The organism is Limnothrix sp. CMB-01 (assembly GCF_055193175.1).
This window is the reverse complement of sequence record NZ_CM143720.1, coordinates 1,856,707-1,914,377: the sequence shown is the minus strand read 5'-3', so window position 1 is coordinate 1,914,377 and position 57,671 is coordinate 1,856,707. Positions and strand designations below refer to the sequence as shown.

Sequence of the window (57,671 nt, the reverse complement as noted above, 5' to 3'; positions counted from 1 at the left end):
CGGGCGACATGGCCTACGGCTTCGCTAAATATCTGCGCGATGCCCTGCCCAATGCCTCGTTTATTGGGTTTACGGGCACACCGATCGAGGCCAGTGATGTCAACACGCCCGCCGTTTTTGGCAACTACATCGACATCTACGACATCAGCCGCGCCGTGGAAGATGGCGCAACCGTGCCAATTTATTACGAAAACCGCCTCGCCCGCATTCAACTCCCCGAAGATCAAAAACCCCAAATTGATGCGGAGATCGAAGAACTTTTGGAAGACGAGGAACAATCAGAGCGGGTAAAACTGAGTCAAAAATGGGCAACGGTGCAAGCGCTAGTCGGCGCAGAATCTCGCCTCAAACTGGTTGCCGCCGATCTAGTTCAACACTTTGAAAATCGGGTTGCAGCTTTGACGGGCAAGGCCATGATTGTCTGTATGAGTCGATCGATTTGCATCAAGCTCTACGACCAAATCATCGCGCTCCGTCCCGACTGGCACAGCCCGGATGACAACACCGGCCGGATCAAAATCGTGATGACGGGTTCTGCCACTGATCCCCTGGAATGGCAACCCCACATTGGCAACAAGGCCCGCCGCGATCTGCTGGCAAAACGCCTAAAAGACCCGGAAGATCCCCTGCAATTGGTGATTGTCCGGGATATGTGGCTGACCGGGTTTGATGCCCCCGACCTGCACACGATGTACGTGGACAAGCCCATGAAAGGCCATGGCTTGATGCAGGCGATCGCCCGTGTGAATCGGGTTTTTCGTGATAAGCCTGCGGGCCTGGTTGTGGACTACATCGGCATTGCCCAACGCCTGAAGGAAGCCCTCCGCGATTATTCCGCCCAAGACCAAGAACGCACGGGCATCGACGAAGCCGAGGCGATCGCCGTCATGCTGGAAAAGTACGATATTGTGTGCGCCCTTTTCCACGGTTTCGATTACCAACGCGGCTTGATAGGTACAGCTCAAGAACGACTGGTGGTGATGGCTGAGGCGATCGAATGGGTTCTGGAAAAACAGCACCAAGCCGCCCAGCAAGAAACCGATGAAAACGCCCAAAAACGCGCCCACCGCCACTATCAAGATGTTGTTTTAGCCTTATCCAAAGCCTTCGCCCTGGCCAGTTCTAGCGATCAAGGCCGCCAAATTCGCGATGAAGTGGGCTTCTTCCAAGCAATCCGCGCTGCGCTGGTGCAATCAACCGCAACTGCTCAACCAACCACGACCGGCCGGGAATTTGCCGTCCAGCAAATGATCGATCGGGCCATTACCTCCACTGAAATGATCGATATCCTCAGGGCGGCTGGGCTGTCTTCCCCGGATCTTTCGATTTTTTCCGATGATTTTTTGCTGGAGATTCAGCAAATGCCCAAGAAGAATCTCGCCCTCGAAGCCCTCAAGCGATTGCTCAATGATGAAATCCACTCTCGCAGTCGCACGAATATTACCGAAGAAAAGAAATTTTCTGAGCGATTGGAAAAGGCGATCGCCCGCTATCACACCAACGCGATCAGCGCCGTTGAAGTGATCCAGGAAATGATTAATTTGGCTCGGGATGTCCAAGCCGCACGGCAGCGGGGTGAGGAGCAAGGTTTATCTGCCGATGAAATCGCTTTTTATGATGCCCTGGCCGAGAATGAAAGCGCGGTTGAAGTGATGGGCAATGACAGCCTGAAAGTGATTGCCCACGAACTCTTGATCAGTTTGAAGTCAAACATCACGATCGATTGGGCCCATCGGGAAAGCGCCCGTGCTCGCCTGCGAACTGCCATTAAGCGCATTCTCAAAAGACACGGCTACCCACCAGATTTAGAAAAAGCTGCGATTCAAACCGTCTTGCAGCAAGCAGAAGCCCTATCCAGTCATTGGATGGGCTGCTAAGTCTCGGAAGCTCCATTTTGTCTAGGAAGCCTTTAGCGGGGCTTCTGGTAAAGCACCTTGCATTCGACCTAGCCAATCGATCAAATTGTCCAGTTGCTGTTCTGGTTTCACCACGCCCAAACCGCGCACCATCACCTTTTTTGGCATATAGACAAAGCGCGATCGCAGGTGATCGGGCAGGTTTTCCGCTAACAGCTTCCAAGCCGGTTCTTCCATCGGCGTTTCTAGAATCACGTGCTGTTTATTCTCGATCCGAATTCGAGAGAAGCCGAGTTGCTTGGCGGTCTGTTTCAGTTCCATTACCCGCAACAGTTGCAAGCAAGCGGGCGGAATCGGGCCGTAGCGATCGCTCCAGTCGGCGGCGATTTCCGTGAGTTCCCGTTTGCTGCTGGCGGCGGCAACCGATCGATAGGCGCTCATCTTCTGTTCCAAGTCTGGAATGTAATCGTTCGGGATAAAGGCTGTTAGGTGCAAATCGATTTGGGTGTCGTCCACCTGCGGGATTTCTTGGCCACGAATTTCATCGATTGCCTCTTGCAACATTTCCATGTAGAGATCAAAGCCGATCGCTTCCATTTGTCCCGATTGTTCTGCGCCCAACAAGTTACCCACACCACGAATTTCCATGTCGCGCATGGCCAGTTGATAGCCCGATCCCAGTTGAGTAAATTCCTGAATGGCGCGCAGTCGTTTGCGGGCGGCTTCTGATAGTAATCCCTGGCGGTTATAGAACAACCAAGCATGGGCTTGTACCCCGGCCCGACCGACACGGCCACGCAATTGGTAGAGCTGAGATAGCCCGAATTTTTCCGCATCTTCGATCAAAATTGTGTTGACGCGGGGAATATCCAAGCCCGATTCCACAATCGTGGTACAGACCAAAATATCCGCTTCACCACTGCCAAAAGACAGCATGGTGGCTTCCAATTCACCCTCGTCCATTTGCCCGTGGGCGATCGCAATTCGCAGGCTGGGAACTAATTCCACCAATTGCGTTGCTACCTTTTCAATGCCTTCTACCCGAGGCACCACGTAGAAAATTTGCCCACCCCGATCGAGTTCTTGCCGAATGGCCGATCGCACCGCTTCCGGGTCGTAGGGAGCCAAGTGAGTTTGAATCGGACGGCGGTTAGGCGGCGGAGTCGTAATCAAGCTCATTTCCCGAATGCCCGAGAGCGCCATATAAAGCGTCCGAGGAATCGGCGTGGCACTGAGGGTCAACACATCCACTTGGGTTTTCAGGGCTTTGATTTTTTCCTTTTGATTCACCCCAAAGCGCTGCTCTTCATCAACCACTAAAAGCCCCAAATCTTTGAACTGAGTGGATTTGCTCAAGAGGGCATGGGTTCCCACCACAATATCCAATTCTCCGGTGGCCAAGCGCCGTTGAATTTCCTTGCGTTCTTGGGGCGATCGAAACCGATTCATCAGCCCAATTTGAATCGGATAGGGCGCAAATCGTTCCTTTAAGGTGTGGTAATGCTGTTGGGTCAAAATCGTGGTGGGAGCCAACAGGGCGCACTGTCTGCCAGCGGTGACAGCCTTAAAAATTGCCCGCACGGCCACTTCCGTTTTGCCAAAGCCCACATCACCACAGACCAAGCGATCCATGGGGCGATCGCTCTCCATGTCTCGTTTTACGTCCTGGGTTGCCTTTAGCTGATCCGGCGTAGGTTGGTAGGGAAATGAATCCTCTAGCTCCTGTTGCCAAGGCATATCCGGCGGCAGGGCCACGCCCCGTTGTTCTGATCGCGCCGCATACAATTGCAGCAAATCCACCGCCAATTTCTTGATCGTTTTGCGAACTTTCGCTTTCGTTTTTTCCCAGGTTTTGCCGGTCATCCGGTGCAATTCCGGCGGGCTATCTTGGGTGCGACGATAGCGCGACAGGCTGCCCACTTGATCCGCCGCCACCCGCAACAATCCATCGGCGTATTGCAGCACCAAATATTCGCGGGTTTGGTTATCAAAAACGATTTTTTCGAGCTTTAAAAATCGCCCAATCCCGTGGTTGCGATGCACCACATAATCGCCGGGAGCCAGCTTGTTGGGATCGACTTGTTTGGAGGTGGCGCGGCGACGTTTTCGCACATAACCGGGCGTGGCCAAGGCGTGCTGACCAAAAAACTCTCGATCGGTCAGCACCGTGATCCGATAGGTGGGCAGCACAAAGCCTTCGAGTTCCGCCAAGCCGGAATATTTGACCGCCACGGGGGTGTGGTTGCCCTGGAGCCGATCGATCGCCTGGAAGTCGCGCGGGCTGGGCACAAACTGCGCCGGACAATCGTGCTCTTGCAGCAGGGCCACGGAGCGGCTGGGCTGGGCCGACAGCAGCCAAATGGCGAATTTGCGATCGACCTCGCCGCGAATGAAGTCCGCCAACTTGCTGAACTGGTGCGGCGTGGGCGGCACGGGCCGGGAAGCCAAATTAATCGGTCGGGGCGGGTTGGCAATCAGGGGCGAGGCCACCTCCGTCGCCAGCTCACTGAGAAAGAAGCGATCGAACCGATCGAGCGCCGCCAACACCTCGCCAAAGGTGCGATGAATCGGTCGCAGGGGTTCCCCGTGGGGCAAGCTGTCCGGGTGTTGATTGACGATCGCCCAATGCTCACCCACCTGCTCCACCCAGCGATCGGCATGGCCCCCGCAATGATCGATCTCATCGATCGCCACGATCGTCCCCTCGGGCAAATAGTCCAGCAAGCAAGCCGGTTGCTCAAAGGCCCGCCCCAACAGCCGCCGCACCCCTTCCGCGTCCGATCGCAACTCCGCTTCCGCCTCCGATTCGTCCACGGGTTCCGGCTCCCAACCCAAGGCCGCCCGGACGATCGGCCCAAAATCCGTCGGAGTCAGCACCACCCGCGCCACCGGATCGAGCGATCGTTGATTAGCCGGGTCAAACTCCCGAATCCGCTCCAAAGCGTCGCCAAACCACTCCAACCGCACCGGCAATTCCGACGACACCGGGAACACATCGATGATGTCGCCCCGCTGGCTCCACTGGCCCTCCGTTTCCACCAAGGAAACCCGCTCATAGCCCAGCCGCGCCAGCTTGCGCCCCAAATCGCCCAAATCCGACTCGGCCCCCGGCTCCAGATTGATGCAGTAGGGATCAAAGGCCGCCACGGGGGGCAAGTGCGGTTGCAGGGCGCGCTCGGTGGTGACGATCGCGATCGGCTTCGGGTCACTGTGGAGCGATCGCCCCCGCAAATCCGCCAACACCTGCAACTGGCCCCAGAGGGTTTCCTGTTCTGGGTCAAAGGGTTCGTAGGGCGAGGCTTCCGAGGTGGGATAAAAATGCAGCGCCCCAAACCCCATCTCCTCCATTTGGGCGGCCCAGCGGCTGGCTTCCTCCAGCGTCGCCGTCACCACCAGCAGCGATCGCCCCCGGGCCTGGGCCAGGGCCGAAATCGTGAAGGCCTTGGGCAACTGGGCCGCGCCGCTAAAAATCAACTGGCGATCGCGATCGAGCCGTCCTAAAAACTCCTCCGTCAAGGGAGACCGCTGCAAGGCACGAACGATCGACGCGAAAGCCATAATCCAGACTCCTTAAAACCTGAGAAGCGCGCCAAAGTCCCCACCACAGGGAATTTGTGGCGCTTTTGCAGCGTTGGCGCGAGTGGTTAACCCTTCTGATTCTAGGAGGTTGTTGGGTACATTTACCGACCGGGCGATCGGGGGCGAAACCGCTCAGGAACCGTAGGGTATTTGGGAGAACGTTTTCGGGGTGACGGCTTGGCTGGTTTGGCTCCCACGCACCGTCGATCGCCTCTCGGGATCACGAGTCGGTTTGGCCGCGGCAATGGCAGCGGTGCGTAGGGCGCAAACCCAATGATGGGTATCCGTGAACCGTTGCCCTACGCACCCTACGGCTACGGCAAACCTGTTAATTCTCAGGGGCGGTAGGGTGGCAGGGGAGAATGCCCCAATGGTTACGAAATGCTTGATTGGCACTCCCATGCACCGAGGATTAAGCGCGGCCCAACCGATCGGGGATTGTCGTTTCTTTGCGATGGGTGGCGGTGCATGGGAGATGAAGGGCAATGATCGTTGATAACCAAGATTGCTCCCATGCACCCTACGGCTCATCATGGACAATTAACGACTTTACAAATCGCAAAAAACCGCTAGGACTGTGGCCTGCTACAGTTCACAAGTCTCGATGCGAGAGAAGAGACACCCACTCCACCCCATCCAACACACTGGAAACAACCCACCACCCCCCCAAAAAGGGAAATTCTCCTTTAGGTGAGAGGCGGGGGTTCATTTTTAGTTCGTCGCGGCTCTTCCAGTCGTCATTCTCTCGCCATCCCACTCGTGTCGCAAAGTCCTCCCAAATCTTAGCACCCGGATACTTGCCCTCATTGGCTCCACAGGCTACGTAAATCTCCTTTTGCACCGAAAAGCCAAACTGACCTTGGCTGTGTTTCACCCACAGGCGATCAATCGCCAACAACTCCTCGCAGGGAAAGTTCAACAGCTCCTCACTCGTGAAGAAATCCCCCTCTTCCTTGCCCACCGTCGTAATCATCAGCCGATAGGTTTCGTCGTCGGCCCCTACCCAGTCGCCTGCGATCATCAGGGCTTCTAGGGTTTCGTAGCGCGAGCTGGCCACGGTTTTTTTCAGGCGTTCCAGCTCCGCCCGTTCTGCATTGCTCAAGTCCAGCCGCTTGGCCGTGGTTTGGTAAATTTTATAAGCCAAGTTTGGGTGCTGCTTCATCGCTTCCCGAATCAAATTCGAGGGATTCACCAACTCTCCATAGAGCAAAATCGTGGCTTCCCAAGCAGGAATCGCAAACTTGTCATACAACATTGATTCTTGGCGCAGCCGCACAACTTCACTCGCTGCCAAAAACTCCTGAAAACTCAGGTGCGAAAACTCATAGATCCCCTTTTCTTGGGTTTCCACCAACAGTTCACTCACCTCCACCATTTGCCGCAAAAAGTCCCGCGCCGAAACCTCCGGGTCGCGCTCTCCAATCGGCTGCACAATCACATCCAACAAATCATGCTCAGTGATTTGCTTGTGGCCCTGGTCATCCCCCGGCCTAGCCCGCAACATCATCGCCAGCGCCAGAATTTGCAGCACCTCTAAGCGCCCCGTCGGTTTCAAACACAGCGAAATCCCTCGTCCTTTGGGACGTTTGGAAATTTGCACCTCGCAAATATCCTCATACAGCTTCACGCGCCGTTGGGGCAGTGGTTGATTCACGCCATGCTCTAGATGAAGGCGACACATCATATTCAGCAGCAGCGGATTCCCAGCCAAGTCGGCTAATTCAGGTCTGGCTTGCAATTGGTCGATCAAAGACTGCGATCGTTCCTCAATTCGCTGCTCAACATCGGGCGTTTTTTGCCCACCAACCGCCTTGATTTCCTGAAAGCCATACCACTGTCGAATAAATTTGGCTTGTTGCTGTTCTGAAAACTGCCGAACCCACAACAAAGCACTGGGTAAAGGCTCATAATGTTCCAAACAAGCCGTGGGACGCGAGGTGACAATCATCACCGATTCTGGAAACTCGCGCATTTGCCGATTAATCCATTGGCTCACGGCCGAACGGTAATCTAGCGGTACTTCATCAAATCCATCAAACATCACCAACGCTTTGCCCTTTTCCAAAAGTTCCAAAATCCAATTGGTTGGAACTTTTAAGGTTTTGCCCTTGGGTAAGCTGGGTAAATGAATCCTGGTCAGAAAATCCGGTAAGTCTGGCGCTTTTTCATCAGAAAGCATCTGCCAATTGGTTTTATTTGCCAAGATCACCAGAAAAGGAATTAACTTAGGGGCGTGATGGCGTTGGTAATTAACCTGGCGTTTTTTTTGACAGTAAACATAGGTCAAATGCTTCAAAAGTGTGGTTTTGCCATAGCCACCCTTGGCCCGAATCAACATTTGACGATAGCTCGGATCGCGCCGAACTTGCTTCAGCAAATCCCAAATTGATTGAATGCAAGCCTCTTGCATCCCTAAATTTTCATTAGGGGACTTTTGTTGCTTTTTGAGCTGCTGCTTTAGCCGTTTCCGCTGCTCGGTATAGCCCCCAACCTGTGGATTGATAGTCAGTTCCAAGGGCACAAAAATTTCTTGTAGCAATGGCCGAATTACACCATCACCCACCTGATCCAGCCCGAGTGGGTCGTCACGCAGACAGGCCCAGCCCTGGCATTCCAAATATTTGGTCTCAAACCCTGATCGCCACCAGTTGATCCTGGCTGTCAATTTTTGATTGGCGATTTTTGCCCAACCCACAAAGGTGTCCACATGGGCTAGCCCCCTCGCCCCCGCCAGTTCTGAGACGCGACTCAGAACACTTTTGCTGTAGCCCTTCCATGCTGTTGTTACGATCAAAAACAGGAGGGTGAGTCCCGCCAACGCCCAGTCTTGTCTCAACAGAAAAAAGACCAATCCACCGCTACCCAGACTCCCGCCCAGACTCTTGGTGTGTTTTGCGAGAGCATCAATGGCCTGCACTACCCAATGTTGGGCGGCGGCTTCAGCATCCTTGTCCTCGGTGGCTAGCTCGGCAGATTGAGCATCCTTGGTGTTGTCTTTATCCTTCGCGTCCGGTGCGGCCGACTTTGAATCGGGGGCTTTTTCGTCCTGCTTGGGTTCCGGCGGAGGCGCAGCAGATTCGTTCGGCATCACGAGTGAGAGAGGCGAGACTTAAGCCCATTATGCCGAATCACGGATTTTGATGAGAGACAGGCGATCGGGAAGACTTGTGAGCGGTGAAGTGGCTGCGGTGTGCGGAAAATTGCCCTACTGGCCGGCTTCGTGGCGTTCGTAGGCGGTGACGATCCGTTGAACCAGCGGATGGCGCACCACATCGGCGCGGGTCAGTTCACAAAAGGCGATCCCCTCAACATTTTTGAGAATCCGTTGGGCGATCGCCATGCCCGAGGTTTGGTGATCCGGCAAGTCGGTTTGGGTAATGTCGCCAGTCACGACCATGCGCGATCGAAACCCCAGCCGCGTCAACACCATCTTCATTTGGGCCGGCGTGGTGTTTTGGGCCTCATCCAAAATCACGAAGGCATTGTTCAGGGTGCGACCGCGCATATAGGCCAACGGAGCCACTTCCACAATGCCCCGCTCCATCAGGTTGGCCACCTTTTCCGGGTCGATCAGTTCGTACAGCGCGTCGTAGAGCGGGCGCAGATACGGATCAATTTTTTGTTGCAGGTCGCCGGGCAGGAACCCCAGCCGCTCGCCCGCTTCCACGGCGGGACGGGTCAGGATCAAACGCTCAAATTCGCCGGCCAGCAACGCTTGCACCGCAATCAGGGCAGCGAGGAAGGTTTTGCCCGTACCCGCCGGGCCGGTGCAAAAGATCAGGTCGTGATTGCGGATGGCTTTGATGTAGCGCTGTTGGCGAAAGGTTTTGGCGCGGATGTTGTCGCCACGTCGGGTGCGAGCGATCGAGTCCTGGTGCAAGTCCGCCAGCTCACCGAGCCGATCGGTTTCGATCGCCCGTTTCGCCGTCAGCACATCCGCTTCATCAATCCGCTGCCCGGCGCTCCAATAGATTTCTAAGGCCTTGACGATTTGTTGGCACAGGGCGATCGCCTTGTCGGGCCCAGTGATCACCAACTCTTGTCCGCGCATCACCAGGGTTGTGCCCGTGTGTTTGGCGAGGGCCTTGAGGGTTTCCTCGCGATGGCCCGCCAGGGTGACGGCGCTGGTGCTGCTGCCCAGGTCGATCGACAGGGGAGCCACCGCTACCGCCCTCGGTTGGGTTGATCGGGTCGCGATCGCCGTCGGTCACCCCCGCGATCGCCCCTGCCCCGGCCGTTGCCGTCTTCTGAGGGGCCCTCGCCCAAGCTGTAGCCGCCATACACGTCCAAAAAGGCCGCGCGACCTTCATGGTGGGCCGCCAAGTCCAAAACCGTGCGGATTGATTGGATGGTTTTGCCGCTGCGCCCAAACACCCGTCCCCGATCGGCCGGGTCAAAGGCCACCCGCAGCCAAACATTGTTGCCCGTGTGCTCGCAGTCAATCCGCAAAGCATCGGGCACTTCCAGCAACGGTTCAATCAGGTATTGCACAAGCCCCTCGTAGTCGATCGAGGGGCTTGGATTCGTCGAAGTTGTCAAGCGGAACTCCGGCTACTCGAAAATGATTAGGGGCAAAGCCACCGGGGCGATGAACGCGATTCAGTGGGGCGATCGCCCGAGCCTTGCCAAACAACAGGAGCAGGCTGCCGGCCAGTCGGGAAGGGAGAGGAATCTCGACAGACCAGAAAACTGCACCTCCAACCCACTAGGCGTTAGCGGCCTTCAGTTGCTCAAAAATGTTGGCCTTTTCAAAGATGCTGCGCACGGTGTCGGTGGGTTGAGCACCAGACTTCAGACGCTCGATGATCCGAGGCACTTCCAAGCGCGTTTCGTTCGTGCGGGGATTATAGAAACCCAGTTCTTCCAGGGCGCGACCATCGCGGCGCGAGGTACTTTGCATCACCACGATGCGATAGCTGACTTCGCGTTTTTTGCCGAGGCGCTTGAGGCGAATCTTAACCATGGGGGCTGTTGCAACCGAATCGAGTGTAACGACTGTCGTTTTTGGGAGCAAACGACAAAAGACAAAACTTGATTCTACGCGCTGAAGCCAGATCGAGGCTAGGGGGTGGCCAGGATTTTTTCGGCGATCGCGGCTGCGGGTCTCTCTATAATCAAATGCGGCAATGAATTCTGCTCATTTGCGGCAATGAATTCGGTGCAGCCGTCGTGCAATGCAACGATCAATGATGGCGATAATGGCGATCCACAGCAGTCGCCATTCGGCCATAGTTGCCTTGCCCATCAGCGCCCATGGGATCGTCACCCGTGCCACTGGTGACGATCCACGCCGACCCACGGCCAGGCCCTGGCGACCATCCTGGCCCTTAGCATCCAACTTTTGAGATCACTCTACCCAAGATTTACGCAATTCCCTATGAGCAGCGCCACCAGCAATAAGGGCAACGACAAAGCCATCGTCAAGGACTATTTCAACACCACTGGGTTCGATCGCTGGCGGCGCATCTATGGCGACGGCGACGTGAACAAGGTGCAACGCGACATCCGCGAAGGGCATCAACGCACGGTGGATACGGTGGTCTATTGGCTGAAGCAAGGGGGCAAACTGGCGGGCCAAACCATCTGTGATGCGGGTTGCGGCGTGGGTTCCCTGAGTGTGCCGTTGGCGGAGTTGGGGGCGATCGTTTCGGGTAGCGACATTTCTGAGGCGATGATCGGTGAGGCCAAGGAGCGTGCGGCCAAGCTGAACTTGGGCGATCGCCTGAGTTTTGAAGTGCAGGATCTTGAGGCGATCGAGGGTTCCTACGACACCGTGATTTGCTTGGATGTGTTGATTCACTATCCCGACCAAGACATTGAAAAAATGATTGGGCATTTGGCCAGCCTTGCCCAGTCGAAGCTAATCCTCAGCTTTGCACCCAAGAGTCCGGTTTATGTGCTGTTGAAAAAAATTGGCGAGCTGTTCCCCGGCCCCAGCAAAACCACACGCGCCTATTTGCACCCGGTGCGGGATGTGGTGCGAATTTTGCGGGCCAATGGGTTTGAGGTCAATCGGCGGGAGTTCATTGGCTCCCAGTTCTATTTCTCGCAAATTCTGGAGGCTGTCCGCCCACAGGAATAGGCGCAAGGCATAGGCGCAAGGCATAGGCGCGAGCAATCCGTGGGGCAACACACATGGATGCGGAGTCTAGCGCGGCTCGATCGGGATGTAATCCACCAGTTACATCCCCCAATGGTGTTCCAGCCGCTCAACCCCACCCACTACAACCCAGCAACTCGATCGCAAATCGAAGTGGGGCAAGGGGCTGAGGGTTTGTTGTCCAATCGCCTGAACCCCTGATTTCACGGTGACAATCTCGTGAGGGACAAGGGGCTTAAGCCCCTTGTTACGACGACTGTGGGTGACGACTGCGGGCATGGAAAATTAACCACTTCTCACTGATTCCAAATTGCAAACTTTTTGCCAAAAACTGATCGTTCATCCACAAAATGCTTCACGGCCCTTTTGGGTGGAAATTCCCTAGAAAAGCTTAAGAAAACCAAAACTTTTAACAGAGATAAACAGAATTGAAGTTTCATCAAAAGTAGGTAAAACAATATTAAGTAGAACACCAATCCCAATCTTGATCAGATCCCAACATTGCATTGACCCAGATCACAGATTTTTAGCTGCACCTTTGCCATGACGACCCGATCGAGTCAGTCATAGTTGCCGTCTGAACAGTTGCAGGCCGCCGCTTCTCTTAAGGGGAGAGTTTGCCGAAATACTGACTGAGTTTTGATTGGGACTCACTTGGTATCAGAGGTAACCAATTAGGGATCGCGTCATTCGGAGGAACCGATGTCTTTAAATTGAAAGGAATTGTTGCTAAATTCCCCCGATCCCCGATCGGCTATTCCATAATGCTAAGAACGAGAATGAATTAACCCCTCGATTCCATGATTGGTTTTGATCACCCTTGTTTCCTGCTCTCAAAACCAGTCGCATCGCCTCTGAAATTGCTTTTTAAGGCATTCTTCCGCTGAGGTTTGTGGTCGGTTGGCCGCCGGCCATTTACTGAATTTGTTGAAGTTATTGACAGTGCTATCTGCAAGGTCGTGAGGAGTCGAAAACGACGGAAATGCTCGAGAACAGCCCTTTCAGTCCCCTACCGCTTGAACTGGACTAATTAAATTGGGCCAATGGAGATCGCGCTCAAATGGATTCCGTCGTTTTTTGAGTTTTCTTGGTCAACGGGATGACTCGGCTCATATCTGTGTTGTTTTTCGTTGTTTTTCGTTGCTGATCGCGTTTTTTTATCACTGGATGTGAAGGATCGATCGCCCAGATCCGGTGCTCCCGCCGCAAATGCTCCTTGCCTTGGGGGGGGCGATCGCACCTTCAGCCCATCCGCCGTTTAGACAAGCCCGTCGATGCCTCGGTTTAGTTCCTCAAATTTTTGCCAGATGGTGACCACAATGCTGACCGTAGAAACGATTTACTGCCCCAACTGTGGTTCGCGTGCAGAGCGTCATCGGATTCGCACGAGCAACGTGATTCGCACCCAGTGCCATGCCTGTGACTATTTGATGGTGACTTGCTCGCTCACGGCTCGGGTGTTGGAAGCTTACGCGCCGGGCATTGCGATCGCCCAACGATCGGCTTAAGTTTTTGCCCAATTCATTCAGCCCAGAACTGGGTGGATTGGGCTAGTGAATCGGGATGATTCATCCAGGGTCTTAATTCAGCGCCTTAATTCAGCTCATTAATCCAGTCGGCGGGTGTTGCCGCTGCGAACCCAGCCCTCGGGGCCGCTTTCGCCCAGGCGCACCCGCTGCCAACGTCGATCGGGACTGTCTCCCAAGACAATGACCCGATCGTTGTAGTCCACACTGCCCAGCCTTGCGCCCGATCGATTGGGAGTCGATCGCAACACCAGCCCGATCGGTTGGGTCACCCGGGCCCGATAAGCACCGGGGGGCAAGGGCGACGGCGGCGGCAAAACTGGGGCTGGGGCAACTGCGCTGCTGGGCGGTGGGGGCGGGGTCACCACTGCGCCGGGTTTGGGATCGTTGGCAAAGCTGGGACGCGGCGGGGCCGTGGCAATTTGGGTGACGATGTAGCGAACGGCAATCACCCCACCGGCAGCCAAAAAGGCGATCGCGATCGCGATGCCACTAATGAGGCTGACCAGCCCGCGCAATAGTTTCCACAGCCAACGCACGATCGTTTGCGACTCCCGATGAGGATCAACCACCAACCCGTCCAAAATATTTCGCTAACCGATCTAGCCCAGAGATTTAGCCCAGATATCTAGCCAGCCTATCTAGTCAGCCTATCTAGCCAGAGATTTAGCCAGATATCCAGTCAGCTATCTAGCCAGGATATCCTGCGATTCAGCCCGTATTTTCCCCTAGAACCCGTTCTGATCAGGGCGGAAATTCGGCCAATTTGGCTAATGCAGCTCGTTCAGCCCATTCAGCCCGATCGATCCAGAATTAGCCCGAGAAAGAAGACAAGCCGCCTAAGGTGGTCGATCGGGATGCTAACCGCGCTTTGCCCGCGGCCGCCCATTGCTGAAGGGCTTCGATCTGCTCGCGGGCCGTGCGAGCCAGGGGCACAATTTGGCTAACGGCGGCCACGATGTCATCGGTGGTGAAGTCGCGGTTTTCGCTGAAGCCAATGTGCATCGCTTCCACGATCGCCTGTTCAATTTCGGCCCCGGAAAAGTCCGGTGTTTCGTAGGCCAGGCGATCGAGGTCGTAGGTTTTGAGATTGTGGGGGCGCAGTCGGCTTAAATGCACCTCAAAAATTTCGCGGCGCTCCGGCTGGCTGGGCAATCCCACAAAAAAGATTTCGTCAAATCGCCCTTTTCGCAACAGTTCTGGCGGCAAGGACTGGATATCGTTCGCCGTGGCCACCACAAAAACCGGCGATTGCTTTTCCGCCATCCAGGTGACAAACGTGCCAAAAACCCGCGAGGCCGTGCCGCCGTCGCCCTTGCTGCCCAATCCGGCGAAGGCCTTGTCGATTTCATCAATCCACAGAATGCAGGGGGCGAGGGCTTCCGCGAGCTGAATGGTTTGGCGAGTGCGGGATTCAGACTCACCGACCAAGCCGCCAAACAAACGCCCCACATCCAACCGCAGCAAAGGCAAGTGCCAATGGTGGGCGATCGCCTTGGCCGTCAAGGATTTGCCAGTGCCTTGAATCCCCACCAACAACAGCCCCCGAGGATGGGGCAGGCCGTATTGGCGGGCCCGCTCTGAAAATGCGCCCCCACGCCGCAGGAGCCAGGCTTTCAGGTTGTCTAGGCCGCCAATGTCGGACATTTGTTCCGTGGCGGGGCAAAAGTCCAAAATTTGGGTTTGGCGGATCGATTGGCGCTTTTCTTCCAGGATCAGATCCATGGTTTCGGGGGGCAGGTTGCCGTTTTGGGCGATCGCCCGGCCCAACACCCGCCGCACCCGATCGAGCGAGAGGCCTTGGCTCGATCGCACCAAGTCTTCTAAGTCTCGTCCTTCCAAGGTTTGGCCCGTGGCGGTCGCTAGCCGTTGCACCTCTTGGCGCAGTTCATCGGCGGCGGGCAGGGGAAATTCCAACACTGTCAGCACTTCGCTGAGGTCTTCGGGAATTTGCACCTGCGGGGAAAGGAGCACGATGTTTTTGGGTTGGGCCTTGAGCGATCGGGCCAAGTTACGCAATTTGCGGGCGATCGCAATATCATCCAAAAATCGATGAAAATCTCGCAAAATAAAGACCCCTGCCGCTGAATCGGGGAATTTCTCTAAAAATTCCAGCGCTTGCAGCGGATTGCGCTTGGCCGCTCCCAAATCATTGGGACTGCCGCTGTAGCCTTCCACAAAATCCCAAACATAGACCCCACGATTGCCCTGGCTTTGGGCACATTGGGCGATCGCCTTTTCCACCCGCTCCTCTTCGGCGGTGGGGATATAAATCAGCGGATAACGGGCCCGCAGTAGCAGCGAAAATTCCTGAAAAAAATTCATATTAATGACCTACTCGCCAGCGGCCGAGTCCGAAATGCTGAAATTGGCTCTAGGGCGCTTGCACGGCTTCTCTGCCCGCAATTCAGCATACCGCCTCTATTGTTGAGGCGTGTGTTGTGGCTTGTGTTGCGGCCTGGGTAGGCGGCCCAATCCTGAGGTTGGTTATCGAATGGCTCAAAATCCCAACGCCACTGTTAGCGGATCGTGGCGGATGAAATCGTTGAACCCGATCAGGGCTGCTATCAGCTAGTCCACAATTAAACCGTCGCGAATTTGAATTTTGCGCTGGGTGCGATCGGCGATCGCTAAGTCGTGGGTAATCAGCACAATGGCAATTTGTTGCTGATGCAATTGATCAAATAAATTCATCACTTCTTGGGTGGTTTGGCTGTCCAGGGCACCGGTTGGCTCGTCCGCTAACAGCAGGGATGGCTGATTGATCAACGCTCGGGCGATCGCCACCCGTTGTTGTTGTCCCCCCGACAGTTGATTGGGCCGGTTATGGAGTCGATCGCCCAACCCCACACTCACCAAGGCGGCTTCGGCGCGGGCCCGGCGATCGGCTTTGGGAATGCCAGCATAGACGGCCGGTAGCATCACATTTTCCAGGGCTGTGGCGCGGGGCAACAGATTAAATTGCTGGAAAACAAAGCCAATGCGTTGATTGCGAATGTAGGCTAATTCTGTCGAATTCAGCGCAGTTAAGTGGCGATTTTCGAAGGTGTAGGTTCCTTCAGTGGGGCGATCGAGGCAACCAATAATATTCATCAGAGTTGATTTGCCTGAACCCGAACTTCCCACGATTGCTAAGTAGTCGTTGGCGGGAATGTCCAAATCAATGCCCTTCAAAATCGGCACGCTGGTTTCGCCCAGTTGATAGCTTTTGGTGATGTTTTGGAGCGTAATCATGTGGAATTACCTCACTCGCTGCGGAGGGCGGTAATTGGGTCGAGTCGGGCCGCATTACGAGCCGGAATTACCCCCGCCGCCAAGCCCACCAAGGTGGATAGCCCAAACCCGATCACCACAGCACCCCCCGAAATCACCAAGGCAAATTGAAAAGCCGTAGCCGCCACCACAGTGACACCAATGCCCAACACAATCCCGATCGTGCCGCCTAGGACAGAAATGGTGACGGACTCCACCAAAAACTGACTGAGAATGGCGTGATCGGTTGCCCCAATCGCTTTGCGAACCCCAATTTCGCGAGTGCGTTCCACCACCGAAACCAACATAATATTGGCGATGCCGATGCCACCCACCACCAAAGAAATCGCCGCAACGGCCACAATGGTGGTGGTGAGTAATCCCAAAATAGTGGTCAAGGTTTTGAGGATATCAGCCTGGTTGGTGACGCGAAAATCATCATCGGCGGGCGACATGATTTTGTGGCGCAATCGCAAAATATTGGTGACTTGAAATTTCAGGGTTTCTAACTGCGATTCATGCTGACTTTTAATAAAAATGCCATTCACAGAAATGCCTGTCAGCGCATTCCTACCGATCGTGCGGGCTGACATGGTGGTTAGGGGAATATAAACCGCATCATCGCGATCCTGTGGCCCCTGGGAACCCTTAGCCTCCATCACGCCGATCACTTTGTACAGTTCACCGCGAATGCGAATTTTTTGGCCAATGGGATCGATATCCGCCGGAAACAAATTCCGCTGCACTGTGGGGCCAATCACCACCACTGAAGCCGTTTCATCGAGTTCTGACTGACGGAAAAAACGTCCCACTTGCGGATAGGTATTGCGTGCATCTGGAAAGCTTAAATCCGCGCCATAGGCTGTGGTGGAGGTGTTGGTTTGGTTGAAAACCACCTGCACGGGCCGTTGTAAATAGGCCGCAACGACGGTGGCTGAGGGTGCTTGCTGGGCGATCGCCTTGGCATCTTCCCAGGTGAGGGTGCTGACTGATCCCATGGCTTGCACCACGCCACCACTTTTCGCCGAGCCAGACATCACCTGCAACACATCGGTGCCGAGGCTGCGAATGCTGTCTTCCGTGGACTTTTGCACGCCCTGCCCGATCGAGGTAATGGAAATCACCGATGAAATCCCAATAATCACCCCCAACATCGTCAAGGCACTGCGGAGCTTGTTATTCCAGAGAGATTCGATCGCCATTTCCATGATGTCGATCGCCGAAATTGTGAAGCGATTAGGCTTTGCTTGGGTCATGGCAACATTCACCAGCCATTGGATAGGATCAGTCCCGATCGGTTAGTTCAGACCGACCGAATTTCAGCAGTCAAAATTGCAGCCAAAAATCCTAGGGAGGCGGTGGGGCTTTGGGCAGAATACTGAAACCTTTTGAGCCAGAATCCAAATTGCTGGGCGGGCTGACTAAGACTTGCTCATTGCCCTGTAACCCGGTCTTCACTTCGGTGGAGCCTTCGACTGTCACGCCGGTTTCAATCTTGCGAAAAACTGGGTTACGATCGGCTCCTAAAATATAGACACCTTCACCCTCCGCTCGGCGTACAACAGCCGCATTAGGCACGAGCAAAGCACTGGCAAGTTGCCCAATTTCAAACTCAGCTTCGACATTCATGCCTGCTTTTAACTGGTTCGATCGGGCATCGTCGATCGCAATGTAAACTTCAAAGCTCGTCACATTTTGCGAGACCGTTGCCTTTGGGGCAATTCGGGCAACGCGACCCCGAAATTGTTGATTGGGAAAGGCATCGACTTGAATGCTCACGGGCTGATTGAGGCGAATATTGCGAATTTGTGCCTCCGCTAAATTCACCACCACTTCTTGGCGATCGCTGGCCAAAATCAAAATCGAAGAAGAAGATGCCGATTCGCTGCCGCCCGCGACTGATGGGCTAACAAATGAACCCACATCGGCATATTTTTTAATCACAATTCCATCAAAGGGAGCGGTGATTTTGGTGTCTTGCAGTTGGGTTTGAATCGATCGCAAATCGCCGCGCGCCGACTGCACTTGGGCCTTGGCTTGGGCAATATCTTCTACACGGCTACCCGCTTTGAGCAGCGCAACGGCTTGTTGTTGTTGACGCACACGGGCGATCGCTTGGGCGATATCTTCTTGGCGAGTACCGGCCCGCTGAAGTGCTAGGGCTTGGGTTGCCTCGCTTGCCTGTCGTTGCGCCACCTCATAGTCCGTGCGTTTTTGGTCGAGGGTCTGAGCTGAAATCGCCCCGTCCTGAAATAGCTCCTGATAGCGCTGGTAGTCGGACTCGCGCTGCTTGAGGGTGGCTTGGGCTTGCTGCGATCGCGCCACCGCCTGGGCAATTTCCTGGGGGCGATTCCCCGATCGCAACATTTGCAACTGGGCCTGACGCTCTGCCAGTTGGGCCTCCGCCTGAGCAATGTCTTGGGGGCGATTGCCTGCCATCAGCCGCGCCAAGTTTGCTTGCTGCTGGGCCAGTTGGCCCTGACGCTGCATGAGCTGGCCTTGTAAATCCGCATCGTCCATGAAGGCGATCGTCTGTCCCTGGCGCACCCGATCGCCTTCCTTCACCAGCAGCGCTTTGACAATGCCCGCCGTTTTGGGGCCGAGGTTAATTGATCGCTCCGCCGCGATCGTCCCATTGGCGGCGATCGTCACGGTCACGGTTTGTCGGCGCACCGGCTGCGTCAACATCACCGTGGTTGAGCGCGCACCCCCCGTCAGTTGAGCCGCCACATTCCCCCCACCAAACAGCAGCAGCGGCACAAGCGGCAGCCCCCACTTGAGCCAGCGCCCGCGATCAGTGGGCTGAGGCGTGGCGGTGGGCTGGTTGCCAAGGAGGTTGGCAGCGCCGGACAGCCGAACAAGTCTAGAACGGAGATTGGATAAAACGTTGGACACAATCGGGTTCTCCAGATAAGTGCTGGGGGACTGTCTGAGGGCCGGCCGAAATCACGGCCTTGAATCGTCAAGGAGTAGATGGAGTGATCGTGGCGGAATCCTTGAGCGATCGCCTTGCGATTAAGCGCGATCGCAAAGCGTTTTGAGCGGTTAGTCGGGAACGGACATTCATCAAAAGTTAGTACTTACTTATTAATTGAGCAAAAAAAATTGCCTTGAAAATGCTCAATTCCTTGCCCAAGATGGGGTGGCGGTCGGAGGCCGAAAACGCGATCGCCCTCCTCTCAGCTCGTTGGTGGGCTCTCTGGTGTGATGCCCGCCCACAGGATGTCAATTAGACTGGCCACAAACTGCGATGGTTCAATCCGGCTGTTTGGCTTCACCTCGAGTGGTTGGGGTTCTGGTCGGATTTTGGGCCCCTGTGCAAGGGGTGGCATCTGTGGCAGCGACTGAGCCATCGGGGGTAGTTCATGGGCAATGACATAGTTGATGATGCTGCCCACGAGCAGGTGAGCCAGCGCCATCGAGTCGATCGTCCGCAACCAGCCCCTCGCCACGGCCCGCTCCAAAAACGCCGCCAGCATGTAGCTATCGCGTGCCGGGGGCGGTAGTGAGTTGGGGGAGTGGGGCGGATGAGGCATTTTTTTTTGCGCCATCATCATGAACACCCGTGGCAAGCCTTCTTGATAGAACGCCAACATTTCGCCACAGATTTCCGTCAACTCGGCTTTGATGTTGGCGGTGGGCTGGCGATCGGACAAGCGCTTTACCCAGTCGGGCGTTTCTGTCACCCCCATGGCGGCAAAAAACAGGGCTTGCTTGGTAGGAAACCGTTTAAACACCGAGGCTTCCGAAATGCCGGCGCGCCTGGCAATTTCCACCGTTGAAGCCTTCACGCCTTGCTCCAAAAACACCTGACGAGCGGCAGTCAAGATAGCTTCGTTGGTGATTTTAGGTGGGCGAGGCATAAAAAGTAAGCACTTACTTATTTAAGAGTTTGCGCGAGTTTTCTAAGCTCGTCAAGACCCATGCCCGATCGCCCCCGGGCTGGCCGCCGCCCGATCGCCCATGGTGGATTGGCTCAAGGGGGCAGGGTTTGCTCGAACCAGTCCTGTAGGGTGGCGGCGATCACCTCAGCCAGTTGGTCTTGAGCGGCCGGATCGGTAATCCACTCAGACTCCGTGGGATGGCTCATAAAGCCCAGTTCCATCAACACGGAGGGGGCGATCGTGGGGCGAGCCAGGGCTAGGTTGCCCCAAAACACGCCATAGGACGGGCGATCGAGTCGGCGGGTCAGTTCGTCATGCAAAAACTGCGCCAAGTCCTGGGCTTGGGCGTGATACCAAAACATGCCGATCCCTTGGGTGGTTTCGGCGTTGCCATCATCGGGCAAGGCGTTGTAGTGCACCGAGAGGGCGATCGTCGGTTCCAGTTCGGCAATTTGGGCCAGGCGATCAGGAATGGGCAAGTCTTGGTCGGTCGATCGAGTCAGCACCACTCGCGCCCCGCGTCGCTCTAGGGCTGCTTGCAGTTTCAGGCTGGTTTGCAGGTTGGGGGTCTTTTCGGGGATGCCGGCCGCATTAATCGCGCCCGGCTCCCGGCCCCCATGGCCCGGATCCAGCAAAATCGTGATCCCCGAGAGGGGCGATCGCCCCGATCGCGCGGGCGGATGCTTAATCCGCCAATGGAGCACATTGCCTTCGTAGCGCAGAGTCCAGCCCCAGGCTTGGGTGGTGGCGAGCCGGGCCCGATATTCCAGACGATTTCCCGGCAACACCTGCCAGGTGAGCTGACGGATCGCCGGGTTGCGTTGCAAAAACAGGGTGTCCGTTTGGGCGATCGCCTGATGCAACGTCAGCACCAAGTCCTGATTCTCTTGGCGCACTTCCACGGGCACCGGCTCGCTCAGGGGCAACTGCACTTCCACCGCTGTTCCCTGATTTTGGGCCCGAATCCCTTGCACCACCGCTTGCAGGGGGGGGGAGCTGGGTTCGATCGCCACTTCACTGGCCTGGATCCAAGCCCCATAGCTGAGGCGCAACCAATCGCCCTGGCGGCCGGTGATGGTGGCTTGGCTGCCTTGGGGCAAGGGGGTGAGGCGGCTGTGGTCTGTGCTGGGGCCCGTGCGCGCCACCCCCCAAGGAACCGTTACCCGGGCCCGATCGCGTCGATCGCGCGGCCAAACGGTGATCCGACCGCGAGGGGTCATGGGCATTTCGCCATCGATGTAAAACCGCACCTGGCCCCAATCATCGGGGCGATCGGGCGTGAAGCAGCCCTCATAGGTGGTCAACGATGGTGGCGGGGGATCGCTGCCCGTCAGTACCGAAGAATTGGGCAAGGGCGATCCAGCGGATGGACGGGGCAACATCGGAAACGTCCGTTCCGCCACCCGCGCATCAATGGTCAAGTTGGGCCGCCCCGTCACCCGCAGGCAAATTGGCTCCCCGATCGGCCAGCCCCAATCGGCCATCGGCTCCAGGGTGGCCAGGGGTGTGCTCAACAACGGCTGATGGGAAATGCGGGTGATTGTGCGAATTTCCGTGCGATCACCCCAGCGGATTTCAAACCGGTTGGGGCCCAGTTGCAGCGGAAAACTGGGGGCAAAATGCCCAAAGGCACTGCGATTCACCCCTTGGCCATTGATCGTGACCGAGCCAGAAGGCGGCGCAGTGCCTAGAAAAAAGATGCGATCGCTCGAGGTTTGATGACCCTCCGGCGGATAAACCAGCCGTAATTCCGAGGAACTGGGGGCCGGCTGGGCGATCGCCACCCCCGCCCATAGCAACGGCGCGATCGCCCCCACCATCAGCCGAGAAGCGCCCCCCAGCTCCCACGGTCTCATTTACTTGCTGGCCCGCTCAAAGGCGGCCTTGAACGCCTCAGGACTGGGCGCACCCTGCACCGGTTCACCGGCCATCAAAAAGGTGGGAGTGCCTTCCAAACCCAAGCTTTCTGCCAACTCAGCATCGGCGGTCACGGCTTTTTTGGCCGCCTCGCTGTTGCGATCGCGCTCAAATCGGTTCAAATCCAATCCCAACTTCTTAGCCAATTCCCCATACAAGCCATCGGCCAAGCGCGATTGGTTGGCAAACAGTTCATCGTGATATTCCCAGAACTTACCCTGTTGCTGGGCAGCCCAAGCGGCCTGGGCGGCGGGAACCGCCTGGGGATGGATGCTGGTGAGGGGGAAATGCTTAAAGGTCAGAATCACCCGATCTTGATAGTCCTCCATGAACTGCTTCAGGGGAGCCAAGGCCCGACCGCAGTAGGGACATTGAAAATCGGAAAACTCCACCAACAGCACCCGTCCTTTGCCAAGGGTGGGAGAGTTGCCAATCACCTTTTTCGGGTCAGATTTGGCATCGCGGGCGAAGTTTTGCCGCAATTCCCGCTGCTTTTGGGACTGCTGCTGGTTATAGTCCGCCACGGACTCCAAAATCACTTGCGGATTTTTGCGGATCACGTCCAGCACTTTGGCTTCAAAGTCCGCATCCACATTGCCCCCAGCGGACAGGGCGATCGGCTGGCAAGCCACCAAGAAGACGGTGGTGGACAGGGCTAAGGCTCCGGCTCCGGCCCAAAAGCGCAGGGAGGATGCCCGAAACAACCAATGGGCAAGGGTTTGAAAAAGGGTTTGGAGGGTCTGGAATGCCTTGAGCATGGGCCTGAGCCTAAATGAAAGATCCTGAGAGCGATTAAAAAACAAACGGAGCAACGGCCAGCGGCGCAGACGACCCGACGGGGGCAGGGTGACCCAATCAGCGACCCAAGCGCTGCCCTGGGGCCATGATCTGTCCCCGCAAAGACGGATCGGGGAGGCCAATGGCCAGTTCCTTAGTCGGCGGTGTTGGGGCGATCGGGGCGTTGCAACATGGCAATCAACAGACAAATGATGCCCACATTAATCGACACATCCGCCAGGTTAAACACCGGGAACCGAATCAGCCGGAAATCCAGAAAATCAATCACATGGCCCAGGGCAAAGCGATCGATCCCGTTGCCCAACGCGCCCCCCAGCACGAACCCATAGCCCCACTGTTCCCAGCGGTTCATGCGTGGGCTGCCCAGGGCCAGGGCCATCAGGGCCGCGCTGACCGCCAACGAGAGCCACCGCAGCCAGCCGCTGCCCTGGAACAGACTGAAGGCCGCGCCGGAGTTGACCACGTAGGTGAAGTGAAACCAACCGGGGATCAGCGGGATGGTCTGGGGCGGAATCGTGAGGGCGAAGGTGCTGGCGACCCAGGCTTTGGTGATGCGATCGACCCCGACACTGGCAACGGCCACCACCCAAAACCAGCCATTCTTGGAGACCAGGCGGCCACAGGATTTGGCCCAGGCGGGAATCGGTTTGGATCGAGACTCTGGCACCGGACTATCCACAAAATTCAACGGTGGCGGTTCTCTGGGGGTGATGGGATGCCCGCAGGATCGCCAACTTTCAGTAGAACACGAGATGTCGAAAAACTGAAGCGATCGTGGCGGCGGCACAGGCGGCCACCAGTTGCCCCGGCAAGACCGCTTGGGAGTAGGTGGTGGCGATCGCCTCAAATTCGTTGGCTCGCAGGGCCATGGCATACAACAGCCCCACCCCATGGAGCACCACCAACCCGATCGCACAGCCGATCGCCAACTGCTCCACCTTGGGCGGCCCCAAAAAGGCCCAGCGCCCGCAGAGCCACCCGGCCGGCACAAAGCCCAAGAGATAGCCAAAGCTGGGTTCTTGGATATATTGCCAACCGCCGCCCCCTTCAAAGATGGGCAACCCCGCCAACCCCAACAGCAGGTAGGCAATTTGCGAGAGGGCCGCCGCCGTCCCTCCGCCCAAGCAGGCCACCAGCAACAATGCCGCCACTTGGTAGCGCGTGCCCAAAGACACCACCCGCACCCCCTCTTGGAGCCAATCCCAAGGAGCCGTGGGCACAAAGACTTCCACAAAGGAGGCGGCGATCGAGAGTAAGACCCCGATGGCCGCCCACAGCAAGGTTTCTAGGCGCATGACGATCGCCCCATTAACGCCCCATTAACGCCCTATGAATACCCCATTCACGCCCAAGGGAGCGCAACCGCCGGGGTCAACATCCGGGCGATCGCACTCCCGATCGTTCACGTAACCCGATCGTTCATTTGGATCATTTAAATCGTTGCGGCCGTTGCGCCGACGACGGGCGCTTCGCCACCCACCAGGCCCAATTCCGCCAACATTTCATGATCCTTCTCGGGGGGTTGGCCCATGGTGGTCAGGTAATGGCCAATCAGCATGGCGTTCAACCCGGCTTTCAGACCCAGGGCTTGCAGCTCACCCATCACCACTTCTCGGCCACCCGCATAGCGCAGGATGCGATCGGGCAAAATCATCCGGAAAATGGCGATCGCCTTGGCCGCTTCGTAGGGATCCAGCTTGGGGCGATCGCCCATGGGCGTGCCAGCTCGGGGGTTCAGCAAGTTCAGCGGAATCGATTCCACCTCCAAATCCCGCAGCGCCAGGGCCAAATCCACCCGGTCTGCCCAGGTTTCACCCATGCCCAAAATGCCCCCGGTGCAGGCTTGGATGCCCGCCGCTTTCAGGGTTTTGATGGTGGCCACGCGGTCTTGCCAGCTATGGGTGGTGGCCACGTTCGGGAAAAAGGCCTCCGACGCTTCCAGGTTGTGGTTGTAGCGCGTCACACCCGCTTCCTTGAGGGCTTGGGCCTGATCCGCATTCACTTCGCCCAAGGCGCAGCAGGGCTTGATGTTGGTTTCCGCAATAATTTGCCGCACCGTTTCCAGAATTTGTTCAAATTCGCTTTCCTGGCGACCGCCATACTTGGGACCACGCCCTTGGCTCACCAGACAAAAGCGCTTGGCTCCGGCGGCTTCGGCGGCCTTGGCTTGGGCCAAAATTTCCTCGGGAGTCCGCAAACCATAGATCGGGGACTCCTGACCGGGGTGGTGAGCCGACTGGGCACAAAAGGAGCAATTTTCCGAGCAGGAACCGGATTTCACGTTGCCGATGCTGCACAGGTCAACCACGTTGCCGCAGCGGGCTTGGCGCACGCGATCGGCCGCGGCACAAAGGGCCAAAATATCTGCCTGATCATCAATTTGGGTCAGGATCAGGGCCGTGGCTCGATCGATCGCCTCGCCTGCAATGACTCGATCGGCCAATTGATCTAACCACTGGCCGAGCACCGCACCCGTGAGACCCTCAGACACAGCAGACGGCTGCCAAGGGGTGGCCGATCGAACCGAAGACGGAAGCGCTTGAACCACGGCTGACTCCTCCAACAAAGAAACCCAAAGAACCCCCAACGGCCCCATCCACCACCAGATCCATTGCGCCAGATCCATATTCGGAGTTGGTCATCAGCACAGGACAGCCGATGCCCTTCCCGAGTGGCGGAAAACAGGCCACGGGTGACTCCAAATTGTACACGGTTGATTCGCTGCCCACCCTTGGCCCTCCGGGGCGATCGCCTCGATGGGGCGATCGGGCTGGCCATCCAGCACGGTAGGATAGGGCTTAGTTTGTCAAGCGCTCGGTCTGTGGCAATGGCTACCATCGATTCAGCCCGTGGCTCAAAGTCTTGGCATTAAAAGCACTAGCAGGTTTTTAACGTTTTATGAAGCGATTTCTCTCTGGGCTACTGGCGCTGGTGATGGTGGTGTCGATCGGCCTAACGGGCTGTGCGGCGGGTGACTCGGCCAACGGCATCAGCGGCAACTACCAAGCTGATACCCTCGCCTTGGTCGGCAGCCTACGGAATGCCATCACCATGGCCGATAGCGATCCCGCAAAACGAGCAGCCCAAGCCGATGCTCGCGCCAAAATCAATTCCTATGCTTCCCACTACCGCCGGGATACCCGCGTGGCTGGGCTAAATTCCTACACCACCATGCGCACGGCTTTGAATTCGCTGGCGGCCCACTATTCGGCCTATCCCAACCGCCCCGTGCCTGAAAAGTTACAAAAGCGTTTGGAAACTGAGTTCCGGCAAGTGGAAGCGGCCCTGAATCGAGGCGCTTAGGAAAGTTTCGATACACTCAATACACTGAGCATGGGGCGGTTCGATCGCCCCATTTTTGTCGCCTTCGTTGGCCTAGCTCAATCAAAGGCCTAGCTCAATCAAATTCTGTGGATTAACCCCCTAGTTGCATCCTTGGGGGGTGAAGATGCCCGCCCTGGGTCGTGGGAGCTGAGAATGCTGGAAGTTGAAGTCCACCAACAGTTACGCGCATTTTTGCGGGCCTGTGGCGATCGCCCCTGGCTGCATCACCTAACCCTGGCGCGGTTGGTGGCGCGGGTCTTGCGATCGGGCCGCAGTTCCCTGATCCAAGGGGGCACGGCCGTGGCCGCCGGCCGCCATCGCCTCAGCTATCTGGCTCCGGCCCTGCTCTGCGAGCAGGCGGTGGTGTTGGTGGTTCCCCGGGCGGTGCAACAGCGGCTTTTAGAAGTGGACTTGGCTCGGTTGCGGTTGTGGCTGACCCAGAGCGATCGCCCCTTGCCTCCGGTGCATTGCCTGGTGGATCAACCCCCGGAAGCCGCACAGGCCCTGGCGGCCACCTTGCGGGCCGATCAACCGGGTCTCTGGATTTTGTCCCCCAGCCAATGGCTGGCCGATCGCCTGGAACTGTCGGGCCAGCGATCGCGCTTGGCCGGCCTGCCCACCCTGATTGATGGGGCCGATGATCTGGAGCGCTGGACGCAAGAAACCCTGCGACTGGACATTAGCCCGGCCGATTGGCATCGGTGGCGTTTGGCCTGTCCCGATCGCGCCCAGGTCATCCATGACTTGGAAGTGGCGATCGCCCATGGACTGCTGCAACATCCCCCCAATCCCTACGGCGCTTGGCTGTTGGATGAGCCGGAAGCGGCGGCCTTGCTGCAAACATTGCGATTATTGGCGGTTCAACTGCCGCCCCTGTGGCGAACGCTGCTGCACCGGGCCGGAGACCAGCAATGGCCGATCCTGGCCCAGCCCGATCGCCAAACGGGGCAGTTTCACCTGCAATGCCAACCGATCGACGTGGCCGAAATCTTGCGCCCCCTCTGGCAAGCCCAGCCGATCGCCCTGATTGGCAGCTTCCTGGATTTGGAAGTGGAAGCTCCCTTATATCAAGCGCGGTTGGGGCTGGACAACGGCGATGAGCAGCGGCTGACCTGCTTGAAATTCACGCCCGATCGACAGCAAGAGGCGATCGGGTTCTATTTACCCGAGCAGTTGCCCCTCCCCAACACCCCGCAATTTCAGGCGGCCCTGATTCAGCAGCTCTATGCCCTGTTGGCTTGGCAAGGGCCCACCGGCTTCACCGTGGTGTTGGTGGGAGATGTGCCTCTCAAGGGCCGGCTGGCGGCCCAACTGGCGGCGGAATTTGGCTCCCGCGTCCAACTGGAACGCACCGCCCCCGATGACAACGGCATTTTGGTCACCGGGTGGGACTTTTGGCGCAACCACAGCGATCGGCTGCCCGCTCCCCACCTGCTGGTGATTGCGGCCTTGCCCATTCCCTCCCTCGAAGATCCCCTGGTGGCCGCCCGGGTCAGCGCCTACAAGCGCCAGCGTCGGGACTGGTTTCGCTGGTATCTGTTGCCCTCGGCCCTTAGCGATCTACAACGGTCGATCGCCCCATTACGGGAGCGATCGACCCCTGATCCCAATGCGCCCCCGCTGTTGGCCCTGCTGGACACCCGGGTGGTGCGCCGCAGCTATGGCTCCCAGGTGCTGGCGGCCTTGGATCCCGTGGAGCGGATGAATGACCTCGAACCCCGTTGGCTTTAAATTTCCAGAAATGTCCAGAAATTTCCAGGGCAGCGCCGACGGGCTAGAAATCTGAATCCAAAGTTGAAGAATTCTTGCGAAATGTTCGTCTAAGCTCATTTCCCTCGGGGGCGATCGGGCGAATTTTTGATCGCTCTGCTCCCCAATCGAACTGCCAGCCCAACCATTTCGCGATCGTTTCAGGGTTAATTAACAGATATCCTTTATCTACAAAAAAACTGGGTGGAGATGAACAATGGGTGAATCCAAACGCCGCAAATCCCTCCTTGGGGACGACTACGGCAAGGCTCAAGAAACGATTTTGCCCAACGTGCCAATTACCAAACAGCAAGCCGATCGGTTCGTGAAGATCACCAGTCGCGGGGCTTGGATTGGGATCGGTACGCTGTTGGCCGCTTGGCTCACCATTCGATTTGTGGGGCCGGCCTTTGGTTGGTGGCAGGTTAACTAAAATCAGTGGGGCGATCGTCCAATAATCGCGCCATCATCGCGCCATTATTGATACCCTTGGGAAATCTTTGGGAAGCGTCTGCTCTGCTCAATTGGGCAACCGGCCCCCTGTGACCTGTTGCGATCGAATCCTAAGAATTCTCAACGGTTGTTCCTATCCCCCCGGATCCGAATCAAACCATGGGAAGATCGCAATAGTCCCCGTCATGTTGGACTTTGAGCACTTCCTTGGCTCAAAACATCCGTACCAAGATCCGCGCCAATCCGTTGCGAAGAAACCCCTAGGCAGTTCCGCATCCACTGCCATTCCCCCCCTGACCTGCTATCCCGATCATCCATTCCCCGGGGACGGTCAATGTAACAATCCGAACAACGTAGCCAAAAGTTTGGATCAGGGTTTTCAGGGGCAATTTCTAAGGGCCCAAGCTCCAGGATCCTTGGAAATTGATGAGCGTTTCTTCAGTGATTTTTCAGGAAAATCTGCTCAATGCTGGCCAAAGTTTGATCCCGAAACCACTCGAAGCACTGTGTTCTTTCATACGGACTGGTGACACAGATTAGTGGGATCTTGCCAGCAGTTTACAGGTCACCGATGCCGCCCTTGCACTAGGGATAACCATCCCAAACCCAGCATTGGGCAGACTAGGGCCTTTGTCGCCTTCCATTGTTAAGGGGCAGCCCAGGGCGATCGCCCCAAGCATCACATCAATCGAATCAGCGAAACCAATCAATCCGTTGATTGCTTGCTGAAATTCTTAAGAGACTATAAAAATCGTAATCAGCCTCTACAATGAAACCAGAAGATCGAGGGTAAGCCGTGTTTCTCAGACTTGCCGAGCAACATCGCCAGTTTGTCAGGGATCTCGTCATGAGCCTGCAGGCTTTGGCCAATGTTCTAGAACGCCGGGGCTATTTGGCCTCGTGCTATACCTGTGGCGATCGCATGAACAGCGCATCGTTTATGGTTAGTCTCGGCGATAATCACCTGATCCGGTTCCTGGTGTCCGATTATGGAATTACCTGGACGGAGATGCGCGATGATCGCGAACTCATGAAAATTGAAGGGGCTGAGGCGATCGGGCAGCTCCAGGAACTGGCCAAACTGCTGAAGGTTTCTGAAAATTCCCCATTGGCCGATCGTTCCGTTCCCCAATCCCCCGTCATGGGCACAACGGCTCCAAACGCTTCAACCCAGATGTTGGTGGGCTAAGGTTAAACAGCAAACCGCGCTTGGTGGCCGGTACGCTGGGACATTGCCAACGTTGCACCATGCAAACGTTGCACCATGGATGAGTCCAATTTCCCCCAGTGCGCCATCAAGACCGGTGGCCGACCTGCGCGATCGCCCAGTCAGCACGCAGTCATGACTCAGTAATCACTCGGGTCGCTCAAAATGCAGGTGGCAACTCGGGGGTGGTTGTGTGTATCGTTGGAATCCTCATGCCCCTAAGCTGAGGAGGGTGTCAAGTGTCTACCTCAACCTCTGCGCTTCGCGGTTGATTGCGTTTTAACATCCTGCCCCTATGAACCCCCGCGCTGTCGATCCTCGCACTCCCGATCGCCCCCCGATCGATGCTGACGAGCATCGAGAGCAAGCCTATGAGCTGTTTCTAAAGCTTTACAACAACCATCGCGACTTCTTTGATGAGCTGCTGGATGCGGATCAGCAACAGGTGGGTGAACACCTCCGCAGCAGCCGTTATGTCCAGGGCATGGTGCGCGGTCAGCAGGCCTATCTAATTTCCAACCTGATTAATGGCAAAAGCCAATCTCTGCTGCAATACCAAATGATTTGGATGATGGGGCGCGATCCCCAAGCAGCATTGCCGATTCCCGATCAGCGCCTCTCCCGTCGTCACGCAGTGATTCAATACATTCCGCGCCGGGGTTTTTATTTGGTGGATCTGGGCAGCACCAACGGCTCTTTTATTAACGGTCGGCTGGTGCGGGGCCGCCACCGGTTGCGGGATGGCGATCGACTGCGGTTGGGGGGCTTTTCGTTTGATTTCTTTATCTGCTACAGCTCCCAAACGGTGAATTCGGCCCCGGCCGATTTGATCGCCCAACTCCAAGCCATGCCGATTCCCGAGGAAACGGATTCCAGCTTGCGCTACAAGGATGCGTTATCCGTGCCGCTGGCGGAGAAGTTGGCGGCGGAGGAAACGATGCTGGCCAGCGGCGAAGGGGCCGGCGAGAATAATGCCCCGGTGGATGGTGAGGATGATTTGGGGCCGCCGTTGCCGGATCCCGAGGGATTTGCGTTTTAGGGTTTTACTGTTGGTTTTTTCGGTTGGTCGGTTAGTTGGTTGGTCAGTTGGATTAGTCAGTTGGTCGGTCGGTCAGTTGGATAGGTTGCAGCGGCCCCAAGGCTAGCAACCGCTGGGTTCCATGATCGTCACCAGATCCACGCTGAATTGGGTCTCGAAAATGGGACATTCACAGTCCAGACTCCACCGCTCGATCGCGCAGTCATCGTGGCGATCGGCCGGTTCCAACAACAATCGAAATTCGCGACTGGGGGGCCGAAACTGGCATTGCACCCGGCGCACCGCTTGAATTTGACGGCGATCGAGGGCTGCGGCCAGGCGCAAAATGGCGCTCAGCTCGTCCACCATTTGCCGATAGCGCTTGCCCGCCAGGGCCTGATAGCCCTCGTGTCGTTTTTTGGGAGCGCTCTTGCGGTGGTAGCGGGCCAGGTTGGCAATCACTTCAATTTCCGTTTCCGTGTAGCCCAGCAGTTGCCCGTGGCGGATCAGGTAATAGGCGTGTTTGTGGTGAGCATCATGGCCCACGTGATGGCCGCATTGGTGCAGGACGGCGGCGGCCCACAGCAGCTCGCGGCTATTGTCATCCCAGTTGTGCAATAGGCCTTGGGTTTGGTCAAACAGGGTGAGGGCCATGGCGGCCACATGCTCGGCGGAAGGCAGGTTCACCTGATATTTTTTAGCCAGCGCCAGAACGCTGCGTTCGCGCACGGAGCTTTGGAACCGCAGGCGATCGTCAATCAGTTGGTGCTGCAACATCCAGTCAACGATTACGCCTTCCCGGAGCGATCGCTCGCACACCACCAGTCGATCGACTCCCAACAGATCCATAGCCTCTTGCAACACCACGGCTCCGGCCAGGATAATTTCCGCCCGCCGATCGCTCATTTCCGGCAGGGTCGATCGCTCCTCAATGTCCATGCGGCGCAGTCGATCGACCCATTCTCGCAAGGCCGCCAACGGCAACTCACAGCCCTGCAACGGGGAGGGAACATAGCCCGTGCTGTCCGCCGCATGGATGGCCGCCAAGCATTCTGCCGTGCCCGACGTGCCCACCAGGGTCAGTTGATCTGCGAGGGGATGTTTGACCAGTTCCCCATGCAATTCTTCCACCGCCCGCTCCAACATGCCCCGGGCATAGGCCCGCAGCGCCTCATAGTCCATGTCCGTGATCGGGTCGGTGCGGACAAATTCCGTGGTGAGCCGCACGGCCCCCACCTTGGTGCTGCTCAGGTAAAGGGGTTCACGCCCATCCCCCAAAATCAACTCCGTGGAGCCACCGCCAATGTCGATGATGGCGTGGGGCTTGCCATCTAACTCCATGGCCGACAACACCCCTAGATAAATGCGGCGGGCTTCTTCGGGCCCGGCGATCGCATTCACCTTCATGCCCACATCCCGCGCCACCCGTCGCAAAAAGTCTCGGCCGTTGGGAGCTTCCCGCACGGCACTGGTGGCCACGGCAATCACTTCATCCACTTGCAGGCTCAGGGCCAGGTCATAGCACCGTTGCAGGGCAGCGATCGCCCGATCCATGGCTGCCTCTGTCAAATCACCGGTTTTGGGATCGCGCTCACCCAACCGCACCGTACTTTTCTCGCGGGAAATGATGTCGAAGGCGGGCAAACTGGGATCCACCTGCACAATGGCCATGTGAATGGAGTTTGTGCCGATGTCGATGGCGGCCACAACGGGACGGCTCGATCGAAAAGCGAGCGGGGCAGGCGAAGCAGACAGGGTTTGCATGGTTTGCATGGCGGGTCTAGGCCGATTTTAATACCGCAGTTGATCAGATGCGCATTCCAGTTTGTGGATTGGCTGAACAGCAGAGAAACTCCGGATTGGGCACTTGATTTTGCGAAGTGTATTGCAACGCTGCTTTACACCCTGCGAGTGCGTCCGATGCTGTTGTCTACTCTTCGATCGATTACAGCCCATAGCCAATTGTGGATGAATCCGGTGATGGATCAGGCGGCGGCCACCCACTCGCAGCCCGATCGCGCCATTGTCCTCGGAGGAAGTTTGGCGGGTCTGTTGGCCGCCCGAGTTTTGGCCGATCGCTTCCAAACCGTCTTGGTTTTGGAACGGGATCCCCTGCCCACCCCCTGGGAACGACCCGAAACCCCGGACGAAACCTGGTGCAATCGCCGCCCTGGCACGCCCCAGGCTGACCATGTGCATGTGCTGTTGGCGCGGGGACAGCAGATTTTGGAATCGCTCTTTCCTGGATTCGCCAATGATTTGGCCACATCCGGAGCAGTGGAAGTGAACTGGACAGCCGACTGCGCCATGATGGGCCTCGGCAGTTGGAATCCACGGGTTTCATCGGATTTGGTGACCCGCACCAGCAGCCGATCGCTCCTGGAAAACTTGGTGCGGCGACGGTTACAGGCCATTCCCAACGTGATTTTTATGTCGGGGGTTGCGGTTCAAGGGCTAGTGGTGGCGGGCGATCGGGTCACGGGAGTGCGCCTAGAAGGGAACTCTGCCCAAAACCTGGTGAGCACCTTGGCCACGGAAACCCTCTTGGGGGCCCAATTGGTGGTGGATGCCATGGGACGTAATTCCCAAATGCCCCGCTGGCTGCAACAGTTGGGCTATGGCTCCGTTCCGGAAGTGACGATCGATGCCAAGTTGGGTTACGCCAGCCGTTGGTATCAAATGCCCGCCGACTATTTGGCCCAGGTGGCCCAGGATCCGGAAAACACCTGGAAATCGATTTTGCTGTGGGCCAAGCCGCCCCACCAACCCCGCGCCGGGGTGCTCTATCCGGTGGAGGGTAACCGCTGGGTGGTGACGGTTTCGGGAACCAATGGCGACTATCCCCCGGCCGATGAGGAAGGGTTTCTGGCCTTTGTTCGCAGCTTGCGGGATCCGGCCATTGCGCGGGCGATCGCCTCGGCGCAACCGATTTCAGACATCAAGCTCTATCGGGGCACGGCCAACCGCTGGCGACATTACGAACAGTTGGCCACGTTCCCGATCGGGCTGGCCCTGTTGGGGGATGCGGTTTGCACCTTCAACCCAATTTATGGCCAGGGCATGACCGGGGCCGCACTCGGTGCGGTGACCTTGGGTGATTGTCTCGATCGGGCCCAATCGGAACTGGGCTTAGATTGGGGACAATTTACCCACCTGTTCCGGCAAGAGTTGGCCCGCGTGATTCAGTTGCCTTGGTTGATGGCCACGGGGGAAGACCTGCGTTGGCCCGCCACCGAAGGGCCGCGACCCGATCGCCCCACGCGCTGGATGCAAGCTTATCTGGAGCGAGTTTTGCATCTCACCGATGCCCACAAGGACATCCATGAGATTGTCTGGAAAATCCAGCACATGATCCTCTCTCCCCAAGCTCTATTTCATCCCTCGATCATGATGCGGGTGGGGGGCGCTTGGCTCTATCAACGGCTGCTGGCCAATTGGTTTCCCGCCTGGGGGCCCGAAAACCTGAACCTCACGCCCTCGTTCTTGGGGGCCCGACGTTAGGGGCCGATTCTCCTAATCGTTCGTTACATCCGGCACATCCGAGAGCACTCGGCCGGGAGTCGAAGCCGCTGGGGCTGTTTCTGCCTCGGTGGCTTCGTTGTTGGTGGCATCTTCCGCCGGGGCGGCCGCTTCCGCATTCGATGCGGCTTCGCTTTCCGGGGCATTCTCCGCAGGCGTTGCCCATTCTTCCCCGATCGCCAGGGTGACCCGATCGGGGCCGGCGGCCCGCAGCTCACTGACCAACTGCAACACCTTTTCGTAGGGCAAGTTGCGATCGGGCTGAATTAACACCACACCCTTGGGATTCTTGAGGTAGTTCTGAATATCCGCCTTGAGTTGATCCTTGGGAATGGCGCGATCGAGCACCACCGTTTGTCCCTGGCGATCCAGCTTAATCAACAAGGGCGGTGGTGGCGGCCCCTGGTCGGGTTCCGCAGGCGCATCCTCACCGCTGGCGGGCAGGTTCACTTCCAGGCTGTTTTGGCTGCCCAACACCATGGACAAAATGATGAAAAAGGTGAGCACCGTCATCAACACGTCCAGCATCGGCACAAGGTTGACTTCCGGGGGTTTGTGGTGAGTCTGTCGATTGCGCGATCGCATGGTTGAGAATCCACTCCGGTTGAGGGGGGCATGAGCGCCAAAGGAACAAGGCAGCGGCAGGCAACGGCCACAAGAACTAACCGGCCTGGCGGTTGATTAACCCTGCTCGAAGGAAAGACCGACCCGATCGCCCCCCACGGCTTTCAGGAGCGTCAAGACTTCTTCAATTGATCGAAACGGCAAGGTGCGATCGGCCTTCAACACCACCATCCCATCCGGCTGTTTGGCAAAATAGTCCGCCACGGCTTGATCCAGTTCCGCCGGGGTCACCGGTTTGTCATTCAGCAAAATCTGCTTTTTTTGGTCTAGCCCCACCAGCAGCGGATCCTTGGGAACCGTCGCCGCCGCTGAGGTTTTGGACTTGGGCAACTGCACGTTGGGCATCTGCGCCCCGGTCAGGGTCATCGACACCAAAATAAAGAACGTGAGCACCGTCATCAACACGTCCATCATCGGCACGAGGTTGACATCTGGGAGCTGATTGGCCGATCGGGTCTTGGGTCGCATGGGGCCTGGTTTCCTGTCCTAATCCACTCCTAATCCACCAACGACGGCGGGCGATCGGCATAGGGCAAGGGGTCGAACCCATGGGTTGGCCGTTCTCCGCCGGGCGATCGACCGCCACCGCTGGGCAAGTCCGGCGTGGGGAACAGGGGTTCATACCAAACCTGGCGATAGATCAGCTCCAAACGACTGCCCACTTCGGTGAAATAGTCAATTTGCTGAGATTGCAGCACCACCAACACCCGAAACACCACCAAAGCCATAATCGCCACAATCATGCCAAAGGCCGTGGTTAACAGGGCTTCACCGATCCCTGCGGCGGCGGCCGTGGCGGCCTTGGTGTCGCCGCCACCACCAATGTTCAAGTTATTGAAGGTGGCAATTAGCCCCGTCACCGTTCCCAGCAGTCCCAGCAGGGGGGCAACGGCCACGATCGTCTCCAGCAATTTATCGCCCCGTCGCATTTTCACGAACTCCCGTTCGGCGGCCGTTTCCAGCGCCAAATTAAACGTCTCCGGGGTGGCTTGTTTCAACATCAAGGGAGCCAACAAAAATCGCCCGATCGGGAGGGTTTGGGCCTCGCGAGCCGTGATCGCCGCATCCTCCAGGCTATACTTTGCCGCCGCCAATACATCATGGACAATGCGATCTTCCTGGGCCATTAACCGCACCCAAAACACTGCCCGCTCCAGGGTCACGGCCACCGTCGCGATCGACATTCCCAGCAGGGGCCACATGACCGGCCCCCCTTTCACCAGCAAATCAAAAACCTGAGACATGGCCGCCCTAAAACCCAAAAGCGTTGTGATACCTAGCGTTGCCGATTCCCATTGATCCCGCTCGATCGCCCCTACCAGCCCCAAGCATCCCATTGGTTAGTCGATTTGGTCAGTCGATCGATGTCCTAACCGATTCCCGGGTAGCTGCAAGTTCGATCGCACCCTTAACTCACGGCCCTCGCCTGATCGGTTCAGTGTGATGGCAGAGTCCGTAATCAATCACAAAATATCAGAAAATACCAATTATTTATCAGTTCATTCGTGTCATTGATTCACAGGTCAATCAATTCACTGATCAACTCGTCAATACAATGCAAGAAAAACCAGGAAATTAATGCAAGAATAAAAAATAAAAGGAGCCAGAATTAATCTGGATTTTATCAACACAGTTAAATTAAATTCTGAAATTGGCTTGCAATTTTTCAGCAATTCTTAGAAGAGAAATTCTTGAAAAGATGCTCTCTAGAATGCTTTTTAAAAATACTTTCTAAAATGCTTTCTAAGAATCATACAACCTTTACCTAGAATTATTGGCACGCCATATTGCAGATGCCATAAAGCAACGGTTTGGTGGGCACTGCCCACCCTACGGACGACTGTGCTTAGTAATCGAAGTAAGGGCTGTATGGAAGCTTTAGAAGTGCTTTGCTTCGGAAGGATTTTGAAAGAAGCCCTCGAATCTCCTTCGACAGTCGTCCGTGAACTGCCCTTAACTTAGGCGATTCTATTTGGTCGTGCAGACTTTTAGCTTGAAATGTGACTATTGAGAACTAATGAGGGCTGATTGAGCACCTTAATCAATCCATTTAGGCGTTCAAAGCTGTTTTTGATTGCTCCTGCCTAAAGTCAATCTTGCTTAAATTAAGAAAAGTTTAAATGTAATTAAATTTTTGCGTAAGACGCAAAATTGCACGATTTTTGGTCACTTTGTTAGAAGTTCACGACGAACCAGAATGATTTTAAATTTTCTTTAACCCATTCTTAATTCAATAGCAGACTTCCAATAACCGATTTCCGAAATAATGAGGCTGCTAAGTTGGAATTTTTTAACAACTTCTTGAAATTTGTTTGTTTTTGATCACCCACTTCAGGCAGACAGGTGTTGAGTCGGTGATTCAATTGCCAGCAAATTTTCAATGAATCGCAAGCCAATCCAAGGCAATGTCGATGCTCTGTTGGCATCACACAAAAAACTGCATCGATTCCGCACCAATTGAGTGCGGCCAAGATCTGAGCCAGCAGTTTCAATCGCCAATGGTTTTAAGGTTTCGCTATTGGGCCAGAGCTTGAACATTGACTGACGGCTGCGGGCTGGGTCTTGGGGTGGGTTGCTGGTGTTCGTAATCAATCTTTGTGCTGGAGTGAAGTGTTTATGATCTCTACGAAGTTGCGTCGTCGGAGCGCGATTTTGGCCGGAGCAGTGGCAGCGCTGGCATTTGTTACGAACTGGGGTACCCAAGCCGCTCAGTCCCAGAACAACACGATCGCCATTGATGGGTCGAGCACGGTGTTCCCCATTACGGAAGCGGTGGCCGAAGAGTTCCAAGCTTCCAAGCGGGGCGCTGTGCGGGTGACGGTTGGGATCTCGGGAACCGGCGGTGGGTTCAAGAAGTTCTGCAACGGTGAATTGGATATCAGCAACGCATCGCGGCCGATTAAGGAAAGCGAGCAACAGGCCTGCGCCGCCAAGGGAATTGAGTACGTGGAACTGCCGATCGCCTACGATGCGCTGACGGTGGTGGTGAACCCCCGCAACACTTGGGCCGCCAGCATGACCACCGCAGAATTGAAGGCCATGTGGGAAGGGGCTGCGGAAGGAAAAATTACGAAGTGGAGCCAAGTTCGTCCCGGCTGGCCGGATGTGAAGTTCACGCTGTTTGGCCCCGGTGCAGATTCGGGCACGTTTGACTATTTCAATGAAGTGATTTTGGGCAAGGACAACAAGAGCCGCACGGACTACACGCCCAGCGAAGATGACAACGTTTTGGTGCAGGGCGTTTCGCGCGACCAAAACGCCTTGGGCTATTTCGGCTTCGCCTACTATGACCTGAACAAGAGCCGCGTGAAGGCGGTGGCCATTGACTCGGGCAAGGGTGCTGTGATGCCGGCCGTAGCAACGGTGAATGACGGAACCTATAAGCCGCTGTCGCGCCCCATCTACATCTACGTGAAGAAGTCGGCGCTCGATCGCCCCGAGGTGCGCGAGTTTTCGGAATTTTACCTGAAGAATGCGACTCGTCTGGTGCGGGAAGTGGACTACGTGCCGCTGCCGGATGCGGACTACCAAGCGGCAACCCAACGCTTGAGCCAACGGGAAGTGGGCCGCAAGCCGTTGCGGGCGGGCCTGTAGGCTCGATCGCCCAGATAGCAGGCGGCTCTGGGCAACTGCGCATCGATCGAACTCCACTGGGAATTATGGGTCGATCGCGACGGTGGCCCAGTGCTTGAGCGAATCAAACCGAATGAACTGGGGCAAGCGGTCTGCCGATGGGGTCGATCGCTTGCTCCTTTGATATCAAGACCTATGGCTTTGCGAGATTCAACTCCCCTCAACCCTTGGCGGCGATCGCGCGATCGACAGCGCTGGACTGAACGGGCGATCGAACTGTTGCTGTTGCTGGCGGCCCTCTCTTCGATCGCCACCCTGCTCGGCATTCTTTACGTTTTGGTGGGTGAATCCCTACAGTTTTTTCAGCAAGTTTCCCTTTGGGAATTCATTACCGAAACCCGCTGGACACCGCTGTTTGGCGATCCTAAATATGGCATTTGGCCGCTGCTGTCCGGAACCTTAACGACCACCTTTGTGGCCTTGCTCATTGCCATTCCCTTCGGCACTGCGATCGCCATTTATTCCAGTGAATTTGCACCCGCCACGGTGCGCGAAATTCTAAAACCACTGCTGGAATTGTTAGCCGGTGTGCCCAGCGTTGTTTATGGCTACTTTGCCCTATTGGTGGTCACGCCCCTATTGCAACAGGTGCTGCCTTGGCTCCCCGGTTTCAACATGATCAGCGCGGGCGCAGTCATGGGATTAGCCATTATTCCGCTGGTGAGTTCCATCAGTGAAGATGCCATGCAAGCCGTGCCCAATACCCTGCGCGAGGGATCCTATGCCATGGGGGCAACCAAGCTACAAACGGCGTTGAAAGTGGTGTTTCCGTCGGCTATTTCCGGGATTATGTCCGCCTATATTTTGGGCACATCCCGCGCCTTGGGGGAAACGATGATCGTAACGATCGCGGCGGGGTTGCAACCCACCCTCACCTTCAATCCCTTTGAGCAAGCTGCCACCATCACGGCCTACATTGTGCAGGTCAGCATGGGCGATTTGCCCCACGGCACTTTGCAATATCAAACCATTTTTGCCGCAGGATTAACGCTGGTTCTTTTAACCCTTGTCCTGAACATTATTGGTCACTTACTGACAAAACGTTATCGCGAGCGTTACTGATGTTAGCTGCCAAGTTTTCAGACCTCATTACACCCCAACTGGGTCACCAACTCCATCAACGCAAGCTGCTGAATCTGGGCTTTATGGTGATGGGTTTGGTGGCAATTATGGTGGCATTGTTCACCCTGGCAGCCTTGATTATTCATATGGCCATGAGTGGCTGGCCAAGGCTCAGTACCTGGGAATTTTTCACGGCTTTTGCCAGCCGCCGCCCAGAACGCGCCGGTATTTTAGCCGCTTGGGTTGGCAGTTTGTTAGTGATTTCGGTGACTGCCATTGTGGCAGTGCCGATCGGGGTAGCAGCGGGTATTTATTTGGAAGAATATGCTCGCAAAAATTGGCTTTCAGAATTGATTGAGATAAACGTCACCAACTTGGCTGGAGTTCCTTCCATTATTTATGGACTTTTGGCCTTGGGTGTGTTTGTCTATGAATTCAAGTTTGGGCGTAGTGTTTTAACGGCTGGTTGCACGCTGGCGCTGTTGATTTTGCCGATCGTAATTGTGACCACGCGAGAGTCTTTGCGATCAATTCCGCAAATGATTCGCGAGGCAGCCTATGCAGTGGGAGCCACCCAATGGCAAGTGATTTGGCATCATGTTTTGCCCTACTCGATCGGGGGCATTTTGACGGGAACGATCATTGGTTTGTCGCGGGCGATTGGTGAAACCTCCAGTTTGATAACAATTGGTGCTTTAACCTTCATTGCCTTTTTGCCCGAGTCTCCTTTTCAAGGCAAGCCACCTTTTGTGTCCTGGGAATGGTTGAATTCTCCCTTCACCGTGATGCCAATTCAAATGTTCAATTGGGTTTCTCGGCCCAATCCTGAATTTCAGGTTAACGCGGCAGCGGCAGGCACAGTGTTAATGACCATGACTTTGCTGATGAATGGCTTTGCAATTTATCTCCGCTATCGTCTGCGTCAAGGAATCAAATGGTAACCAGCAGTTCACAGACTATGCAGCGACTTGATAGCCAATTTCCTATTAAAGCCGAAGTGCGATCGCTTGATTTCTACTACGGCCAGTCTCAAGTGCTGAAAGATATCAACCTTGCGATTCCCGATCGGCAAATTACGGCCCTCATGGGGCCTTCAGGGTGCGGCAAAACAACCTTGCTGCGGTGTTTTAACCGAATGCATGATCTATATCCTAACAATCGCTATCGGGGCGAAATTCTCTTAGATCAACGACACAATATTCTCAGTCCCACCATTGACCCGATCGAGGTGCGGATGCGAATTGGGATGGTTTTTCAGAAACCAAATCCTTTTCCAAAATCGGTTTATGAAAATGTAGCCTACGGTTTACGGGTTCAGGGTCGCACTCAGCGATCGGACTTGGATGAAAAGGTGGAAGCGGCCCTCAAATCCGCTGCTCTTTGGCATGAGGTAAAAGATCGCCTAAAAGAGCCGGCTTTTAATCTTTCCGGTGGTCAACAACAGCGACTTTGCATTGCTCGCGCCCTCGTAACCAACCCCGATTTAGTGTTATTTGACGAGCCGACTTCTGCGTTGGATCCAATGTCCACGGCCCATATTGAAGAATTAATGCGGCAACTGAAAGCCCAAGTCACGATCTTGATTGTGACCCACAGCTTGCAGCAGGCAGCACGGTTTTCAGACTATGCCGCTTTTATGTATTTGGGAAAACTTGTGGAATTTCAAAAAACGACAAAGCTGTTTGCTGAACCACAAGATCCACTGACCCAATCCTATTTATCGGGCAGTGTTGGCTAAAGAATTTTGAGATTTTTAGCATTCATTGCTGAACTGTTAATTAGCGTTGATTTTGATTTTGGCTTTGATTTCGGCTTTGATTTTGACTTTGGCTTTGACTTTGATTGCTATTTAGACCGGTTGCCATTACTCACTTGGACGATCGCCTCCCATGGGTTCTTCACCAATGCTGAACTTTAGACTTGACTCCCTACCCTGGGCTGCCAACCAGTGGAAACAGATTCAGCGATCGATTCCCTATTTGCTGAACCTGTGCAATCGGCCATTGCTGTTTGTGGCGATCGGGTTGCATGTGGCGGTGTTAATGTTGCCCACACCCGATCGCACTGAAACCGAAAAACAGCCCCCCAAGGAAGTGATTAAGGTTTCCCAATTGAGCGCCGCCCCCCCAAAACCGAAGCCTCAAAAACCCAAAAACGCCAAGCCCAAACCCCCAAAACCGAAGCCCCAAAAGCCCAAAGCCACCCCCCCCAGGCGATCGCCCGCGTTGGTAGCCACGCCGCCCAAACCCAAACCCCAGCCTACGGAACCAGCCAAACCCACCCCCACCGCAAAGCCGGAACCCACCCCCAAGCCCGATCCCCAAGGCGAAGATCCCTTAGCCAATACGCCGCCGGTCAACACGCCCCCCGTGAATCAGGCGGGCGGCGACAGCACCGGCAGCGGCAAGGGATTGGTGGATGAATTAAGCAAAGAAATCCTGGCTAAATTGCTGGAAAGTGGCACGAATGATGAGGCCACGCTTCAGGAATTTATGGTCAGTATTCCTGAAACTATTCCTGAGGGAATTTATGGGGATTTTGTGGGAGCCGATGGCCAAATTTTGGTCGATCGCGGGGCCTTTGCCTCGTTGGCAATTCCTCAAATGTCTGCCAATGCTGCTTATTTGGATTACATTGAGCCAACCCTGTCGCAAAAACTGGGATTTGAAGTCACGGAAATGGATCCCAACTACGGCGGATCCAAATTGTTCATGGCTAAAAATACTGGTGGGATTACTTTCTTTTTCAGTTTGGTGAAGCTGACCAATAGCAGTGGCGCTTTTATGGTGCTTTGGAAAACGGATCCGAGAACCTAGGAAAATCTGGGCTGAAGTTTCAGATCACTGAAGGCTAGATCAGCGGCACTTGATTAAAGACGTTCAATCAAAATGGGCGGTGACTGGTGGCGTTGGGGCGCTTTGGCATCTTCAACTGAAATGGCCAACGCCTTGACATATTCAAGATCTAAAAAAGCCTTCGGCAACACTAGGTTTTGAACCCGATCGCTCGGTTGATTCACCGAAAACACATGGGTCAAGATGGCATTTTTATGATCCGTTGTGAATGGAGCCTGGGGATCCACCACCGTCCAGAGCACATAGACCTTGCCCGGCGCGAGGGGCGGCAATTGATCCACTCGCAAACGACCGACCATCCGGGACGGATCAACCTCGATCGCCACCGCTGCGTTGGTTCGGCCAGCAGGCGATTCCTGATTGGCGGTGCGCAACACCACCACGATCGGGCGGCCGGGCGCTTGGGCCTGTTGGGTTTGCAATGATCGCCACAACCACCAATTACTCGCCGTCAACGCCGCAATGATCGCCGCCGCTGCCCAACCGGCCCGCTGGGCCCAACGAGGCAGTTGCTGGACTTCTGCCCACCAGGTCGATCGGGTCGATCGGGTGAAGGGGGGCGATGGTGAAGCCGATTCCGACGCGGCGGACAATGCCAATGGCTCCGGTGGTGCAGAGTCCAGCGATCGAGCCGCTGGGTCAGCTTCCGCCAAAATGCGCGATCGCAAGGCAGCAGCAGGCTGCACGGGCGCAGGCAAGTTCACCAAGTCCCAACTGGTTTGCAGTTCTTGCAAGGTTTGTTGAATCGCCGCCTCATCCCACCGTTGGGCCAGGGCGGCCGCCTCATCCGAATCCAAATCATTCAACACATAGCCCGCCAACAACCAATCCACCTCGATCGGCTCGATCGGCTCCAGGGCGAGATCGGTTGCGTCAGCATTGGTCAACGGCTCGACGGGGGCTGGCTCGGGCACGGGGTTGGAGCCGTCGGAATTGGGGGGAAGGATGGGAGAACTCATGGGGCTAGGCATCCTCCACAGCGGGCTGCAAGGTTTGGCGCAGCTTCAACAATCCCCGTCGGGCCCAAGCTTTGACCGTTCCAAGGGGAAGACCAAGGCGCTCGGCAATGGCCGACTGGCTCAGGCCGTCGCTGTAGGCTAACTGCAAAACTTGGCGCTGATTTTCAGACAGTTGGGCCAGGGCCGCACGTACCTGGGCCGCCGTCTCGGCTCGATCAAGCGACTCCGCCAACAGATCCGGCGGTTGAGCAATGGCCTGGTGTTGTTCCGTTTGCCAAGTTTCCAAGGAAGCCCGCGCCCGGCGTTGGGCCCGCAGCCGATCGAGGCCGCGCGATCGCGTCAAAATTGCCAAAAATGTGCGCAAGGATCCCCGATCGGGGTCATAGGCACTGCGCCCAAGTTGCAAAAAGATTTCCTGAGTTAAATCTTCCGCATCTTGCACATTACCCAACAATCGCAGGGCGATCGCATAGACCACCCCCACATGGCGATCGTAGAGCTGCCCCAAGGCGGCCCGCTCCCCCCGTCGCAGCGCCTGCCACAGAACCGCATCACTCGGCTCGGGCGGGCCCACAACTCGGCTTTTTTCCTCCGCTGCCCAATCTGGGCCGGAGCCAAGCTCAGGGGATTGGGCATCCATAGGCAATGGCGGTGGATCTGGCTGTCTCGATACCGGCAATCCTGAGCCTCTGAGGGCTGGAGCCACGGGCGAAGCATCGGTCTGCGTAATGCTGTTGGCATTCTCCCCGCCACAGGCAGCTCGAGAATTGCAAACCCACAGACTGAAGCCACGAACCTCGCGGCCAATTGCAGCCTAGCACGCTCCAAAAGCGCGGAGTTTCAGACCCTCATTTTCTGCAATTTCCCGATGTACTCTAGCCAGCGGCCGGCTCCCCGTCGATTGATCGCGGGGAGTCCGTCAACCCCAAAGCTGAGCGCCTCCGTGCTTCAGCCAAGGGAGAAGCTAAAGCGGCTTCAACACGGCCCGCAACTCGCCACCACGGTTTTTAGTGGTGTGCAAATCCACATAGAGCATCCCTTTGCTCAACGCATCCAACTGTTCCACCGTGAGCATGTAGTCACCCATGGCGCTGCCCAGCAAGCCACTGTCATCGGTCATCACTTGCAGGGCGTATTGGAAAGGGCCATTTTCGGTGGCCATGCCTCGGTGAATGTGAAAGGCGGAGGTGATGTTTGGGTTCGGGGGGCTAACGGGATCCGTAACGTAGTTGCGCAGGGGGCTGGATAGCTCCCGAAAACTGCCCCGCACCACCAAGCGGTTACCCGACAGGGCGGCTCCCACGGTTCCCCAAGCGCCGCTGTTGGCTCGCACGGGCACTGTTTCGGCGGTGCTCATTTTGGCCACAAAGGTTTTTAGCTCGCTGGCTTTGGCTCCGCTGGCCAACAGGGTTGCCTTGGCTGCTTGCAGATTTTGATGCACGGCGCGATCGAGCAAATTTGCTGGCTGCATCGGGCCAAACTGGCTCGCTTCCAAGAGCATAGAGCGATCACCCGCCCAGGCCGCCCCTGGGCCACCCACTGGAGCCAGGGCAAAACCGTGAAATACAACGGTTAACAAACCACTAAGCACAAACAACAGGGCCGATCGCACCCACAATCGCCAGCGAACGGCAGAAACAGCACCTTGGGCAACAGGACGGGGCAATGGATTATGGCGCATGAAAGATCATCCTGAAATCAAAATCGGGTTTGAGACCTCGGGGCGATCGCGCAGAAGCAAGGCCGGTTGCACTAACGGCCGGTTGTACTGAAAGTTGCACAAAAATAGTGCGCGCCTATTGCACACCAGGCCCATTGGCCAACAGGCTGCACTGAGATCAGCCACCCTGCGCGATCGCTCGATTGGAGTACGTCACTCGATCGCGTTTTGGATGCAGTCTTTTAGAAATTTAGAAATTGGGATTCTAGAAATCTAGAAATTTAGGATTCTAGAAATCTAGAAATTTAGATTTTGGAAATTGGGATTTTAGAAATTTAGAAATTTAGATTTTGGAAATTTAGAAATCTTGGAAAGCTGGCAATCTGGCTCAACGCCAGTGGGCCCGGCCCCGCCAAAACACACCGACCAAAATCGCCATCACCATCAGCTCGCTGAAGGAAATCAGCAACACCGGCAACGGCAACAAACTCAAAAGACCCAGCTCGCCCCCCACACAAGCCACCAACGTCCACAGGCTGCCCCCATTGAGTCGCACTTGCGGAAACAGCCGCTCGGCACAATGCACCGCCAAGGCTCCCACACCCAGCCCGATCGCCAGGATTAAAAAAATAGACCAGGATCCCAACCCCATCAGCCCCGCCGCGAGGGGCGGCCAGGCTTCGGCCAAGATAATTACGCCTTGGTCGATCGCCATGGCCAGGGCGAGGCTGAGGGCCGCCGCACCGGCCATGGATCCCCAGGGTTGTTGGGTAATTTGTCGCCAAGGTTGGCTCACGCGATCGACTCCGAAATTGGGCTAGGCTTGGGCGGGTTTTTGGTGGCGCACTTCCACCACGGTGTGGACATTGCCACGGGGGTTAAAATCACCAACGATCGTCGCTTCCAACGGATCAGCGGCTGCCACAAAGTCGTCCAAAATTTGGTTAATGGATTCCTCGTGGGAAATGTAGCGATCGCGGTAGCTGTTGATATAGAGCTTGATCGCCTTCAGTTCCACAACTTTTTGATCGGGCACATAGTCGATCGAAATTTTGGCAAAGTCGGGATAGCCGGAAAAGGGGCATTTGCAAGTAAATTCCGGCAAGCTAATTTGCACATGATAGATCCGACCCGGCCGCGGATTGGGGAAGGTGATCAATTGCCCTTCTTCAATTTGGCGCTCACCGTATTTCACGGGTTCGTGGGCGGTGTCAGCGGTGGCTTGGCTCATGACTGTGGCTCTGTGAGGTTGCGAGACTGGAGAACAGTTTACAAAACTTGATGGACTGACTCCAGCCAACCAGCCCCATTTCGGCCACGGGCGATCGGCCGCGCGATCGCCCCAGCCTGATCGGGAAATCCACATCGCGCCAGTCCACAACCCAGATTGGGCAGTCGATCCTGAGGGCGATCGTTGATAATGGCCGGGAGTCTTTGCCGTTATTCAACGTTGGGTTGAGTTGAGCTATGGATAGCAACGTTTCGCCGAAGTCCCTTGTGTCGTCCGGGCCAAGCGGTTCCCAAGGCACAATTCCCGTGGCGGTTTATCGCCAATTGGCTTCGGAGCTGCAAGCTACCCGCGCCATGTTGGAAGCGGTGCAAAAGCACAATGCCCAACTGACCCAACAGCGCGATCGCCTGCGATCGGACTTGGATGCCTTGGCGGAAGCCGTGGCCACCCTACGGGCCAACGCCACGCCCCAGGATGCCCCGCGCCCCTTAGATCCCAATCCCTTGAGTGTTGCGCCCAGCGCCCCGATCGCCCCGCCACCGCCGATGGCCGCCAGGCCGCCCCAGCCCGCCTTGGCCCCCAACGCCCCGATCGCGGGAGATCCGTTCCAGCAAGCGGCCGTGAGCGATTGGAACGCCTTGCCAGACTTGGAACCCATGGCAGAGTTCTATGGAGCCGCCAACGAACCGCAATCGACCCGGCTGGGAGGCTTGGGCAACTTTGGGCGATCGACCCCCAACGGCGGCTCCGGCGAGTCCAGCTCTGGCATTTGGCCCATTTTGGCGATCGCCCTGATTGCCATGACGGCCTTTGGCATTAGCTTTGCCCTGGTGCGGCCGATCATGGACAGCAAGCAAAAACCCTTCCAGCCAGCCCAACCCCAAATTCAGCCCAACCCCAGCCCCAACGCAGCGCCCGCCAACCCTCGCTAGTCGTCACCACCGGCCTCAGGCATCCCCTAAGCAACGGTTTCCAAGAGAGCCACGGCATAGGCACAGATGCCCTCCTCGCGTCCCGTGGGGCCCAATTTTTCATTGGTGGTGGCCTTCACACCAACGCGATCGGGTTCAATGCCCAAAACTTCCGCAAGGCGCGATCTCATAGCGTTGATGTGCGGTTTCAGTTTGGGCCGTTCCGCCACCACCACCGAGTCAATGTTGCTGACCTGCCAACCCCGATCGCGCAAAAGCTGGTTCACCTGCGCCAAAAGCTTCAGGCTGTCTGCCCCTTTCCATTGGGGATCCGTGGGCGGAAAGTAGTGACCAATATCGCCCAAGCTGAGGGCCCCCAACATCGCATCCATAATTGCGTGGGTCAGCACATCCGCATCGCTGTGGCCTTCTAACCCCAACTCGTGATCGATTTTGATGCCGCCCAAGATCAAGTCCCGATCGGGCCCCAGGCGATGAATGTCATAGCCATTGCCAATCCGAATTGCCATCGTTTTTCCTCCTGTATTTGCATCCCCAATTCAGCCACTGTTGAGCATGTCTGAACAGCCCAAATTGATTTGCTTAATCCTGCTTAATCCTGCTTAATCCACCTCTAGGATTGGGTAGGTTGAATCAGCGGCAATAGCTCCGATCGCCGTTGATTCCAAGCAGCCAAAGCCGCCGGATCCGAAGGAGTATTGAGCTTCAGCAAAACCACCCCATCTTCCACCATTTGCACCCCGTATTGACCTTGGGCCAACGTGCGATCGACTAAGGGAACAAACTCCCGCAATTCCCCTCGTTCCTTGCTGAAGGCCACCTGATAGCGGGCCAAATGCCAAGTATCCGCCACCAAATAATCAGCGAAATAAACCTGTTGATCATCACGGCGAATTTCCGTCCAAGGGAGGCGAATAATCGCTCGGCGGCTGGAAAGGGGCGGAACCAAATAGGTCGTGGCCGCAATGCTCGCATCCTCAGGAATTTGGGCCAAAACCTTGCGCACATGGCCCACATGGCTCCACTGTTCCGGCAGCGACACATAAACCCAAGGCTGCACCGAATCGGGAATCAGAAAATATAAAGCTCGATGGGGGTTAGACGTGAAGGAAAACAACAACGAGAGGGCAATGCAAGCGGCCCAAAACCGCCGAAATTTCGGTTGTTTGAATCGATCGCCATGGGACTTCCACCACAAAATCGCCCCATAGAACATCCCCGGCACGATCGTGATCGCGTAGCGAATATTAATGGACAGGGCCGATTCCCCTTGCTGCAAGAAAATTTTCAGCAACCCGAACCCAGAAATAATCCAACTGGCGGGAGACAAGGCCGGCACAAAAGCCAAAGGCAACCAGTGACCCGCCAAATATTTCAATGTTTCAAAGGGCGGATTCACCAGCTCCCAAACCAACAGCCAAGGCTGGGTCAACATGGCTTTCAAAATGTCGATCGAGGAAGCCTCCTCTTCTCCCACATATTGCCCAAAGCGCTCGATCATGAATCGCTTAGAAATATCTGGCGAAAAGAAGGGCATGAAGACATTAGTACAGGTCACCACATACAGAAACGACAGGGTACAAAGCCCCAATCCTTGGGATGGAAACCGGCGACTCAAGACCATGTAAGCCCCAATGCCAAATAACCCAATCCCTTGATCTTCACGCACCAATAAACTGAGGCCTGCCACCAGCCAAAACAGCCACCAAATCCGCTTTTCCATGGCCAACAAAATGGTGAAGAAAAAGAGCGGAATTTGGCACAGATCGTGAAAGTTGGAAAAGGTGGGGCCAATGACGGCGTTGGCCGCATAGTAGCCCGTGACAATCCAAGCGGAAACGGGGCCACTGAGGTGTTGCCGGGCCAGGGCATACAGCACAAAGCCAGCGGCGGTAATTAGCCCCACTTGCAAAAACACCAGGGTGACTGCTTGGGAATGGAGGGCATAAATCGGCAGCCACAGGAGCAAGGCGGGGGTGAAGTGTTGCCCCAAACGGCGATAGAACACTTCGGCGGCTTGCCCATCTTGTTTGACGGCGCTGGAAAGGGAAGAAGAGAGAGAACTCTCGAACCAGCGCCCGTGCAGGTTATTCCAAAAAACTTGGTTAAAGATGCCCTGATCGTAGGAGGCGTAGAGGGTGAAGTAGCGGTGCAAGCCCAGGATCAGGGTCACTGCGCCGAACAGGGCCGCCACGATGCAAACATGGCGCAGATTGGGGCGATCGCGCAGGGTATTGCGCCCGAGGGTGAACCATTGGTTAACGACTTGCATGGTCGATCGCGCCTTGAGCCGGTTGATGGGGAACTGAAGCGAATGGGGAATCCGGGGGCTATTGTGCCACGCGGGGTTGTCCTTCGTGGGCATCCGAGGGCCAAACTGGTCTGGGGTGCGGCTGGGGCGAGTCTGGGGGCGGGCGATCGGGCAATCTTAGGCGATCTCGGGCGATCGGTTGGGTCTGGGGGATCAGAATAGGGGATCGGAAGATTCGCAATATTCCGTAGGGCCCCTGAGGGGCCCGCTTAAGAAATTGCTGGAACTCTTCAAAGAAACGTTAAATCTTGCAAACAAACTCCACCGTTCCCCAAGGTTTCGGTTCAAGATAGCCTCAAATTTGCTGTGTTTCGGGCGTTTCACCCCTTCAGAATCTATGCTGAACGTTTCCTTGTCCTTGCTGGCGGCTGTCCCCACAACTCTCGAATGGAGTCCGAAGGTGGGTGCGGTGATGATTGCTTGCAATGTGCTGGCGATCGCCATCGGCAAATACTCGATTAAGTATCCCAGTGCGGCTCCGGCCCTGCCCTCGCCCGCTTTGTTTGGGGGGATGGGTTTCCCGGCCCTGCTGGCCACCACGAGCTTTGGCCACATTCTCGGGTTGGGGACGATCCTGGGCTTGTCCTACCTGGGTGCGCTGTAAGGGGCGATCGCCCGATCTTGAAACTACCTGGTCATTCAGGGTGCATCGAACTCACCCAGGTTTTGGCAGGGCGCGTGTCCAAAGGAGACCTGCAATTTCGCAAGACTCGGGCCGCAATGTGCTAAAAGTTGGTGTGCCAAAAATAGTTTCCACTCCTCGCACCGCCATCGTCTAGCAATCGTTTGTGTGCCGATCGGGTAGGGTTGCGTTTTGAATTCCAAAGCGACTCCTCTAATCCAAAGCTTCTTCAGAACTGATTGATAACGAATGGTTGACGCGCCAAACTTCGGGATAGCATCCCCCGGGTTTGGCGCATTTTTTTGGGCTGGCCAGGGCGATCGACTAAGCATTCACCAAGCATCCGCTGCAAGAGTCCCAGGGGCCACAGGATCCTCGGGGGCAAGGGGTTTAAACCCCTTGTTTGGCGGGTGGGTGCTCTGGTGGGTGGGTGCTCTGGTGGGTGGGTGCTCGGGGCAGAAGGACGAAGGATTAGTGGGTGAGGCGATCGATCACGGCCGGCAGCCATTGGCCGGGAATGCTGGAGAGGGCGCGGCTTTGGCCCTCAAGGCCCAGATGTTGATAGATGGCGCGAATGGTGGCGATCGCCCCGCTGAGGGCCCGATCGCGCAGGGGAGGCTGATCCCCATGGGCGGTCAGAATTTGCACGTAGGTCGCGAGGGCCCGATCGAGCTGGACTGCCCGATCGCTCACCGTCAGGGGCAAGTAGGAATCGATGCCCAACTGTAAGTAAATCCAGGCCAACTGGCTGGCGGCGGCGGCGCGATCGAACCCAACGGGAATGGTGGGGTCAATGGTCAGGGCTTGGGCATAGGCCTGGGCTGCCCGTTGCCAGCAGTCTCGCCGCCGTTGGGGATCCAGCGGTTGCAGTTGCCGCCCCAGTTGCCAATAGGTTGTGCCCAGGTTGTTTTGGGTGGCCGCATAGGCAGCGGGGCGATCGGCCGGGCTGCGATAGGGCAAGGCCGCTTCAAAGGCGCTGGCGGCCAGCAGCAGCCATTGTTCTTGGACATCCACTTGGGCCAGGTTTAGGTAGGCGGTTCCCAAATTCGCCTGCACCGTGCCATAGAGCAAGTCGGGTGGCAGACGCTCATCACCGGGATGCGATCGCCCGGCGGCCGGCTCGGCCCCCGGTTGTTCTGCATAGTCCGCCAAAGCCGCTCGGTAACTGTCGATCGCTCCTTGCAACCGGGTCACCGAGTCGCCATAGCGGGCCCAACTCCAAAGGGCCGTGCCCAAATTATTGCGGGCCGCCACTCGCCAAGCCCGATCGCCACCGGAGCCATCCCCGATCGCCGCTCGGTAGGCCAGCACCGCCCGCTCCCAAGCCCAGGCCGGATCGCCCCAGCGCACCCAATCGCCATAAACTCCGCCCAGATCGTAGTAAAGCGATCGCAGGGCGGCCGGCTCTCCGTGAGTTTTCACCCAGTCGATCGCCCGTTGATAGCATTGGGCCGCCGTTTCCAAGCTGGCCCGGGCCACCTCCGCCGCCACTCCCTTAGCCGCAGCCTTGGCCCGGGCCGCCGTGGCTTCCATCACCCACCGCTCCCACATCGTCGGCGCGGGCGGACAGGGCGGCACAATCGGCTTGGCTCCTTCATTGGGTCGGGGCAACACCGTCAGGGTCGGCCGTCCCCGATCGCGCCCAACCCAGGATGCTGCCCGATCGGCTCCCGACAAGGGATTCAGCAACACCGCTGGCTGGCCTTCAAACTCAAACGTGCCCGTGCAACAGGCCCAAAACTGCGGAGCCGATTCCCGAATCGTGTATAGCCAAGGTCGGGGAACCCACAACAACAGACTCAAATTCCCATGGGCCCAATTGCTGGCCAAGGCTTCCAATTCCGCTAAAAATTGCCGTTGCAGCCGGGCCGCTTGCCGGGTCAGTTGTTCCACCCCCAACAGTTGCACCGTGGTTTCGGAAAGGGACTCGATCGCCCCCGCCAGGGTGGGTTGATGGGGTTCCAGGCGCAAGGTGGTTAACTGCGGCGCGGGCAACTCCTGGGCCAACCGTCCCGCCAGTCGATCGCGCAGGGGCAAATCATCACAAACCACCAAAAACACCTGCCGCCGCAACCCCAACCCCAAGGACAGCCGCAACCGTTGATATAGCTCTTGGTTCCAACTGCCGGCCGCGGCGGAACGGGCGATCGAACGGCTGGCCCGAGGGCGATCGGTCAAATTCTGGCTCGATCGACGGGCAGACCGAGCAACCCCCGGCACTTCCAGCAAGGACGAACCGGAACCGGCAAAACTTGACAGGATAGGCAGCAAAGTGGGCATGGCCAGCGTCCAGAAGCACGAGCGTAATCTCCTCTTCAGGACAGGGTGCGCCGCTTCGGGATTTCCAAGGGCGATCGCCCGTCAATCGCCATTCAATTGCCGTTCAATAGAAAATATTGGCGAAAATTGGTAAAAATTGGCGAAAACCGATTGGCGCGTTAGCCATAGCCCCTGAACATTTCGCGATACTTTGATCGCAGGACTCGATCGCAGGACTCGATCGCCCCGCTTTCCTGTTCCGCTGCCCCAAGCAGTTCATACAGAAACGCTGGCCTCCAATGGGGCCTCCCGAATTCTGCATTTTCTGTCACGATTTCAACAGAGCACCCCGAGGAAACCGCCAGGAAGCCGCAGCAAAGTAATCACCGTTTGATCACTGTCTAGCCCCTGTTCAATTCCTGTTCAATTTCTGTTCAATCGCTGTTGATTGGCCCCCTTGGCATGAAACTTTCGCCCAGCAACCGTTTACTGTTTGCCATTGCCCTTCGCAATTGGCTTTGGATTCTTGGGACGGTGATTCTGAGTTTCTGGAGCGGCATCTTTAACGGTGTCAGCATTGCCCTCCTGGTTCCGGGCATCCTGGCTTTTTTGGGTCGCAAAATTGACCTCGGAGCCGATGCCCCAGAACTGGTGCGCAACCTCCTTTCCACCTTTGATGCCTTGCCCGAAGAGCAGCGGGGTGCTGCCATGGTGGCCACCATTGTGGGAGCCATTTTGATTAAAAACATCCTGGCTTTTTTGAGCACCGCCGTTGGGGGGCACTTGTCCCGGGCCCTGGTCAATGACGGCACATTTCAAGGAATTCGGATGCTCCTCGGGGTGGGCTTGGATTTTTATAGCCGCACCAAAGCTGGCGATTTAATTCAACGCCTTGGCTCGGAAATGAGCGGAGCCGTGGGCACAATCAACACCGTGGTGCAAATTGTGGCCACCATGGTCACCTTGCTCACCTTCATTGGTTTATTGGTGGCCATTTCCTGGCAACTCACGATTATTTCCAGTATTTTTGCCCTGTTGGTGGTGCTTAGTAACCAACGATTTGCCAAAAAACTCAAGGAGTATGGCAAACGGGGGGTGCAGCTCAGTCGGCTTTATACCAGTCAGCTTTTGGAGGCGATCGGGGGGATTCGGTTAATCAAGGCCACCAGCAGCGAAGATTTGGAATATAACCGCTTAACGGGCACATTACTGAAGCGGCAACGGGTGGATTTACATTCCCAAACCTTCAGCTCTTTTGTGGCTTCGGTCAATGAATTTTTGGTGGTGGCTTCGTTGCTCTCGATCGTCTGGATTGGGCGATTTGTCTTTCCCGGATCCCTCGAAGCCTATGCGGCCATTCTATTAACTTACCTATTCTTAATTTCGCGGGTTTTTGCCTTTGTCACCACCCTCGGGAAGGCGCTCAATAACTTAGCCCTTTGCTCGGCGGCGGTAGATGCCATGGTGCGTTTTTTAAGCCGCCAAGGCAAACATTTTGTGCCCGATGGAGCAGTGCCCTTTCCCGGTCTGCGGCAAGAAATTCGGTTTGAAAATGTGTCCTTTGCTTACCCCAGCCGCGACAAAAGCCGGGTGCTCGATCGGGTCAGTTTGCGCATTCCTCGGGGGACAACTCTGGCCCTGGTTGGCTCCTCAGGGGCCGGCAAGTCCACCCTGGCGGATTTGATGATTCGGTTTTATGACCCCACGGGCGGCCGGATCACGATCGATGGCCAAGATTTGCGCACGTTTTCCCTCCGCAGTTTGCACCAGTCCATGGGCATCGTCAGCCAAGACACCTTTTTGTTTAACGACACGGTGCGGGCCAATATTGCCTATGGCTGCGAGGAGTTAACAGACAAGGCGGTGATGGAAGCGGCCAGGCGGGCCAATGCCTATGACTTCATCATGGATTTGCCGGAGCAGTTTGAAACCATGCTGGGCGATCGGGGGGTGCGCCTATCTGGGGGCCAACAGCAGCGAATTGCGATCGCCCGGGCCCTGTTGCGCAACCCTGATATTTTGATTTTGGATGAGGCCACCAGTGCCTTGGATACGGTCTCGGAGCGCCAGGTGCAACAGGCCATTAACGAATTAAGCCGCGATCGCACCACGATCGTGATTGCTCACCGCCTGTCCACGGTGCAAAATGCCGACCAAATCGCCGTGCTCGATAAGGGGCAGGTGGTGGAAGTGGGAACCCATGCGGAGTTGCTGAGCAAGCGAGGTTACTATGCTCGCCTTTACGCCGTGCAGTTTTCCGAAAGTGCCACGAAAACCCCCGTGCGCTGCGACAACGCCATGGAAAAACTGGTGATGGAGGAAACGATTTCCCAGTTGGGGGCCCTGGAAGCGGAGGGGGTGAAGATTGCCTTCGATCCGGGCAGTGTGATGGCTTGGGCCCTGAACCGATTGCCGTCGCTCTATGCGGCCACCCAAGAGGGGGCTGCGTTTCAGCGCTATGTGGCGGAAGATGTGTGGCGATCGACGGTCAGCGATCGGGTGGCGGAGGCGATCGAACAAGTCCAGCAATCCCATTGGGAAGATGAGCGGCATCCACTGATTGAACAAATTCGGATGCGATCGGTGGTGTTGGTGGAGCGGTTGTCCTACGAGGGACGGTTGCGGTTGAATGCGGTGATTGGCACGTTGGCGCTGTTGGCGGATGGGTTGGTGGAGTCGCCCCAGGAGGAATATGAATCCCTGAAGGAGGCCTACCGAGCCACTATGCAATTGCTGGCCACGCTGGAGTTGTTGGAGGATGCCACCGGGGGGCTGGAGTTCAAACCCCGATCGGGCAAAAAGGGCGATCGCGATGAGGCGCAAACCTCCATCTCCCGCGCAGTTTATCCGCAGGTGAAACAGTTGGCGGAAATGTTGGAGATTTTGGCCAGCGAGTTGATTGATGAATTACTGCCCGATCAGTCCATTTCCCAACAGGCCAACCGTCAAAATGACTATCGCGCGGCCTACGATGTGTCGATTTCGCTGCTCGATCGACTGGCGGCCATTGAAACCCGCGCCACGCCTTTAAGTGCTTAGGTGCAGAAGGTTGTTGGGTATTACGAGTTGGGTATTACGAGTTGGGTATCACGGATTTTGATCAGTTTTTGATCAGCTTCTGATCAGGAATTTGGACGCACCCGATCGCGACCACAGGCGATCGAACCGCGTTGGCCCCAACAGAATCGTGAGGCCAATCTTGCCGCTGAGGATTGCCAAAAATCGCCATTCTCGCCACAGGTGCGGCCCAAACCACAGGGCCAACAACAGCAACCGAGCCGATCGCCACCCACGCCCCCGATCGCGCGGCCCCGCCGTCAGCGCTTTGCAGGCTAACCCTTTATAAAACCGCGATCGCGCCGATCGCCCCAAAGCCTGAGACCTTGGCCCCGCCTTGGCCAAATGGCGCTCTAACACCGCATTACAAGCCCGCTCCAGCCGCCGCAAATTGGCCGAGGACGATCGATCCGAAACCCGGTAGCGCACTTGGGCCTCGGGAATCAGCACAAATTCACCCAATCCAGCCAAGCGCAACCACAAGTCCCAGTCTTCCGCCGGGATGAGTTCCGTTTGGAAGCCCCCCACCTGCTCCAGGGCCGATCGACGAATCAGGGGATTGGAGCCATTTTCAATGAAATTATTCAGCAACAGGGCGGTGAACACCTGCCCCTGATGGCGATCGCGAAAGCCCGGGTGACGCAGTTGGTTGTCATCATCCACATAGTCCGTCCAACTGTAGGCCAACACAGCGGCCGGGTTGTCTTCCAAGGCAGCCACCCGATCGGCCAAGGCCGTTGCCGTCCACCAATCATCCGCATCCAAAAAGGCAATCAGGGATCCCCGAGCCGCCACCAAGCCACAATTCCGGGCGATCGCCTGACCCCCATTGGGTTGACGCAACACCCGAATTCGCGGATCGGCCGTTTGCAGGGCAATCTCCCCCGTCTGATCCGTGGAGCCATCATCCACCACGATCGCTTCCCAATCTGTCCAAGTCTGCGATCGCAAGGCGGCGAGGGTTTCGGGCAAGGTGGCCGCTGCGTTATAGGCCGGAATGATGACTGAAACCTTAGGCATGTTCTACCCACACCAGGCAGCGACTCAGAAATTTCTGAAATTTCTGAAATTCCAAAGATTAACGTTATGGGCAATTATGGGCGATCGCTCCATTCCGCAAAATCTATAGTCATAGCCTGTTCGAAGTTCAAGACTGGGGCGGTTGGGAACTGGTCGATCGGCAGATCGGTTAACGAGATTATTGACGGCGTTGTTGATGGCGGCCCACCGTTGATCATGCCGGGGCCGTGGTCAGTACTCCACAGTGCAGACCACGATCGCACGGTCGGGGCCGTCATCATCAGCGCTGTTTTGACATTCTCTCCAGCTTAAGCGGTGTCAGAGTTGCCAACCCTAATTGCCGCAATTCGTGCAGGTACAGTTCGCACCGCAGGTACAGGAACCGGAACCACCGCAACCACAGCCTGAGGCATAGGCAGCGGTCGGCGCGATCACGGTCAAAGCAGCAGCCACAGCACCCACAATCTTGATCGTGCGGCGACCTTTAGGCGATTGCGATGTCGAAGTCTGTTGAGTCATGGGTTCGTTCTCCTGCTTGCACAAGGGCAAGTTTGACTAACAGCTCAACTCTATTCTCTCTAGCAAGCTATAGAGTCAAGAGGCGACGCGATCGGGTAGGACAATTTATCGGGTAGGACAATGGAATGAGTGATGATCAAATGAGTTGTGCTGGAGTAGCCCTCGTGATCCCGGGAAATTCGACCCAACAACCCAATAACTCAACTGAGTCCACAGTTCCGCCTCACTGGGTGTTCACTCAGGTCGATCGCCCGGAACTGCCCAAGACCCAGGCCCAGGATTCTGCCGCCTTCGATCCCGCCGCTGCCGATCATGGCCTGCGTCAGTTGGCCTTGGTTGCCGAAGATCGGGTGAAGGTGCGCCGACAGGTCACCCTTGATGATGGGACGGTGGCTTGGTTGCAACTGGCTCGGGGCACAGTGCTGCGGCCGGGCGATCGACTGCGCACCGCTCAGGGCGACTGTTGCCGGGTGGTGGCGCAACCGGAACCGGTGCTGACGGTGCGATCGCCCGATCGGCTATCCCTGTTGCAAGCGGCCTATCATTTGGGCAACCGCCATGCGCCCCTGGAAATCGCGATCGACTATTTGCGGCTTGCGCCGGATCCCACCCTGAAGGATTTACTGGAACGGCGCGGCCTCCAGGTGATTGAGGAAATCGCTCCCTTTTTGCCGGATCCGGGAGCCTATGCAACGGTCGATCGCGCCCACCATGCCCATAACCATCACCACGACCACGCCCATTC

Annotated in this window: 50 protein-coding genes (3 of these 50 cut by a window edge); 20 read left to right on the top strand and 30 right to left on the bottom strand. The window is 56.4% G+C overall.

Going from position 1 to position 57,671, the window contains the following annotated elements; translation table 11 throughout:
- A protein-coding gene (locus ACZA91_RS08065) for a type I restriction endonuclease subunit R (protein ID WP_190533093.1) crosses the window boundary here: on the top strand, positions 1 to 1,877 show its 3' portion. The gene continues 1,261 nt to the left of window position 1, outside the view; the window shows 1,877 of its 3,138 coding nt (coding positions 1,262–3,138); its start codon lies beyond the left edge, outside the window; the stop codon is at positions 1,875 to 1,877.
- A gap of 21 nt (positions 1,878 to 1,898) precedes the next feature.
- Here ACZA91_RS08065 and mfd read toward each other — a convergent pair whose 3' ends face one another.
- The 5 genes from mfd to rpsP all read right to left on the bottom strand — a co-directional run bounded on the left by mfd (position 1,899) and on the right by rpsP (position 10,398).
- On the bottom strand, positions 1,899 to 5,414 hold the full coding sequence (gene mfd, locus ACZA91_RS08060) for a transcription-repair coupling factor (RefSeq protein ID WP_463185948.1): 3,516 nt from the start codon (positions 5,412 to 5,414) through the stop codon (positions 1,899 to 1,901).
- A 613-nt stretch (positions 5,415 to 6,027) separates the two neighbouring features.
- Complete coding sequence (locus ACZA91_RS08055) at positions 6,028 to 8,523, bottom strand: NACHT domain-containing protein (RefSeq protein ID WP_463185946.1); 2,496 nt, start codon at positions 8,521 to 8,523, stop codon at positions 6,028 to 6,030.
- A 117-nt stretch (positions 8,524 to 8,640) separates the two neighbouring features.
- Positions 8,641 to 9,597, bottom strand: coding sequence for a PhoH family protein (locus ACZA91_RS08050; protein ID WP_463185944.1), 957 nt, complete (start codon positions 9,595 to 9,597; stop codon positions 8,641 to 8,643).
- Positions 9,598 to 9,599: 2 nt separating this feature from the next.
- Positions 9,600 to 9,974 (bottom strand): KH domain-containing protein, encoded by a 375-nt coding sequence (locus ACZA91_RS08045; RefSeq protein WP_463185942.1) that lies wholly within the window; start codon positions 9,972 to 9,974, stop codon positions 9,600 to 9,602.
- A 166-nt stretch (positions 9,975 to 10,140) separates the two neighbouring features.
- Positions 10,141 to 10,398, bottom strand: a complete 258-nt coding sequence (rpsP, locus tag ACZA91_RS08040) for a 30S ribosomal protein S16 (protein ID WP_099533799.1) — start codon at positions 10,396 to 10,398, stop codon at positions 10,141 to 10,143.
- 414 nt (positions 10,399 to 10,812) lie between these two features.
- Between rpsP and bchM the strand changes: the two genes are divergently transcribed.
- The 3 genes from bchM (at position 10,813) to ACZA91_RS08025 (ending at position 13,043) form a co-directional block, all read left to right on the top strand.
- Entirely contained in the window at positions 10,813 to 11,517 is a 705-nt protein-coding gene (gene bchM, locus ACZA91_RS08035) for a magnesium protoporphyrin IX methyltransferase (RefSeq protein ID WP_190353475.1), read from the top strand.
- Positions 11,518 to 11,556: 39 nt separating this feature from the next.
- Positions 11,557 to 11,736 (top strand): hypothetical protein, encoded by a 180-nt coding sequence (locus tag ACZA91_RS08030; protein ID WP_463185939.1) that lies wholly within the window; start codon positions 11,557 to 11,559, stop codon positions 11,734 to 11,736.
- Positions 11,737 to 12,842: 1,106 nt separating this feature from the next.
- Positions 12,843 to 13,043, top strand: coding sequence for a replication restart DNA helicase PriA (locus tag ACZA91_RS08025; protein ID WP_234406970.1), 201 nt, complete (start codon positions 12,843 to 12,845; stop codon positions 13,041 to 13,043).
- Between the two features lie 98 nt (positions 13,044 to 13,141).
- Here ACZA91_RS08025 and ACZA91_RS08020 read toward each other — a convergent pair whose 3' ends face one another.
- The 11 genes from ACZA91_RS08020 to bioB form a co-directional block, all read right to left on the bottom strand.
- Complete coding sequence (locus tag ACZA91_RS08020; RefSeq protein ID WP_190353476.1) at positions 13,142 to 13,633, bottom strand: SH3 domain-containing protein; 492 nt, start codon at positions 13,631 to 13,633, stop codon at positions 13,142 to 13,144.
- A 241-nt stretch (positions 13,634 to 13,874) separates the two neighbouring features.
- Positions 13,875 to 15,386: an AAA family ATPase gene (locus ACZA91_RS08015; RefSeq protein ID WP_099532380.1), complete on the bottom strand. Its 1,512-nt coding sequence runs from the start codon at positions 15,384 to 15,386 to the stop codon at positions 13,875 to 13,877.
- A 246-nt stretch (positions 15,387 to 15,632) separates the two neighbouring features.
- The gene (locus ACZA91_RS08010) at positions 15,633 to 16,295 is read right to left on the bottom strand and encodes an ABC transporter ATP-binding protein (RefSeq protein ID WP_463185935.1); all 663 of its coding nucleotides are present in this window, start codon (positions 16,293 to 16,295) and stop codon (positions 15,633 to 15,635) included.
- 11 nt (positions 16,296 to 16,306) lie between these two features.
- Positions 16,307 to 17,569, bottom strand: a complete 1,263-nt coding sequence (locus ACZA91_RS08005; protein ID WP_463185933.1) for an ABC transporter permease — start codon at positions 17,567 to 17,569, stop codon at positions 16,307 to 16,309.
- Between the two features lie 91 nt (positions 17,570 to 17,660).
- Positions 17,661 to 19,208 carry an efflux RND transporter periplasmic adaptor subunit gene (locus tag ACZA91_RS08000; protein ID WP_463185931.1) on the bottom strand — a complete coding sequence of 516 codons (1,548 nt, stop codon included), beginning with the start codon at positions 19,206 to 19,208 and terminating at the stop codon, positions 17,661 to 17,663.
- Between the two features lie 284 nt (positions 19,209 to 19,492).
- The gene (locus ACZA91_RS07995; protein ID WP_242030671.1) at positions 19,493 to 20,140 is read right to left on the bottom strand and encodes a TetR/AcrR family transcriptional regulator; all 648 of its coding nucleotides are present in this window, start codon (positions 20,138 to 20,140) and stop codon (positions 19,493 to 19,495) included.
- A 149-nt stretch (positions 20,141 to 20,289) separates the two neighbouring features.
- Positions 20,290 to 22,053 (bottom strand): N-acetylmuramoyl-L-alanine amidase, encoded by a 1,764-nt coding sequence (locus tag ACZA91_RS07990; RefSeq protein ID WP_463185929.1) that lies wholly within the window; start codon positions 22,051 to 22,053, stop codon positions 20,290 to 20,292.
- Complete coding sequence (locus tag ACZA91_RS07985; RefSeq protein ID WP_158234367.1) at positions 22,054 to 22,872, bottom strand: DsbA family protein; 819 nt, start codon at positions 22,870 to 22,872, stop codon at positions 22,054 to 22,056. It lies immediately after the preceding gene.
- A 173-nt stretch (positions 22,873 to 23,045) separates the two neighbouring features.
- Positions 23,046 to 23,525, bottom strand: coding sequence for a signal peptidase II (gene lspA, locus ACZA91_RS07980; RefSeq protein WP_190353670.1), 480 nt, complete (start codon positions 23,523 to 23,525; stop codon positions 23,046 to 23,048).
- 124 nt (positions 23,526 to 23,649) lie between these two features.
- Positions 23,650 to 24,207: a biotin transporter BioY gene (locus tag ACZA91_RS07975; protein ID WP_199291359.1), complete on the bottom strand. Its 558-nt coding sequence runs from the start codon at positions 24,205 to 24,207 to the stop codon at positions 23,650 to 23,652.
- A 137-nt stretch (positions 24,208 to 24,344) separates the two neighbouring features.
- Complete coding sequence (gene bioB, locus ACZA91_RS07970) at positions 24,345 to 25,460, bottom strand: biotin synthase BioB (RefSeq protein WP_190526590.1); 1,116 nt, start codon at positions 25,458 to 25,460, stop codon at positions 24,345 to 24,347.
- 350 nt (positions 25,461 to 25,810) lie between these two features.
- On the opposite strand from bioB, the gene psb27 reads away from it, so the two are divergent.
- The 5 genes from psb27 (at position 25,811) to ACZA91_RS07945 (ending at position 30,684) form a co-directional block, all read left to right on the top strand.
- On the top strand, positions 25,811 to 26,215 hold the full coding sequence (psb27, locus tag ACZA91_RS07965; RefSeq protein WP_099532375.1) for a photosystem II protein Psb27: 405 nt from the start codon (positions 25,811 to 25,813) through the stop codon (positions 26,213 to 26,215).
- A gap of 174 nt (positions 26,216 to 26,389) precedes the next feature.
- On the top strand, positions 26,390 to 27,967 hold the full coding sequence (locus tag ACZA91_RS07960; RefSeq protein ID WP_463185924.1) for an ATP-dependent DNA helicase: 1,578 nt from the start codon (positions 26,390 to 26,392) through the stop codon (positions 27,965 to 27,967).
- 235 nt (positions 27,968 to 28,202) lie between these two features.
- Positions 28,203 to 28,418: a DUF2839 domain-containing protein gene (locus tag ACZA91_RS07955; RefSeq protein WP_099532373.1), complete on the top strand. Its 216-nt coding sequence runs from the start codon at positions 28,203 to 28,205 to the stop codon at positions 28,416 to 28,418.
- A gap of 816 nt (positions 28,419 to 29,234) precedes the next feature.
- A complete protein-coding gene (locus ACZA91_RS07950) occupies positions 29,235 to 29,627 on the top strand; it encodes a DUF1815 family protein (RefSeq protein WP_099532372.1) in 393 nt (130 codons plus the stop codon).
- 313 nt (positions 29,628 to 29,940) lie between these two features.
- Positions 29,941 to 30,684: an FHA domain-containing protein gene (locus tag ACZA91_RS07945; protein WP_099532371.1), complete on the top strand. Its 744-nt coding sequence runs from the start codon at positions 29,941 to 29,943 to the stop codon at positions 30,682 to 30,684.
- Between the two features lie 102 nt (positions 30,685 to 30,786).
- Here ACZA91_RS07945 and ACZA91_RS07940 read toward each other — a convergent pair whose 3' ends face one another.
- A complete protein-coding gene (locus ACZA91_RS07940; RefSeq protein ID WP_234406629.1) occupies positions 30,787 to 32,427 on the bottom strand; it encodes a Ppx/GppA phosphatase family protein in 1,641 nt (546 codons plus the stop codon).
- A 156-nt stretch (positions 32,428 to 32,583) separates the two neighbouring features.
- Between ACZA91_RS07940 and ACZA91_RS07935 the strand changes: the two genes are divergently transcribed.
- Complete coding sequence (locus ACZA91_RS07935) at positions 32,584 to 34,164, top strand: FAD-dependent oxidoreductase (RefSeq protein ID WP_190353484.1); 1,581 nt, start codon at positions 32,584 to 32,586, stop codon at positions 34,162 to 34,164.
- Positions 34,165 to 34,176: 12 nt separating this feature from the next.
- On the opposite strand, the gene ACZA91_RS07930 is transcribed toward ACZA91_RS07935, so the two are convergent.
- The 3 genes from ACZA91_RS07930 to ACZA91_RS07920 form a co-directional block, all read right to left on the bottom strand.
- A complete protein-coding gene (locus ACZA91_RS07930; protein ID WP_463185918.1) occupies positions 34,177 to 34,767 on the bottom strand; it encodes an ExbD/TolR family protein in 591 nt (196 codons plus the stop codon).
- Between the two features lie 96 nt (positions 34,768 to 34,863).
- On the bottom strand, positions 34,864 to 35,274 hold the full coding sequence (locus ACZA91_RS07925) for an ExbD/TolR family protein (RefSeq protein WP_099532368.1): 411 nt from the start codon (positions 35,272 to 35,274) through the stop codon (positions 34,864 to 34,866).
- A 29-nt stretch (positions 35,275 to 35,303) separates the two neighbouring features.
- Entirely contained in the window at positions 35,304 to 36,050 is a 747-nt protein-coding gene (locus ACZA91_RS07920) for a MotA/TolQ/ExbB proton channel family protein (protein WP_190353486.1), read from the bottom strand.
- Positions 36,051 to 37,422: 1,372 nt separating this feature from the next.
- Here ACZA91_RS07920 and ACZA91_RS07915 point away from each other — a divergent pair.
- The 5 genes from ACZA91_RS07915 (at position 37,423) to ACZA91_RS07895 (ending at position 42,317) form a co-directional block, all read left to right on the top strand.
- Positions 37,423 to 38,400, top strand: a complete 978-nt coding sequence (locus ACZA91_RS07915; RefSeq protein WP_463185917.1) for a PstS family phosphate ABC transporter substrate-binding protein — start codon at positions 37,423 to 37,425, stop codon at positions 38,398 to 38,400.
- A gap of 174 nt (positions 38,401 to 38,574) precedes the next feature.
- A complete protein-coding gene (pstC, locus tag ACZA91_RS07910; protein WP_099532366.1) occupies positions 38,575 to 39,501 on the top strand; it encodes a phosphate ABC transporter permease subunit PstC in 927 nt (308 codons plus the stop codon).
- On the top strand, positions 39,501 to 40,442 hold the full coding sequence (gene pstA / locus ACZA91_RS07905) for a phosphate ABC transporter permease PstA (RefSeq protein WP_463185915.1): 942 nt from the start codon (positions 39,501 to 39,503) through the stop codon (positions 40,440 to 40,442). The genes pstC and pstA overlap by 1 nt, the downstream gene beginning before the upstream one ends.
- A 17-nt stretch (positions 40,443 to 40,459) precedes the next feature.
- Positions 40,460 to 41,239 (top strand): phosphate ABC transporter ATP-binding protein PstB, encoded by a 780-nt coding sequence (pstB, locus tag ACZA91_RS07900; protein ID WP_099532364.1) that lies wholly within the window; start codon positions 40,460 to 40,462, stop codon positions 41,237 to 41,239.
- Between the two features lie 151 nt (positions 41,240 to 41,390).
- Positions 41,391 to 42,317 carry a hypothetical protein gene (locus ACZA91_RS07895; RefSeq protein ID WP_463185912.1) on the top strand — a complete coding sequence of 309 codons (927 nt, stop codon included), beginning with the start codon at positions 41,391 to 41,393 and terminating at the stop codon, positions 42,315 to 42,317.
- A gap of 53 nt (positions 42,318 to 42,370) precedes the next feature.
- Here ACZA91_RS07895 and ACZA91_RS07890 read toward each other — a convergent pair whose 3' ends face one another.
- The 5 genes from ACZA91_RS07890 to queF form a co-directional block, all read right to left on the bottom strand.
- Entirely contained in the window at positions 42,371 to 43,315 is a 945-nt protein-coding gene (locus ACZA91_RS07890) for a hypothetical protein (protein ID WP_463185910.1), read from the bottom strand.
- Between the two features lie 4 nt (positions 43,316 to 43,319).
- Positions 43,320 to 43,955, bottom strand: coding sequence for a sigma-70 family RNA polymerase sigma factor (locus tag ACZA91_RS07885; protein WP_463185907.1), 636 nt, complete (start codon positions 43,953 to 43,955; stop codon positions 43,320 to 43,322).
- A gap of 324 nt (positions 43,956 to 44,279) precedes the next feature.
- Entirely contained in the window at positions 44,280 to 44,996 is a 717-nt protein-coding gene (locus ACZA91_RS07880; protein WP_463185905.1) for a CHRD domain-containing protein, read from the bottom strand.
- Between the two features lie 367 nt (positions 44,997 to 45,363).
- Complete coding sequence (locus ACZA91_RS07875) at positions 45,364 to 45,771, bottom strand: peptide chain release factor 1 (RefSeq protein WP_393011322.1); 408 nt, start codon at positions 45,769 to 45,771, stop codon at positions 45,364 to 45,366.
- 21 nt (positions 45,772 to 45,792) lie between these two features.
- Positions 45,793 to 46,206 carry a preQ(1) synthase gene (queF, locus tag ACZA91_RS07870; RefSeq protein ID WP_099534845.1) on the bottom strand — a complete coding sequence of 138 codons (414 nt, stop codon included), beginning with the start codon at positions 46,204 to 46,206 and terminating at the stop codon, positions 45,793 to 45,795.
- Positions 46,207 to 46,442: 236 nt separating this feature from the next.
- Between queF and ACZA91_RS07865 the strand changes: the two genes are divergently transcribed.
- A complete protein-coding gene (locus tag ACZA91_RS07865; protein ID WP_143473160.1) occupies positions 46,443 to 47,138 on the top strand; it encodes an FtsB family cell division protein in 696 nt (231 codons plus the stop codon).
- 26 nt (positions 47,139 to 47,164) lie between these two features.
- On the opposite strand, the gene ispF is transcribed toward ACZA91_RS07865, so the two are convergent.
- A complete protein-coding gene (gene ispF, locus ACZA91_RS07860) occupies positions 47,165 to 47,647 on the bottom strand; it encodes a 2-C-methyl-D-erythritol 2,4-cyclodiphosphate synthase (RefSeq protein ID WP_463185901.1) in 483 nt (160 codons plus the stop codon).
- Positions 47,648 to 47,751: 104 nt separating this feature from the next.
- On the bottom strand, positions 47,752 to 49,410 hold the full coding sequence (locus tag ACZA91_RS07855; RefSeq protein ID WP_463185899.1) for a DUF2079 domain-containing protein: 1,659 nt from the start codon (positions 49,408 to 49,410) through the stop codon (positions 47,752 to 47,754).
- Positions 49,411 to 49,786: 376 nt separating this feature from the next.
- Between ACZA91_RS07855 and psaK the strand changes: the two genes are divergently transcribed.
- Positions 49,787 to 50,053 carry a photosystem I reaction center subunit PsaK gene (gene psaK, locus ACZA91_RS07850; RefSeq protein WP_099534849.1) on the top strand — a complete coding sequence of 89 codons (267 nt, stop codon included), beginning with the start codon at positions 49,787 to 49,789 and terminating at the stop codon, positions 50,051 to 50,053.
- Positions 50,054 to 50,542: 489 nt separating this feature from the next.
- On the opposite strand, the gene ACZA91_RS07845 is transcribed toward psaK, so the two are convergent.
- Positions 50,543 to 52,351: a hypothetical protein gene (locus ACZA91_RS07845; RefSeq protein WP_463185897.1), complete on the bottom strand. Its 1,809-nt coding sequence runs from the start codon at positions 52,349 to 52,351 to the stop codon at positions 50,543 to 50,545.
- Positions 52,352 to 52,792: 441 nt separating this feature from the next.
- Here ACZA91_RS07845 and ACZA91_RS07840 point away from each other — a divergent pair, with 441 nt between their 5' ends.
- On the top strand, positions 52,793 to 55,369 hold the full coding sequence (locus ACZA91_RS07840) for an ATP-binding cassette domain-containing protein (RefSeq protein ID WP_463185895.1): 2,577 nt from the start codon (positions 52,793 to 52,795) through the stop codon (positions 55,367 to 55,369).
- A 72-nt stretch (positions 55,370 to 55,441) separates the two neighbouring features.
- Here ACZA91_RS07840 and ACZA91_RS07835 read toward each other — a convergent pair whose 3' ends face one another.
- Together ACZA91_RS07835 and ACZA91_RS07830 are read right to left on the bottom strand one after the other, a co-directional pair.
- The gene (locus ACZA91_RS07835; protein ID WP_463185893.1) at positions 55,442 to 56,407 is read right to left on the bottom strand and encodes a glycosyltransferase family 2 protein; all 966 of its coding nucleotides are present in this window, start codon (positions 56,405 to 56,407) and stop codon (positions 55,442 to 55,444) included.
- A gap of 333 nt (positions 56,408 to 56,740) precedes the next feature.
- Positions 56,741 to 56,926 (bottom strand): hypothetical protein, encoded by a 186-nt coding sequence (locus tag ACZA91_RS07830; protein WP_190526553.1) that lies wholly within the window; start codon positions 56,924 to 56,926, stop codon positions 56,741 to 56,743.
- Between the two features lie 164 nt (positions 56,927 to 57,090).
- Here ACZA91_RS07830 and ureE point away from each other — a divergent pair, with 164 nt between their 5' ends.
- Positions 57,091 to 57,671 carry the 5' portion of an urease accessory protein UreE gene (ureE, locus tag ACZA91_RS07825; RefSeq protein WP_234407068.1) on the top strand. Its footprint extends 16 nt past the window's final position, so the window shows 581 of its 597 coding nt (coding positions 1–581); its start codon is at positions 57,091 to 57,093; its stop codon lies beyond the right edge, outside the window.
- Positions 57,614 to 57,671 carry the start of an urease accessory protein UreF gene (locus ACZA91_RS07820; RefSeq protein WP_463185890.1) on the top strand. It continues 701 nt past the right edge of the window, so only the first 58 of its 759 coding nucleotides appear in the window; its start codon is at positions 57,614 to 57,616; the stop codon falls past the right edge of the window. The genes ureE and ACZA91_RS07820 overlap by 74 nt, the downstream gene beginning before the upstream one ends.

Excerpts from the sequence above, each read along its gene's own strand:
- mfd (WP_463185948.1), bottom strand. The coding sequence starts at position 5,414 with ATGGCTTTCGCGTCGATCGTTCGTGCCTTGCAGCGGTCTCCCTTGACG.
- ACZA91_RS08055 (WP_463185946.1), bottom strand. The coding sequence starts at position 8,523 with ATGCCGAACGAATCTGCTGCGCCTCCGCCGGAACCCAAGCAGGACGAA.
- rpsP (WP_099533799.1), bottom strand. The coding sequence starts at position 10,398 with ATGGTTAAGATTCGCCTCAAGCGCCTCGGCAAAAAACGCGAAGTCAGC.
- bchM (WP_190353475.1), top strand. The coding sequence starts at position 10,813 with ATGAGCAGCGCCACCAGCAATAAGGGCAACGACAAAGCCATCGTCAAG.
- ACZA91_RS08025 (WP_234406970.1), top strand. The coding sequence starts at position 12,843 with ATGGTGACCACAATGCTGACCGTAGAAACGATTTACTGCCCCAACTGT.
- ACZA91_RS08015 (WP_099532380.1), bottom strand. The coding sequence starts at position 15,386 with ATGAATTTTTTTCAGGAATTTTCGCTGCTACTGCGGGCCCGTTATCCG.
- ACZA91_RS08010 (WP_463185935.1), bottom strand. The coding sequence starts at position 16,295 with ATGATTACGCTCCAAAACATCACCAAAAGCTATCAACTGGGCGAAACC.
- ACZA91_RS08005 (WP_463185933.1), bottom strand. The coding sequence starts at position 17,569 with ATGACCCAAGCAAAGCCTAATCGCTTCACAATTTCGGCGATCGACATC.
- ACZA91_RS07990 (WP_463185929.1), bottom strand. The coding sequence starts at position 22,053 with ATGAGACCGTGGGAGCTGGGGGGCGCTTCTCGGCTGATGGTGGGGGCG.
- ACZA91_RS07985 (WP_158234367.1), bottom strand. The coding sequence starts at position 22,872 with ATGCTCAAGGCATTCCAGACCCTCCAAACCCTTTTTCAAACCCTTGCC.
- ACZA91_RS07975 (WP_199291359.1), bottom strand. The coding sequence starts at position 24,207 with ATGCGCCTAGAAACCTTGCTGTGGGCGGCCATCGGGGTCTTACTCTCG.
- psb27 (WP_099532375.1), top strand. The coding sequence starts at position 25,811 with ATGAAGCGATTTCTCTCTGGGCTACTGGCGCTGGTGATGGTGGTGTCG.
- ACZA91_RS07960 (WP_463185924.1), top strand. The coding sequence starts at position 26,390 with ATGCTGGAAGTTGAAGTCCACCAACAGTTACGCGCATTTTTGCGGGCC.
- ACZA91_RS07955 (WP_099532373.1), top strand. The coding sequence starts at position 28,203 with ATGGGTGAATCCAAACGCCGCAAATCCCTCCTTGGGGACGACTACGGC.
- ACZA91_RS07945 (WP_099532371.1), top strand. The coding sequence starts at position 29,941 with ATGAACCCCCGCGCTGTCGATCCTCGCACTCCCGATCGCCCCCCGATC.
- ACZA91_RS07940 (WP_234406629.1), bottom strand. The coding sequence starts at position 32,427 with ATGCAAACCCTGTCTGCTTCGCCTGCCCCGCTCGCTTTTCGATCGAGC.
- ACZA91_RS07935 (WP_190353484.1), top strand. The coding sequence starts at position 32,584 with ATGCTGTTGTCTACTCTTCGATCGATTACAGCCCATAGCCAATTGTGG.
- ACZA91_RS07930 (WP_463185918.1), bottom strand. The coding sequence starts at position 34,767 with ATGCGATCGCGCAATCGACAGACTCACCACAAACCCCCGGAAGTCAAC.
- ACZA91_RS07925 (WP_099532368.1), bottom strand. The coding sequence starts at position 35,274 with ATGCGACCCAAGACCCGATCGGCCAATCAGCTCCCAGATGTCAACCTC.
- ACZA91_RS07920 (WP_190353486.1), bottom strand. The coding sequence starts at position 36,050 with ATGTCTCAGGTTTTTGATTTGCTGGTGAAAGGGGGGCCGGTCATGTGG.
- ACZA91_RS07915 (WP_463185917.1), top strand. The coding sequence starts at position 37,423 with ATGATCTCTACGAAGTTGCGTCGTCGGAGCGCGATTTTGGCCGGAGCA.
- pstC (WP_099532366.1), top strand. The coding sequence starts at position 38,575 with ATGGCTTTGCGAGATTCAACTCCCCTCAACCCTTGGCGGCGATCGCGC.
- pstA (WP_463185915.1), top strand. The coding sequence starts at position 39,501 with ATGTTAGCTGCCAAGTTTTCAGACCTCATTACACCCCAACTGGGTCAC.
- pstB (WP_099532364.1), top strand. The coding sequence starts at position 40,460 with ATGCAGCGACTTGATAGCCAATTTCCTATTAAAGCCGAAGTGCGATCG.
- ACZA91_RS07895 (WP_463185912.1), top strand. The coding sequence starts at position 41,391 with ATGGGTTCTTCACCAATGCTGAACTTTAGACTTGACTCCCTACCCTGG.
- ACZA91_RS07890 (WP_463185910.1), bottom strand. The coding sequence starts at position 43,315 with ATGAGTTCTCCCATCCTTCCCCCCAATTCCGACGGCTCCAACCCCGTG.
- ACZA91_RS07885 (WP_463185907.1), bottom strand. The coding sequence starts at position 43,955 with ATGGATGCCCAATCCCCTGAGCTTGGCTCCGGCCCAGATTGGGCAGCG.
- ACZA91_RS07880 (WP_463185905.1), bottom strand. The coding sequence starts at position 44,996 with ATGCGCCATAATCCATTGCCCCGTCCTGTTGCCCAAGGTGCTGTTTCT.
- queF (WP_099534845.1), bottom strand. The coding sequence starts at position 46,206 with ATGAGCCAAGCCACCGCTGACACCGCCCACGAACCCGTGAAATACGGT.
- ACZA91_RS07865 (WP_143473160.1), top strand. The coding sequence starts at position 46,443 with ATGGATAGCAACGTTTCGCCGAAGTCCCTTGTGTCGTCCGGGCCAAGC.
- ispF (WP_463185901.1), bottom strand. The coding sequence starts at position 47,647 with ATGGCAATTCGGATTGGCAATGGCTATGACATTCATCGCCTGGGGCCC.
- ACZA91_RS07855 (WP_463185899.1), bottom strand. The coding sequence starts at position 49,410 with ATGCAAGTCGTTAACCAATGGTTCACCCTCGGGCGCAATACCCTGCGC.
- psaK (WP_099534849.1), top strand. The coding sequence starts at position 49,787 with ATGCTGAACGTTTCCTTGTCCTTGCTGGCGGCTGTCCCCACAACTCTC.
- ACZA91_RS07845 (WP_463185897.1), bottom strand. The coding sequence starts at position 52,351 with ATGCCCACTTTGCTGCCTATCCTGTCAAGTTTTGCCGGTTCCGGTTCG.
- ACZA91_RS07840 (WP_463185895.1), top strand. The coding sequence starts at position 52,793 with ATGAAACTTTCGCCCAGCAACCGTTTACTGTTTGCCATTGCCCTTCGC.
- ACZA91_RS07835 (WP_463185893.1), bottom strand. The coding sequence starts at position 56,407 with ATGCCTAAGGTTTCAGTCATCATTCCGGCCTATAACGCAGCGGCCACC.
- ACZA91_RS07830 (WP_190526553.1), bottom strand. The coding sequence starts at position 56,926 with ATGACTCAACAGACTTCGACATCGCAATCGCCTAAAGGTCGCCGCACG.